We start from the raw sequence: 57,671 nt of genomic DNA on the forward strand, positions 1-57,671 counted from the left end.
GGATCGCAGCGGCCCGCGGTCTCTATCCGTGGGGTTTTCCCTTTTATCCGCGAAACTTGGACGTTTATCCGCGAAGTTTTTCCGTTTATCCGCGGATAATTTCCTTTTATCCGCGGGTTTCTTCTTTTTATCCGTATTTGTCACTTCTTTGTCACTTCTGGCGGCTCCCGAATTGGGTCAGCTCCCGGAGCGGAGCGGCCCGCGGATCGGAGTGGGGCGGCTTGCGGATCGGGCGGGACGGAGCGGCTCGCGAACTGGGTCAGCTCCCGGATCGGATCGAGGCTCGCGACCTGGATCTCATCGCAAACTCGATCGGCTCGTTTCCTTTTATCCGGATTTGTCACTGTTTTATTCACAGCTGCTTACCGATTCGTTCGCCCGTATCTTTTTATCCCTTGCAATACCGCCTATGATGCCCTTTAAAACATAAAAACAGGCTGAGATTCACTCAGCCTGTTATATAATCTTCTGGACGATCTTCTGTTTGCTTAAAGAAATAACGAATCGCTTCCGTAATCCTCCGGGAAGCCTTTCCATCACCATACGGATTCGCTGCATGCGCCATTTTTGCATATTCCTCCGGATTGGTTAGCAGCTCTGTCGCCAATTGATAGATCCGCTTCTCTTCAACCCCGGCAAGCTTCAGCGTTCCAGCAGCAATTCCTTCTGGACGCTCAGTTGTATCGCGAAGAACAAGCACCGGTACACCTAAAGATGGCGCTTCTTCTTGGACACCCCCGGAATCGGTTAAAATCAAATAAGCTCTTGAAGCAAAATTATGGAAGTCAATGACATCAAGCGGTTCAATCAAATGAATTCGCGAATCATTGCCGAGCACTTCAGCCGCAAGCTCACGTACAACTGGGTTTAAATGCACAGGGTAAACGACTTGGACGTCCTGCTGTTCGGTCACAATGCGCTTAATTGCTTTAAACATATTGCGCATGGGCTCTCCGAGATTTTCGCGCCGGTGTGCAGTTAAAAGAATTAAGCGGTCGTTTCCTATTTTATCCAAGACTTCATGATGATACTCTTCTTTAACCGTCGTTGCCAGCGCATCAATCGCTGTATTTCCAGTGACAAAAATAGCGTCACGCTGTTTATTTTCTCTCATTAAATTTTCTGCGGATTGAACTGTTGGCGCAAAATGCAAATCAGCCATTACACCAGTCAGTTGGCGGTTCATCTCTTCTGGAAATGGAGAATATTTATTCCATGTTCGCAGGCCCGCCTCAACATGGCCGACAACAATTTGATTATAATAAGCGGCTAGGCTGGCGATAAAAGTCGTAGTCGTGTCACCATGGACGAGAACAATATCCGGCTTAACCTCTTTCATCACTTTATCCAATCCTTCAAGCCCACGAGTCGTAACATCTACTAACGTTTGCCGATCTTTCATAATATTCAAATCGTAATCAGGCGTGATGTTAAAAATGTTTACTACTTGATCGAGCATTTGCCGATGCTGCGCCGTAACTGTCACAATCGACTCAAAATGTTCCGGCTGCTTTTGCAGCTCGAGCACAAGGGGAGCCATTTTAATCGCTTCCGGTCGTGTACCGAAAATGGTCATTACCTTAATCATTCGAACACCTGCTTTTTTAAAATTTGCCTGTGGCTGTTATTTCGTCCCAAACAACCGGTCGCCGGCGTCGCCGAGGCCTGGAATGATGTAGCCGTGGTCGTTTAGTTTTTCATCAAGGGCGGCGATGTAAATGTCAACATCCGGGTGGGCGTTTTTTACTGCTTCAACGCCTTCCGGAGCGGCGATGAGACACATAAATTTGATATGCTTGGCGCCGCGCTTTTTCAAGGAATTAATTGCTTCGATGGCGGAACCGCCTGTTGCCAGCATTGGATCGACAACAATGAAATCTCTTTCCTCAATATCGCTTGGGAGCTTGACATAGTACTCCACTGGCTTTAGCGTCTCAGGATCGCGGTATAATCCGATATGGCCGACTTTTGCTGCGGGAATGAGCTTTAAAATACCGTCTACCATGCCAATCCCTGCGCGCAGGATCGGAACCAGCCCCAGTTTTTTTCCGGAAAGCACTTTCGATTTTGCTGTGCTGACAGGTGTTTCAATTTCAATGTCTTCAAGCGGCATGTCTCTTGTAATTTCATAGGCCATCAATGTCGCCACTTCATCGACAAGTTCGCGAAACTCCTTTGTTCCTGTATGTTTATCACGAATATATGTCAGTTTGTGCTGGATCAGTGGGTGATCAAAAACATAAACCTTCGCCATCATCAATCGCTCCCTTTTTTCATTTTTTTGTAAAAAAAAAACTAAATTTGTCGTAAAATCACTTCGTCTAATTTTACAGAAAAAACGCCCAATGAGCAACTTCAAAAAAGGGAATGATTTGACAAATCGATTAAACATACCCTTATTTTTTCAGCATGCCCGTTTCGAATACAGCTATTGCAAAAAGATTTCCGCCTTGAAGGACTGTTTTTCCGCCTACAGAAAGGCAAATTCCGCCTTCATGGCATAGAATAACGCCTTCACGTGATAGAATTCCGGCCTCACATGACAAAATTCCGCCTTTACAAAAAAGAATTCCACCCCCACACGATAGAATTCGCCTTCAAACGACAGAGTTCCACCTACCCGAAAAAACGCAAAAAATCGGCCTCCGATACGGAGACCGATTTTTCCATAAAATTTAATATTCAGGATACAAAGGGAAGCGTGTGGTTAATGCTGCAACGCGGCTGCGCGCTTCAGCAAGGGCTGCTTCATCTTCATGGTTTTTCAATGTAAAGGCGATGATGGAAGCAATTTCATCCATTTCTTCAAGACCGAAGCCACGGCTCGTTACAGCGGCTGTTCCGATGCGAATTCCGCTTGTGACAAACGGGCTTTGCGGATCAAATGGAATCGTGTTCTTGTTCACGGTAATTCCAATTTCGTCCAAAACATTCTCAGCCACTTTTCCAGTCAAACCGATAGACTGCAAATCGACTAACAGCAAGTGATTGTCCGTTCCGCCGGAAACAAGGGTGAGGCCTTCTTTTTGCAGACCTTCTGCCAGACGCTTCGCATTAGCGATAATGTTGCCGGCATACTCTTTGAAACTGTCTTGCAAAGCTTCACCAAAAGCGACTGCTTTCGCGGCGATCACATGCATGAGCGGGCCACCCTGGATTCCAGGGAAAATCGATTTATCAATTTGCTTGGCAAACTGTTCGCGGCAGAGAATCATTCCGCCTCGAGGACCGCGCAATGTTTTGTGCGTCGTTGTTGTGACAAAATCGGCGTATGGCACTGGATTTTGGTGCAACCCAGCCGCTACCAGCCCGGCGATATGCGCCATGTCCACCATTAAATATGCGCCAACTGCATCAGCGATTTCGCGGAATTTTTTAAAATCAATTTCACGAGGGTAGGCGCTCGCACCCGCAACAATCAGTTTTGGCTTATGCTCGCGGGCTTTTGCCAAGACATCATCATAATCGATCCGCTGCGTTTCTTTGTCAACACCGTACTCAACAAAATGATATTGAACCCCGCTGAAGTTAACCGGGCTGCCGTGTGTTAAGTGACCGCCATGGGAAAGATTCATCCCCAGAACGGTGTCGCCGTGCTCAAGAATGGTAAAGTAAACGGCCATATTTGCCTGAGCTCCGGAGTGCGGCTGCACGTTCACATGTTCGGCGCCAAAAATTTGCTTCGCACGATCGCGAGCCAAATCTTCGACAATATCAACATATTCGCAACCGCCGTAGTACCGGCGTCCGGGATAGCCCTCTGCATATTTATTCGTTAAAACAGAGCCTTGCGCTTCCATTACTGCTTCACTCACAAAGTTTTCCGATGCGATTAATTCAATCTTTGCCCGCTGACGGCCAAGCTCTTTTTGAATGGCTTGAAAAACTTGCTGATCTTCATTTGCCAAATGCTTCATCACATGATCCCCCTTTGTTCTATATAAACCGACATAATTTTAAAAATACTTTTTCATTTTAGCATGTTTTTTGCCGAAAAAGAAAAAAATTTCTTTTGCTTTTTCAATTGTAAACGCCTACTCCTACTCGTGACGCGGCAAAAAAATTTCCGCAGCCCGATCAGCTGGAGTTTTTTAAAAAAATAGCTTCACCCATAAGGCGAAGCATGGCAATACAACTTTTCAACAACTCAAATTCTCGCTTTTTCGCTCGTACACCGCCCTTTGACCGCCTATTAGCTTTGGCCGCGTTTTGGCGAGCGTCACATGGGCTTTTCCAAGCGTTTTCTGCTTTACTCGAACCGGAACAGCCACATGTTTCAAATGCATGCCGATCAGTGTATTGCCGATATCGATGCCGGCATCCGCTTTAACAAATTCGACAACGACCGGATCGGTCAATTGCCCAAAAGCATACGCAGCCATCGCGCCGCCCGCACCGCGAACAGGGATCACCGATACCTCATCATAGCCTCGCGTTTCGGCTGTCCTTCTTTCCATGACAAGGGCTCTGTTTAGATGCTCACAGCACTGGAAGGCAAGCTGGACACCTTGTTTCTGCTGCCATTTGCTGAGGCTAAGATAGATCATTTCGGCCACATCAAATGTACCGGCAGTGCCGATTTTTTCACCTAGCACCTCGCTTGTGCTGCAGCCGAGAACCACGAGCTGCCCCGGTTTAAACTCAGCCTGTTCGCCAAATTCAGCCAGAATGGCCTCGAGTTCTTTTTCCCACTCTGTCATCATCTGCCCCGGCTTCCTTTCATTGCTCCTTATTCTCGTACTCGCTAATTTTGCCAATCCGGTTTGCGTGGCGTCCACCCTGAAACTCTTCTTTCAGCCATACTTGTGCGATTTCCCGCGCAAGACCGGGGCCGATCACCCGTTCACCCATTGTTAAAATATTGCTGTCATTATGCTCGCGCGTTGCTTTCGCACTAAATGTATCATGCACAAGAGCAGCGCGGATTCCTTTGACTTTGTTTGCCGCAATTGACATGCCGATTCCTGTGCCGCAAATTAAGATACCGCGATCAAATTCCCCGCTTGCGACTTTTTCAGCGACGGGAAGTGCATAATCGGGATAATCGACGGATGTGCTGCAATCGCAGCCGAAGTCCACGTATTCAATTCCAAGTTCATCGAGTAATGTAGCGATTTCCTTACGGATATTGACACCGCCATGATCTGATCCAAGCGCAATTCTCATACTTTCCCCTCCAAAAATCCTACTTTCTTTTATTTTGACACAGTCTAGAAAAATTATAAAGCTCGCCACTCTCATTACGGGGTGCGTGAACGAAAAAAGTCCGCTTCTACTAACCTTTTACAACCTAAATTTTTTGATGGTTTCTTTTAACTTTTCCGCTTGTTTTTGCAAATCGCACGCCAAGCCTTCGACGCCTTCCATGACATTTACTTGTTCTTCCGTAGCGGAGGCAACTTCCTCGGCCCCTGCAGAGGTTTCCTCGGCAATGGCGGCAACTTCTTGCGACTGGCTGGCAGTATAGCGTATCCTGTCCATCTGCTGACCGGCAAGATTTGAAATGGTTTGCACCATTTGTGCCATGTCAAGTACGGAATGGGCCATTTCCTCCATTGCCGCATTCGTTTGATTTCCTTTAGCCACTTCGCGGTTAGCCGTATCCACCTGCGATGAAATTTCTGCTACGACATTTTTGACTTCCGTTTGGATACTTTTAATCAGCTGGGAAATTCCTTGAACCGCACGGGCACTTTCATCTGCCAAATTCCGCACTTCATCGGCAACCACAGCAAATCCTTTTCCATGTTCACCGGCTCTTGCGGCTTCAATCGAAGCATTCAGAGCAAGCAAGTTTGTCTGGGCTGCTAAATCGCCGACAAGTCGAATGATTTCTTCGATCTTTTTCGTGTTTTCCTCAAGACGCTTAACCGTTTCCATTGACCCGCGGTTCCGATCGGCAATTCGTTTCATGCCGTCAATCAGCAGCTGGATTGTTTCTTTAGCTACCTGCAATTCCTGAACCATTTCCGCTGATACTTTCTCGGATGCAGAAGCTTTCGCTTGCACTGTTTCTGCAATCCGTGTGACTTTTTCCATTGATTCCACCGTTTTTTGTACCGATGCCGCTGAATTTTCTGCACCGCCCGAAATTTCATGGATCGTGCGTGAAATCGCTTCCGCATGTTGCGAAGCGTGGGCTGAATGCTGGGAAATGGCGAGCACTTTTTGGTTTGTTTCGCGGAAGTTTTCATCAATTTGCTTCACCATATCGCGCAAACTGGCAAGCATATGATTAAAGGCCAAACCAAGCGAACGAACCTCATCATCCGAGGCGGGAATCTCAACATCTTCACTGATATCTCCCTTTGCTGCTTTTAAGGCACCAAGTTCAATCCGTTTAAGCGGCCGAATAATAAATCCTGCTGCGAAGAATGCCAATATGCCTGTCCAAATCACGCCAAGAATTAGCGTCAACAAGGTGAACGAAACTTGATCAAGATACGCTTTTACAAACGGATAGAGAATGTAAATAAACAATGCGCTTGTAGTGTATGTAATTATGGCAGAAATCGTTGTTAAAAAAACAACCTTTTTTCTAAGACCAAACCGGTACTTTCTCTTCTCTTCCATTGCTCTCCCCCTAAAATCAACGTGTCGCTTGCGTGCTCAAAACGTATAACTGAACTTAAGAACTGCTTTTTAAGCGGTCAATCGCAGCTTGAATCAATTCCTCAAGCTGGCGAAACGTCGTCCGATAACGCTCCACATTGCCGCCAAACGGATCGGCCACATCGAACGGATCCTTCTCCCCGACATATTCCTTAAGGGTCAATGTCTTCTCGGCTGCTTCTGGAAACCTTTCCAGAATGGCAGCTTTATGTGCAGCTGTCATCGTTAAAATTAAGGTAGCCCAGCCGACTTCGTTTCCCGTTAAAGCGGTTGATTGATGGTGATGCTCGATATTGTTTTCAGCAAGAACTTGTTTGGCCTGTTCGGATGCTTCACCTCCATTGACTGCATAAATCCCGGCTGATTTCACTTCCACCTCGGGGATGTTTTGATTTTTCAAAATGGCGGCTGCCATTGGACTTCTGCACGTATTTCCGGTGCAAACAAACAAAACGCGCTGCATGATGGTAAGCCTCCTTTTCCTTCATTATAAGATAATTTTCAAAAATGCCAACATACTCTAGGAAAAAAAAACAAATTGCAAACTGTGTGAGATCCATTATCCGCTTGTTCGTTTTCGGGAGACGCTTCCGTTTTTTCCGCGGAACCGGAACTGGCCTGATTACCCGCGGCACGTATCCGCTCTATCCGCGGGTTTTGTTCCTTTATCCGTGTAATTTGCCTATTTATCCGTGAACGTTTCCAGTTTATCCGCGGAATTCTTCTGTTTATCCGCGAAACTTTTCCATTTATCCGGATTTCCATTAAATAGAATAGAACTATTTCCTCTTATTGGTAACCCCAATCTTTCTCCGAATTAAATTTTCCCTATTATCCGCGGATTTTATCTTTTTCCCCTAAAATTTTTCAAATTCATCCAGATTCTGGATACCGATAAATAAAACTGCTTCCGATATCCGGAAGCAGTTTTATAATGGCAACAATAATTTTATTCCAAAAACAAGCAGGATCATGCCGCCGAGTGCTTCACTGTACGCTCCGAGCAAGCCCTGCGCTTTTCTGCCGATCAAAAGGCCGCTCCACGTCAGAATGGTTGCCGCAATTCCAAAGCTGGCAATCACCAAAATCGTTTTGGCACCGTATATCCCCAACGTAAGCCCGACGGATAAACTGTCGAGACTGACACTGAACGCAAACAACAGCACGCCGATGCCGACTGGCGTAATCACACTTTCCTGATCCTTTTTCAAGCTTGACCAAGCCATTTGTATTCCTAATAGGATGAGCAATAGCCCACCCAGTAGACTCGCAAAGGTTCCAAACCGTTCGGATAAAAATCTGCCTGCCAACATGCCAACAAGCGGCATCCACACATGAAAGATGCCAATCGTGATGCCGATTTTAAAAATTTGCCGTAACCGCAGGCGGTACATACCCATTCCAAGACCGACAGAAAAGGCATCCATCCCTAGCGCAAACGCCATAATTGCCAGCGTTAGTAATTCTCCTGCATATGCTGTCATTCGATCTTTCGCCCCCTTGGACTTGCTAGTTCAAGATATGCACGTCCAAGGCAATTTAGAAGAACGAAATAAAGCAGCAAAGGCGCATGCTTTCTCCAAGCATTTCTCCACATATAATTGAAAACTTACCAATTGGCGAGCCTTTGGCGGTTCATGAGGCGTAGTTGCCCTTTTCACGCTCAAAACAACACGACACGTCCTGTGCCTGGCGCCTGACTAGGGCATCCTTGAAATAGCTGTCGCTTTTCCTTCGTACGACGAGTAAGCTGCCGAAGAATTCCTTATCCTGCCCGTCGTGCATTCGGAATTTATCGATATAATCTCCAGACAACTAAAAAATCAGCCCCGCCAATTGCAGAAGCTGATTTTCACTGCTTGCTTATTTTTCCACAATGATGTGATTTCCGGCGGCTTTTAGCAATCGATTCATAATTGCCTGGCCAACGCCGGAAGTCGGGAAAATCTCACTATAAATGACGTCAATTTTTTCATGATTAAACGTGCGCAACGTATCATACAAGGCACTTGCCACCGTTGGCAATTCCGACCGCTTCCCGCACGCCAGCACAAGATCGCTTTTATAATGCGAAGCCGTTTCTTCTGTCGCCAGAACACCGACTCGCAGTCCTTGTGCCTGCTTATCCCGGACAAGCTGCTGAATGAAATCCGTTGTGCCGTCAACCAAAAACATTGGCGCATTCGGGGCATAATGTTTGTACTTCATTCCGGGTGCCTTCGGTTTCGCACTTCCGCCAGTTAACGCCCGGTCAACTTCCACCGGACCCACAACCTTTACCAATTGTTCTTTCGTCACACCACCCGGCCGTAAAATAACCGGCACCGCTTCCGTACAGTCTACAACCGTCGATTCAACGCCAACACCGGTTGCGCCGCCATCCAATACACCGGCAATTTTGCCATTTAAGTCTTCAAGGACATGTTCTGCCGTGGTTGGGCTTGGCTTTCCTGAACGGTTGGCGCTTGGAGCAGCAATCGGCAGTTTACAGCTTTTTAACAGCGCGAGCGCGACCGGATGGTCCGGCATCCGGACTGCCACCGTCCCAAGACCGGCAGTCGCTTTTTCAGATAGCACGCCCAGCTTTTGTTTAAAAATAAGCGTCAGCGGCCCAGGCCAATACGCTTTCATTAACATTGCTGCTTTTTCGGGAATTTCCGCAACGAATTCATCCAACTGGTTCTCTTCGGCAATGTGAATGATCAGCGGGTTATCCACAGGCCTGCCTTTAGCGGCAAAAATTTTGGAAACCGCTTCGTCATTTTTCGCATTTCCGCCAAGTCCGTAAACGGTTTCCGTCGGCAAGGCTACCACTTCGTTTTGCCGTAATAGCTGTGCTGCATCCACAATTTGTGGATCATTTTCAAGATTATCCACAAATTTATCCACATTCCACACTTTTGTTCTCATTTTTATCCACCTTTATCTTAAAACCATTCCTTTAAAAGGACATGCCCATTGGCGCATACTTTTCATAAGGTACGCTTGAAAGTATAAAAGAAGGCGAAACGAAAAACAAGCTTTATCCACAAAATGTGAATAACTATATTGAAATAGTGGATAACTTTGTGGATATATCCACAATTAAAAAGAAAATTTTAAAAATATTGAGTTATCCACAGTTAAAATCGACTGAATATGTTCGGAGGTGAATAACTCTTTCGGCAAACAGTCGCGATTAACGACTTGAAATCCAAGGAGTTGAAAAAAAGGGATCACGCTTTGTTTATTGGTTGCCAAAAATAAGTTGGTTATGTGCTTGTCCTTGGCAAATTGAAAGGCTTGTTGCAAAAGGAGCAACAGATCTTGTTGCACTTGGCTCGAAGTAACAACGAGCGAGCGGAGTAAGCCGTTATCTGCCAGTTTCTCCATTCCCAATGTCCCCACTACTTCTCCCACTTCGTCTTCCATCAATAGAAAATAATCGACGGTTTCCTCTCCCAGTCCGTCAATCCCCAGTCCCGCATTTAACAAAAACTGTTTTAAAGCCGGTAAATCCTCTTTAACCGCGCCCCGAATTTGCAATGGCATCGCTTCCACCTCATTTTTCAGATTCTATTTCTATGAATATGAATCGAGAGAAAAAATAGAACCGTGATTGCGAAACTTCCACAAGCGCCATAAACCAAACAAGGCAGCCCTTCTACTGGACTGCCTTGTTTCCCTTTTTCCCATTGGACTTTCAGACTTTGATTTTGCTAGAATCGGACGAAACCCGTTCGAATTCTAGCAAAATCGATCCTGTTTCGCTCCTCTGCATGGACTTTCCTTTCACCCATTCGCTTTGGCTTAGTCATCGTCCCGGTTATTGTCACGGTTGGATTTCCCACCTTTGCGGCCAATATCCTCATAAAAATCCCGATCATGATTCTCGGCTGTGGCCTCGCCGCCTTTGCGCCCGATTTCCTGATAGAATTCCTTATCGTGATTCTCAGCTGTTGCCTCCCCGCCTTTGCGGCCAATTTCCTCATAGAAATCCCGATCATGGCTCTCAGCAGTGGCTTCACCGCCCTTGCGCCCAATTTCCTGATAGAACTCCTTATCATGGCTCTCAGCAGTGGCTTCGCCGCCTTTGCGACCGATTTCCTGGTAGAATTCCTTATCGTGGTTCTCAGCTGTTGCCTCCCCGCCTTTACGACCGATTTCTTGGAAAAATTCTTTATCTTGATTTCTAGCCGTTGTCTCGCCGCCTTTGCGTCCTCTTTCTTCTCTAGACATATTGTCATTATTGTTTGCCATCGTTATCCACTCCTTCGAAAAGTTATGTTGCGATGCTTACATCCTTCTAATAGCCGTCCCCGAGCAAAACAAAACGGATGTCATCAACTTGTAAACAACTTGTCCAAACCCTGTAACCTCAACCAAAGGTTCTTTCTTCGTGCGGTGCAAACTTTCAATTCTAAAGAGAAAAAAGAGAGACCGCTATCGCCTCTCTTTTTAATGAAACAGTTTTTCCCATAATTCAACAACAAAGAATTTTACTTTGACTGGTTCTTCATCTTGCGGTGTGTAAACAGGAGCCTTTTGCTTCTGCTCATTCCCCGTCTGGTCAAGAACCGTCTCCTGCTTGGCCAGCGGTGGTGTACTTAATCCCGTTTGCTCCTCTGACTCTATTTTCGCTTGCGGTTCAGCGTCCACCTTGGAAGCTGGCTGAACTTGATTTTCCGCTTTGGCTGGAGCCTTCTCTTGCTTCGGTTTTTGCGCTTGCTCCCCTTTTTGTGCCGGCTTTTTTTCAACCTGCTGTGGTTTTGCCTGCTGGCTTTTCTCTTGTAATGGCTGCCCTTGTGACAGCACTTTTGGCGAATCTTCTTTCTGAACTGGCGGCGCTTGTTCCGCTGATTGCTTCTCTTGTTCCTTAGCAGCAGCAGCCTCCTGATCCTTAGCAGCCCCCGATTCTTCCTTTTTCCCCTGCACTGCTTTTTCGTTCGCAGGCCCTGCACTTACAGCCGTACTGTTAGAAAAATCAAGAAAACATAACGGCGGAAACAACACACACCACCAATTGGCCCCTTTTCCTTCGCCCAACGTAATCAACAATGCTTCATATGTACCAGCCGGATACAAGAACTCACCATACAACTTCGTCGGAAACTGCACCTTGCCAAACTCCACCTTCACAGCCTGATTCGATCCTTCCCGCTTCACCGTCTCCTCAGCCGTTGCCTTCAACTCCGGAATATGAGACTGAATCGCCTTCTTCGCTTCATCCTTCGACGTCAAATCTTGAACCCATCCGGTAATTTTCGCATTCACCGCATCGCGCACCTTAATTTTCAAATCCTGATCCGACTTCAAATCACTATTCGCCAAAATCCGCAGCCGAATCGCATCCCCCGGAATCGTCACGGCTTCCTTCGCCGTCACCTCATTTTTCGGTATATATAAACTAAAAATCGTCCCCAGCGATAAAACAACCAAATAAGCCCAAACAATCGTTTTTCTCCTCATAATTGGCACCGTCCCTTCGATATCTTCAGCATGGACAAAATGCCAAAATCTTAAACTACTAAAATTTAAAAAATACTACGATAGAGCAATCTGCACAAAAAACCCCGGGTCACCATCACCCGGAGCCAATCTCCGCAAAAATCATTCGATCCTTGCCATTGATATCATAAACAACCTCAACTTTTACCATTTCAAATGCTTTTTGAAAAAGCTCGGCTACCGCCTCGCTCTGACCGGCTCCCATTTCAAATCCAACCAAAGCCCTGTTTTTCAGCACGAGCGGCAATTCAAGCATAAACTTCCGATAAAAGTCCAAACCATCTGCTCCCGCAAACAACGCCCGGTGCGGCTCATGCTCCGTGACCACTTCCGACATCCATGTGCGGTCAGCAACCGGAATATACGGCGGATTTGAAACAATGACATCAAACCTCGTTCCGCTTTTGATAAACGGCTGAAGCAAATCGCCTTGGACAAAGCGGACATCTGCGCCGAGAGTGGCAGCGTTTTGCCGGGCAACTTCCAATGAGTCTGCGGCAATATCGGTTGCTGTCACATGGAGGTTCGGATTTTCCAATTTCAACGTAACTGCGATTGCGCCACTTCCGGTACCAATATCGGCCACTTGAAGGTTCCCTTGATCCGGAAACCGTTTTTTGATTCGTTTTACCGTTTCGAGAACAAGCTCTTCCGTTTCCGGTCTCGGGATTAATACCGCTTCATTCACGAGAAATTGGCGCCCGTAAAATTCTTCTGAACCCATGATGTATTGCACGGGAACACCTTGCACATGTTGGCAAACTGCTTTTTCAAAATCAGTCCAGACCGGTGGCTCCAGCTCTTCCCGAATATTGGCAAACAGCTGCGCGCGCGACATGCCTGTATAATGGCGCAGCAGGAGTTCACCCGCATTTTCATCGCGATTGGCTTTTTTTAAAAAAGAAGAAGCCCACTGCAGAGCTTCATAGATTTTTTTACTCATTTGAGGCACTTTCAAGCTTTCTCGATTGGTCTTCCAGGATTAATGCATCGATAATCTCGTCAAGCTTGCCTGCTAAAATTTGATCCAATTTTTGAATCGTTAACCCGATTCGATGGTCGGTCACACGGTTTTGCGGGAAATTGTATGTCCGGATCCGTTCGGAACGGTCGCCTGTTCCGACAGCCGATTTCCGCTGCTGATCATACTCAGCTTGGGCCTCTTGCTGGAATTTATCATAAATTCGGGCACGGAGCACCTTCATCGCTTTATCGCGATTTTTGTGCTGCGATTTCTCATCTTGGCATGTCACGACGATTCCTGTTGGGATATGGGTCAGCCGCACTGCCGACATTGTCGTGTTAACGCTTTGTCCGCCAGCGCCGCTTGAGGCATACGTGTCAAAGCGGATGTCTTTCTCATTGATGTCCACTTCCACTTCTTCCGCTTCCGGCAGGCAGGCAACGGTCGCGGTAGATGTATGAATCCGGCCGCCTGATTCCGTTTCCGGCACACGCTGAACGCGGTGGGCGCCATTTTCAAATTTCAATTTTGAGTATGCACCCGTACCATTAATCATGAACGTAATTTCTTTATACCCGCCAAGCCCGGTTGGACTCGCATCGATCACTTCGGTTTTCCATCCTTGCGCTTCGGCGTAGCGGCTGTACATCCGGTACAGATCGCCGGCAAACAGCGCCGCCTCATCTCCGCCTGCCGCCCCGCGAATTTCGAAGATCACGTTTTTGTCATCATTCGGGTCTTTTGGAACTAGCAAAATTTTTAACTTGGCTTCCCATTCTACAATTTGCGTTTCCAGATCGCTTACTTCTTCCTTGACCATTTCACGCATTTCCGCGTCCAATTTCTCTTCAAGCATCGCTTTAGCATCTTTCAACTGTTCGCGAACTTCTTTATATTGACGGTATGTTTGTACGGTTTCTTGCAAATTGGCTTGCTCTTTCGAGTATTCCCGCAGTTTTTTGGCATCATTAATAATTTCCGGATCGCTCAAAAGCTCATTTAACTTTTCATACCGATCCTCAACCGATTGCAGTCGATCAAACAACTCTCTATCACCTCTGGTTTAGTCCATAACATTCTAATTATAGTATAGGTGAATTTCACCGTCAAAACCAACCAACGACAAAATTTTTTCGATCTTCGCTAGACCGCGTGCTTCTCTTCGAAAGTTTTTCCATTTATTTGTTACGGCCTCCCGCACCTCATCCGCGGAAAATCCTCGTTTATCCGTGAATATCAGCTCCGTATCCGCGAACATACTCTGTTTATCCGTGAAAAACTCACGTTTATCCGCGAAAATCAGCTCCGTATCCGCGAACTTTCCCCTTTTATCCGTGAAAAACCCTCGTTTATCCGCGAACATACTCTGTTTATCCGTATTTGGCACTTTTCCGTCAATTTTTTCCTTACACCAGGCCGGCACCCTTCACCGTATCCGTGGAAAATCCTCGTTTATCCGCGAAAATCAGCTCCGTATCCGCGAACCTTCCCCTTTTATCCGTGAAAAACCCACGTTTATCCGCGAACATACTCTGTTTATCCGTATTTGGCACTTTTCCGTTACATTAACGCCTCGCCCGCCTCGCCCACCATTGACTGATTTCCCTTTTTTATCGTTCAAAAAACCGCCCAAGTTTATAACCTGGGCGGTTTTTCTTAAAAGGTATTGGTTGTTTGTTTGTCTTCTTGCGAACGCTCCGTTGTTTTTGGAACTTCATGATGATGGCGGCAGCGCGGTTCATAGGCCTCTGCCGCGCCGACCAATATAACCGGATCAAAATAAGAGGCGGGTTTTCCATCGATCAGCCGTTGCGTACGGCTTGCGGGCGAACCGCAAATCGTGCATACGGCTTGAAGTTTCGTGACTTGCTCGGCAATCGCCATAATCGCTGGCATTTGGCCGAACGGTTCGCCGCGAAAATCTTGATCAAGTCCAGCAGCAATCACGCGGTAGCCACTGTCTGCCAGCTGCTGAATCACCCGAACAATTCCTTCATCAAAAAACTGGACTTCATCAATGGCCACAACATCAATTTCGGCTTCGACATGATGCAACATTTCAATGGAATGAGAAATGGGCTTGGCGATCAGGGATGTCCCATTGTGGGAGACGACCTCCCGATCACTGTAGCGATTATCCAATTTCGGTTTAAATACCGCGATTTTTTGTTTTGCAAATTCAGCCCGCCTCACACGGCGGATCAATTCCTCCGACTTGCCGGAAAACATACTGCCGCAGATAACCTCTACCCATCCGCTTTGCTTCATTACATACATCAATCAGCGTCTCCTTCCATTCAAAAAGCACAAGCACAACTTTACTTTATCTTAACCGGAGGCAGTGCTCCCGAAACACATTTTAAATGAGGGTTCCCTTAAACTACATAAAAAACAGGCAAGCCAACTTGCTACTTGCCTGTTTTTTTCATTTTCGTTATTCAGAACTTGCGGGAGGGCAGCCACCCGCATTCAAACAGACAGCAGAAACAGAATGACCGCAGTCTGATCTTTCGCTTATTGCTGCTTAAGACCGTATTTTTTGTTGAAACGGTCAACACGTCCGCCAGCTTCAGCAAATTTTTGACGGCCTGTATAGAATGGATGGCATTCTGAACAAGTTTCAACACGCACCTCGTTTTTAACAGATCCGCTTTCAAATTGGTTCCCGCATGCGCAAGTCACCATTACTTTTTTATAATTTGGATGAATTCCTGCTTTCATTCCTTTTCAGCTCCTTCCGCCCTGAATCTTTCGAAACAGAGTTATCTAAATGCTTGCCTAAGTAAACAAGCACGAACTACTAAAAACACACTGTACACATTATAGCAAGCGAGGACCATTTTTGCAAGTTGCACATTCTCCTATTTTTCGGAAAAATTTAGGATCTTCTTGCCTTCAGTTCTTCTCCCAATGCAGCAAAAAATTCTTCGTTGGACTTTGTCTGTTTCAATTTTTTCAAAAAGCGTTCGGCAAAGTCTGGGGAATCGGACATTGATTTGCGAATCGCCCATAGTTTGTCCAATTGGTCTTTTGGCAGCAATAGCTCTTCCTTCCGTGTTCCTGAACGGCGAATGTCGATCGCCGGGAAAATCCTGCGCTCGGCAAGCGAACGGTCAAGGTGAAGCTCCATGTTGCCGGTACCTTTAAATTCTTCATAAATCACGTCATCCATCCGCGATCCTGTATCCACTAAAGCCGTTGCGAGGATCGTTAAGCTGCCGCCTTCTTCAATATTGCGGGCTGCACCGAAAAACCGTTTCGGACGGTGGAATGCCGCCGGGTCAATCCCCCCTGAAAGCGTACGGCCGCTTGGCGGGATCACCAAGTTATAAGCACGGGCCAAACGGGTGATGCTATCCATGAGAATAATGACATCGCGCTTATGCTCAACAAGCCGCATTGCCCGGTCAAGGACGAGTTCCGCCACCTTAATATGGTTTTCCGGAACCTCATCGAACGTGGAGCTGACAACATCGCCAGCAACGGAACGTTCAATATCGGTTACTTCTTCCGGGCGCTCATCGATCAAGAGCACAATCAATTCGGCTTCAGGATGATTGGCCGTGATGCTGTTGGCAATTTCTTTTAGCAGCATCGTTTTCCCCGCTTTTGGCGGAGCGACAATCAAGCCCCTTTGACCAAAACCAACCGGTGCGATAACGTCCATGATTCTCGTTGATAATGACTTGGAAGTTGTTTCAAGCTTCATTTGCCGGTTCGGGTAAAGCGCGGTCAAGGCCGGGAAGTGGACGCGTTCTTTTGCGGTTTCCGGGTCGTCACCGTTTACTGCTTCGACATGCAATAAACCATAATATCGTTCATTTTCCTTTGGTGGACGTACTTTGCCGGATACCTTGTCCCCATTTCGGAGGTCAAAGCGGCGAATCTGGGATGCCGAAATGTAGATGTCTTCAGAGCTTGGAGAGTAATTAATCGGTCGTAAAAAACCAAAGCCTTCGGATTGAATAATTTCGAGAACGCCTTCCATAAAGAAATAACCCTGTTGTTCTGCACGAGCTTTTAAAATGGCGAAAATCAATTCTTTTTTGGTCAATTTGCTGTAATAGGAAACTTTGTATTCGCGTGCTAGCTCATAAAGTTCCTTTAGTTTCATATTTTCTAAACCTGAAATTGTGACTTCCATTTGCACACCACACTTTTAAAATTTTCAATCTATTTCTGAAACGTTCGCTTTTTCCTCGTGCTTCAATAGCAGGAAAATCTGATAATAAAAGAATAAAAGAGGAATCGATCACTCATTTAATAGAAGGCGTCTTGAAGTATAGAAGAAAAGAAAGAAAAAAACAGTAAAAAACAAGTTCTATTTTACCCTGTTTTTCAAAAAATAATCAAGATCATTTTTATTGGAAAAATGCATTTCAGGAAGGAAACTTACAAATACGAGAGGCCGCCCATCTGCCTCTCGCGTTGTAAGGGTTTGCATGCTGATTAAAAATTTTTTATTTTATCACTAGATTGGGTTTCTTTTTCAAACTGTGCTGTCCATCAATGAAGCGAACTGTCCCGGACTTTGCCCGCATGACGACAGAATGGGTTAGCCCGTGGGAGCCGTTAAACTGGACGCCTTTCAGCAATTCGCCGTCCGTCACACCGGTTGCAGCAAAAATAGCGTCATCCCCTCTGACCAAATCTTCCATGCGCAAAATTCGGTTGACATCGATGCCCATTTTTTCACAGCGCTCGATCTCCGCATCATTTTGCGGCAGCAAGCGCCCGATCAGTTCACCGCCAAGGCATTTTAACGCAACGGCAGCCAAAACGCCCTCCGGAGCACCGCCCGAACCGAAAAGAATATCGACTCCTGTGTGTTCAAACGCTGTATTAATGGCTCCTGCAACATCACCGTCATTGATCAGCTTAATTCTCGCTCCTGCTTCGCGAAGCTGGGCAATAATATGTTCGTGGCGCGACCGGTTTAAAACGGTTGCGACAACATCCTCAATGTCTTTGTTTTTGGCACGCGCCACCGCCTTTAGATTGTCAAGCACAGATGCGTTGATGTCTACTTGTCCAACTGCTTCCGGCCCGACAGCGATTTTATCCATATACATATCCGGTGCATGGAGAAGGTTTCCGTTGTCGGCAACTGCAATGACTGCCAGTGCATTCCAACCGCCTGAGGCAACAATGTTTGTCCCTTCAAGCGGATCGACGGCAACATCGACACGCGGACCATAGCCTGTACCAAGCTTTTCCCCAATGTACAGCATCGGTGCTTCGTCCATTTCCCCTTCGCCGATTACAACCGTTCCTTTCATCGGTACTGTATCAAAAACATCCCGCATCGCGGTTGTGGCAGCGTCATCCGCCTCCGCTTTTTTTCCGCGGCCCATCCACCTTGCTGAAGCAAGTGCTGCTGCTTCCGTGACACGAACGAGTTCCATCGACAAACTTCTTTCCATCGGTTCCAATCCCCCAGTTTCTCTTCCGATTTCGTCCAAATTCGCTTTCTCTCTATCGTAATTGTGAAAAATGCATTACGTATTCTTTAAATGTTCGAGTTCTTCTTTCGTCAACGCCTCGCGCCAGATGGTTGCGCCTAGGCCATTCAATTTTTCAACAAGATTGCTATAACCCCGGTCGATATGGTCTAGTCCGGTTACCTCGGTAATTCCTTCGGCCATTAAGCCGGCAATCACAAGCGCAGCCCCCGCTCTTAAATCGCTCGCTTTCACCTTTGCACCTTGAAGCCGAATCGGCCCATTGATGATCGCCGACCGTCCTTCAACTTTAATATTGGCGTTCATTCTTCTGAGCTCGTCAATATGCTTAAAGCGGGCGCCATAAATCGTATCGGTCACAACGCTTGAGCCGGCCGCATTGGTTAAGAGCGCGGTGATTGGCTGCTGCAAATCTGTTGGGAAGCCGGGGTAAACGAGCGTTTTCACATCAACAGCCTTCAGCTGGTTTTGGCCTCTTTCAACAAAGATCTGGTCATCACCCGTTTCAATCTGAATGCCCATTTCGCGCAATTTGGCAATCAAAGATTCCAAGTGTTGGGGAATCACATTATCGATCAGCACCCCTTCACCGACGGCAGCCCCAATGATCATATACGTTCCGGCTTCAATTCGGTCGGGGATAATCGTGTGGCGACAGCCATGCAAACGTTCTACCCCCTCAATCCGGATGACATCGGTGCCGGCTCCTTTTATTTTGGCGCCCATATTCGTCAGTAGTGTTGCAACATCGATGATTTCCGGCTCCTTCGCCGCATTCTCAATGATGGTTTTGCCTTTTGCCTTGACGGCGGCAAGCATAATGTTTATCGTCGCCCCGACACTGACAACGTCCAAGTAAATTCTCGCACCACGCAGTTCATCCGCCCTAAGGTAGATGGCTCCTTGCTCGTTTGTAATCCGGGCACCTAATGCTTCGAATCCTTTTATGTGCTGGTCAATCGGCCGTGGACCAAGATGGCAGCCGCCCGGAAGGCCAATGACAGCTTTTTTAAACCGGCCAAGCATCGCTCCCATTAAGTAATAAGAAGCCCTTAGCTTCTTCACTTTCCCATTTGGCAGCGGCATTGAAATCATTGCTGACGGATCAACCGTCATTTCTCCATCTGAAAATTGAACGCTTCCGCCGATCTCTTCCATTAAACCCTTAAGAATTTCAACATCCGATATATCCGGTAATCCTTCAATCGTAACGGGGGAGTCGGCCAAAATTGTTGCTGGAATAAGGGCAACTGCACTATTTTTCGCACCGCTGATTCTTACCGTTCCTTTAAGCGGGTAGCCCCCGGCGATTTTAAGTTTTTCCATTTTCTGCTCCCTTCTATGCCTTACGCATGACCATGATGAGAAAATCTCTATAAAACGACCAATCTAGCCAGAGGGATATTTTCCCATGCCAAAAAAGCGATTTCCGACAACTTGTCTATTTATATAGTTTACACGATTATTCCCATTTCATGTATCGATATTTAAAAAAGTTAATAGAAAATGGAATAAATACTTTTCTCGGGGCTCTGAGACGTGATTAGGCGTTGTTTCGGGCATTCCAGTCTTTTAAAAATGCTTCAATCCCTTTATCTGTTAATGGGTGGTGAAAAAGCGACATCAAGACTTTGTATGGAATCGTTGCAATATGGGCACCACGAAGCGCCGCTTCGGTCACATGCATTGGATGGCGGATCGATGCAGCGATAATTTCCGTTTCCAATCCATGCACAGCAAAAATGTCAGCGATGGTGGAAATAAGTTCAAGCCCGTTGTAACCGATATCATCCAATCTTCCAAGGAATGGGGACACATAGGTAGCACCGGCTCTAGCAGCAAGAAGTGCCTGGTTTGCACTGAAAATTAACGTAACGTTTGTCTTAATTCCTTCCTCGGAAAAAGCATGAACCGCTTTCAATCCATCCGGAGTCATTGGGACTTTAATCGTAATATTCGGGGCTATGGCTGCCAGTTCTTTTCCTTCTCTAATCATGCCTTCTGCATCAAGCGCGATGACTTCGGCACTGACAGAACCCGGAACAATCGCCGTAATTTCCTTTAAACGGTCGTGGAAAGAAATATTTTTTTCTTTTGCTACAAGAGACGGGTTCGTTGTTACTCCAGATAGCAAGCCAAGCGCATGCGCTTCTTTAATTTCATCAAGATTGGCAGTATCAATAAAAAATTTCATAAATTTCCCCTCCGAATACAATTTAATTTCGATTTGCTTTAATCTTCAATCAATTTACAACGTTTTGAAACCGTCCCTTAGCACAGGACGGTTCCAAACCATAAAAATTCAATTAAGCTTTATTGGATGAACCAAATTCGCGGATTTTGCCGATGACTGTTTCTTTGATGGTTTCGCGAGCCGGTCCTAAATATTTGCGCGGATCGTACACTTCAGAATCAGCAGCCAGCACTTCGCGAACGCGTTTTGCCGAAGCAATTTGGTTTTCTGTGTTTACATTGATTTTTGCCGTACCAAGGGAAACAGCTTTTTGAATATCTTTCGTAGGAATTCCAGTTCCACCATGAAGAACAAGTGGGAGACCGGTGATATTTCCAATTTCTTCCATTTCTTTAAAACCAAGGTTTGGTTCGCCTTTGTACGGGCCGTGAACAGAACCTAAAGCAGGTGCAAGGCAGTCAATGCCTGTCCGTTTCACAAGCTCTTCACATTCTTTTGGATCGGCATAAATAATGCTTTCGCCGACAACATCGTCTTCTTGGCCGCCGACTGTTCCAAGCTCTGCCTCAACAGAAACGCCTTTAGAGTGAGCATAGTCGACCACTTTTGCAGTAATTTCAATATTTTCTTCAAACGGATGATGGGAGGCATCAATCATAACGGAAGTGAATCCGGCATCAATGGCTTCTTTACATTTTTCAAAGCTGGAGCCATGGTCAAGATGAATGGCAACTGGAACGGTAATTTTCAAATCTTCCATTAAGCCTTCTACCATTTTTACAACCGTTTTGAAGCCGCTCATATAACGGGCTGCGCCCTCAGACACTCCAAGGATTACAGGAGATTTTTCTTCTTCAGCTGCTTGAAGAATCGCTTGGGTAAATTCAAGGTTATTTAAGTTGAACTGCCCAACAGCGTAACGTTCTGCTTTCGCTTTCTTCAGCATTTCAGTCATTGAAACTAAAGGCATTTCTCTTCCTCCTTAATTTCGGTCATCATCTTTCCTTTTCATATAAAGGGTTTCCTTCAGCCTTGCTGAATATGTATTGCTTTTAGCCCAAAGAAAAGATAATCTACCACTAAAAGTTCATATGTATCATACCAAAACGAGCGAAGAAATGCCATTCATCTGAGAGACTTTTATAAATGTTCACAATGAAAGCGTGATCAAGTATTTTTTTCACTTCCATTCTTTACACGCAAAAAATCATCTCTCAATATTGCGGTAAATTGCTTCTAACTGCCGCCCGAATGTCATCAATATCAAACGGTTTAGCGAAGTGAGTAATCGCTCCAAGGTTTTTTGCTTCCTTAATCATATCCAATTCTCCGTATGCGGTCATAATGATGACACGGATTTCCGGATCGATTGCTTTCATTCTTTTCAAAATTTCAATTCCGTCCATTCCGGGGATTTTCATGTCCAATAAGACGAGATCCGGGTCATGCTTTTGAACAATATCAAGCGCTTGAAGACCGTTTGCTGCCTGAAACGTATTGTACCCTTCTTTTTGGAAAACTTCATTCAATAATATACGGATTCCAAATTGATCATCAACGATTAAAATTTTCTCTTTCCCTTTCATAACTCCTCCACCTCTTCCTATTCTTTAAATTGCTGTGTTCTTTTCCCCCATGTATATGTTCGATTATTTTTCGTCATTTCCTTCCTTTTCTCCTATTAAAAAGGTCAATTTTGTTAATTTTTTTATCGTGCTATAATATTGGCAGCAACTATAGAAGGAGGCGGCACCCAAAGAGATGTTAAAAATGTTTACGACCCAATTGTCGGGGCTGTTTAAAAAATAGCGGAAAAAGAAGCGTTTGCGATTGAAGATGGCGCCCGCCTGCTTGCCCAGGCTCCAGCTGGCGATGGGGCGGTTTATTTTTATGGAGCAAAGGAAATGAAGGCCGTTTTGCCAGAGGCGACAGAAGGCGCAGAACCACTTCAGTTTGCAAAAACGTTAACAGAACCCCGTGCGGTGGAATTAACGGAGGCTGACCGGATCGTGATCTTTTCCCGCTACTCCACAGATTCGGAGGCAGTTGCGCTTGCAGCCCATTTAAATGAAAAAGGGATTCCCTTTGTAGCGGTGTCTTCTGTTTCTGAAACAGCTGGCAGCGCCGATTTGACTGAACTGGCCGATGTTCATATTAACCTTTGGCTGACAAAAGGATTGCTGCCAGATGAACAAGGCGGCCGCTTTGGCCAGCCATTTGCAATGGCAGCATTGTTTGTCTACTACGGCCTTTCCTTTACAATGAATGAGATTTTGGCTGAATACGAATTGTAAATTGAAAGCCTGCAAACGTGGATTCGTGATAAAAAAGGCATTGGAGGTTGGCCGTTTCGAAGGTACTATATGAATCGTGATTAGCTAAGAAAAAACACCAGACTATTTCGACCAGGCTGATAGTACAAAAAATCGCCAGCCCATTTCGTCCAGGCTGGCGTTTTTTTGTTATTTATTCCCCAAAGAGGCTTTAATAAATTCGCGGAACAGCGGCTGCGGGCGAGTTGGCCGCGATACTAGCTCAGGGTGAAACTGTGAAGCGACGAACCAAGGATGATCCTTCAGCTCAATAATTTCCACAAGGCGGCCATCCGGGCTTGTCCCAGAGAAGACAAAACCGGCCTGCTCCATCTGCTGACGGAATTGGTTGTTGAATTCATAACGATGGCGATGGCGCTCATACACAACTTCTTCGCCATATGCTTCAGCTACCTTTGTATTATCAGCAAGGCGGCATGGATACAAGCCAAGGCGGAGCGTACCGCCCAAATCTTCAATATCCTTTTGCTCCGGAAGCAAGTCGATAATGGGATAGTTTGTATTCGGGTCAATTTCCGAAGAATGGGCTCCCTTCAGGCCAAGCACATTGCGGGCATACTCAACCGTTGCCAGCTGCATGCCTAAGCAAATGCCGAGAAACGGCTTTTTGTGTTCGCGCGCATATTGGATTGCGTGAATTTTCCCGTCAATACCGCGATCGCCAAATCCTCCAGGAACAAGAATTCCGTCTGCATCCCTTAATAGTTCTTCAACATTCTCGGCTGTCACCTCATCCGAGTTGATCCAATCAATGTCAATATCCGAATCAAAGGTGTAGCCTGCATGTTTTAATGCTTCAACAACTGAAATATAGGCGTCTTGCAAGGAGACATATTTCCCGACCAAAGCAATTTTTGTTGTTTTTGAAAGGGAACGAACTTTGTCAACTAGCTGTTTCCATTCGGTCATATCGGCTTCTTTTGTAATGAGCTTAAAATGATCGCAAACGATCTGATCCATATGCTGTTCTTGCAAAGCAAGCGGCACAGCATAAAGGGTATCTGCATCCTGCATTTCAATAACCGCTTTTTTATCGATATCACAGAATAGAGCAATTTTGTCCTTCATTTCTTGAGAAACAGGCATTTCCGTCCGGACAACAATAATGTTTGGCTGAATGCCAAGGCTGCGCAGCTCTTTCACACTGTGCTGTGTTGGCTTTGTCTTCATTTCACCTGCTGCTTTAATGTACGGAATTAAGGTGCAGTGAACATACATGACATTGTCGCTTCCGATATCGCTTTTAATCTGGCGGATCGCTTCAAGGAATGGCAGTGATTCGATATCGCCGACAGTTCCGCCAATTTCCGTAATGACTACATCCGCATTCGTTTCTTTCCCTGCCCGGAAAACGCGGTCTTTGATTTCATTGGTAATATGCGGAATGACTTGAACCGTACCGCCTAAATAATCCCCGCGCCGCTCTTTTCGCAGGACAGTTGAGTAAATTTTTCCAGTCGTGACATTATTGTATTTAGTTAAGTTGATGTCGATAAAACGCTCATAATGGCCCAGATCCAAATCGGTTTCCGCGCCGTCATCTGTTACAAACACTTCGCCGTGCTGGTACGGGCTCATGGTTCCAGGGTCAACGTTGATGTATGGATCAAATTTTTGAATCGTCACATTTAAGCCCCTGTTTTTTAACAGCCGCCCAAGCGATGCAGCGGTTATTCCTTTTCCAAGCGACGAAACCACACCGCCGGTTACAAAAATATATTTTGTCATTTTTTATCCCCCTCAATTACAGTTTGTGCATTCTCTTATGTGTTTAAGGCACTTTTTTAAAAAAGTTACGGAAAGCAAAAGGATGATATTGCCAAAAATAAAAGCACTCCACTTACACAAGGTAAGGGAGCGCTTATTCGCTATGATCAATCGTCCTTTTTCAAGGAGCCCAAAAATGATTCTACAAGGGCAGAATAAAAAAGTCAAGCTGGTTATACATCTTCTTCCTCTTCCACTTCTTCATCCAGTTCATCGAGGTCATCCAACTCTTCATCTTCTAAGTCGAATTCTTCTTCCTCTTCTTCCTCGACGACATCTTCATCGCCGAAATCTTCCGCATCATCATCAAGATCGTCAAAATCTTCTTCCTCATCAAGCAGATCGGTGTCGTCTTCAAAGTCATCAAGATCATCGTAGTCGAGATCGTCTTCGAGTTCTTCGAGCTCATCAAGATCGATATCGTCTTCATCCACTGCTTTCTTCGCCTTTTTCTTCTTCGGTTTCACGGTTGTAACGACTTCTTCTTCGATCGTATCAACCGGATACCAAGTTCTTAGCCCCCAGCGATTTTCTCCTACTGCCAGGAATCGGCCATCTATGTTCAAATCGGTGTAATACTGCGCAATTTTGGCTCTGACTTCTGCTTCTGACAGCCCAAGCGCTTGAGCTACTTCATTCATTAATTCATTGAACGAAACTGGCTGCTTGCTGTCCTTTAAAAATTCAAAAGCAATTTCAATGAAAGACATTTCTTGCAATTGCTCTTTTGAATATTGTGCTATACCCACTATCGGCACATCCTTTCTCTATTCACACCTTACACTCCATCAAAGCGAGTGATGACGGACTTTTAGAAAAATTTCTCCCAGAATACATATTCTTCATTATAAACAAATTTCTCCCGTTTATGCTAGTACTATCTGCTGTCCTGCTTGATTTTTTCTTCTTTTGCTATGACATTGTCTGCCGGTTCTCGATGTTTTAATTTTTTTGCTTCCTTTATGGTGATGGAGAGAAAGAAAAGAGCGAGCAGCAAAAAGGAGATTGCCCCTAATTGGCGCGCGTAAAGGTAGTACAATGGCCAGGCAAAAATCAATAAAAGGATCATGATATGGGATAATTTCATCTGCTTCCACCTGCCAAGATTACTCATTTTCTGTCAATCCTTTGCTTAAGACGACCAGCCTGAACGAAAAACAGATCGATGTCCTAGCAAAATTAATTTAAACACATTTAGAGCAAAAAAAACAATGGCTTTACTCGCCATTGAAAAATTTCTTCATTTCTTTCTACATATTTCTACGGTATTGGCCGCCGACTTCGTAGAGGGCTTTTGTGATTTGGCCGAGGCTTGCGACTTTTACAGTTTCCATTAATTCTGCAAAAATATTGCCATTGTTTACGGCTGTTTGTTTCAATCGCTGCAGTGCTTTCGGTGCGGCATCCGCATGGCGTTTATGAAACTCGTTTAAGTTGGCAATTTGCAGCTCTTTTTCTTGCTTTGATGCCCTTGCAAGCTCCATTTGGTCAATGGACTCTTCAGGAGGCGGATTCGGATTTACATACGTATTGACGCCGATAATCGGCAGCTCGCCGGAATGTTTTTTCATTTCATAAAGCATGGACTCCTCCTGAATTTTCCCCCGCTGGTACTGGGTTTCCATCGCTCCTAACACCCCGCCACGATCATTGATTCGTTCAAATTCTCTTAGCACTGCTTCCTCGACAAGATCGGTCAGCTCTTCAATTATAAACGAACCTTGCAGTGGATTCTCATTTTTTGAAAGACCATGCTCCTTTGTAATAATCATTTGAATGGCCATCGCCCTTCTGACCGATTCCTCGGTCGGCGTTGTAATTGCCTCATCATACGCGTTTGTATGGAGCGAATTGCAATTATCCGATAATGCCATCAATGCCTGCAATGTCGTACGAATATCATTAAAGTCAATTTCCTGAGCATGCAGTGAACGGCCCGATGTCTGAATATGGTATTTCAGTTTCTGACTGCGCTCGTTTGCACCATATTTGTCGCGCATCACCGTTGCCCAAATGCGGCGGGCCACCCGGCCAATGACGGTATATTCCGGATCAAGTCCATTCGAGAAAAAGAAGGAAAGATTTGGAGCAAAGTCATCAATCTTCATCCCACGGCTTAAATAATATTCCACATACGTAAAGCCATTGGCCAGTGTAAACGCAAGCTGGGAAATCGGATTGGCCCCCGCTTCGGCAATATGATAGCCGGAGATCGACACAGAATAATAATTCCGCACTTGATGATCAATAAAATACTGCTGAATATCCCCCATCATCCGGAGGGCAAATTCTGTTGAAAAGATACACGTATTTTGCCCCTGATCTTCTTTTAAAATATCAGCCTGCACCGTGCCGCGCACAGTCTTTAACGTGTACGCCTTGACGTCATCCCGCTCAGCGGCGGTCAGCGGCCTGCCCAGCTCCGCTTCCTTTTTTGAAAGCTGCTGTTCGATTGCAGTGTTCATAAACATCGCCAAAATAATTGGCGCCGGGCCATTGATCGTCATCGACACGGAGGTAGAGGGATCGCATAAATCAAAGCCGGCATACAGCTTTTTCATATCGTCAAGCGTACAGATGCTGACGCCGCTTTCGCCGATTTTGCCGTAAATATCCGGACGGTAATCAGGATCTTCCCCGTAAAGCGTTACCGAGTCAAATGCTGTGCTTAGACGTTTCGCCGGATCATCCTTTGAAAGATAGTGAAAGCGGCGGTTTGTTCGCTCGGGCGTCCCCTCTCCGGCAAATTGCCGCTTCGGATCCTCCCCTTCCCGTTTAAACGGAAAGACCCCGGCAGTATACGGGAACGATCCTGGAACATTTTCACGGTAAATCCAGCGGAGAATTTCACCGTAATCCCGATACTTTGGCAAAACAACCTTTGGAATATCCAAGCCGGACAAGCTTTTTGTTTTTAAAGCCGTTAGGATTTCTTTATCGCGAATTCTTGTAACAAACTGCTCTGCCCTATAGATTTGTTTCATTTCTTCCCAGCCATCAAGAATTTTTTTCGACTCCGGCGTTAACATTGCCTCCGTTTGTTGCTGAATGGCGAGCAAAGCGGCCACGACTTCCGGGTTAGCGCCGGCGTGCTTGACCGCATCCAGTGCCCCTTCCAATTGAAACAGTTTTCGGGCAACTCCCGCCTGTTCCTCCGCTTTCTGATGGTAACGGCGAACCGTTTCGGTCATTTCACGCAAATAATAACGGCGGTCATTTGGGATAATGACATTTTGCTTTTGCGTATTGGCCTGTTTGCTGAAGGATGTCTGCCAATCGGTTCCGGTCTTTTCATTTATTTTTTCAATCAGGGCCGCAAACAGGGCATTCGTTCCCGGATCGTTGAACTGGCTGGCAATGGTGCCATAGACGGGCATTTCCGAAGGATCTTTTTCAAACAGCATCCGGCTCCGCTGATATTGTTTCTGCACTTGATTTCGCGCATCTTCTGAACCTTTGCGCTCAAATTTATTAATGACAATCAAATCGGCAAAATCGATCATATCAATTTTCTCCAGCTGGGAAGGGGCGCCAAATTCGCTTGTCATGACATATAACGAGACATCACAAATTTCCGTAATCTCGGCATCGCCTTGGCCGATTCCGCTCGTTTCGACAATGATCAAATCAAAGCCGGCAGCCTTTACAACGGCTAATGCATCACGGATGGCAAGTGATAGCTCGTTTTTGGACGATCTGGTTGCAAGGCTGCGCATAAAAACTTGGGGATGGAAAATGGCATTCATGCGAATTCGATCTCCAAGTAGCGCACCGCCAGTCTTTTGTTTTGTCGGATCGACCGATAAAACGGCTACTTTTTTCTCCGGGATTTCATTGAGAAAGCGGCGAATCAGTTCATCGGTAAGCGAGCTTTTGCCTGCGCCGCCTGTTCCGGTGATTCCGACAACCGGAGTTTGGGACGGCATCGCTTTGATTTTATCAAGTACATGCTCCAGTGCCGCCGCGGCATCTCCTTGCTTGTCAACATGAAGCTCGGCAAGCGTAATCAGCTTGGCAACCGTATTGACATCCCCTGTGGCGAGTTTGTCAATTAACTCTACTGTTTGCCGATCAACCGTTGAAAAATCACACTCTTCCAGCATGATGTTAATCATTCCTTGAAGCCCCAGCTGCCGGCCATCTTCGGGCGAAAAAATCCTCGCGATTCCGTATTCGTGCAGCTCCTTTATTTCCCTCGGAATGATCACCCCGCCACCTCCACCGTAAATGCGGATTTGTGGCGCCCCTTTTTCACGCAGCAAATCATACATATAGTTAAAATACTCCACATGCCCGCCTTGATAAGAAGAAATCGCGATTCCCTGTACATCCTCTTGGATCGCTGCATTTACGACTTCTTCCACCGAGCGATTGTGACCAAGGTGAATGACTTCCGCCCCGCTCGCTTGCAGGATTCGTCTCATAATATTAATCGATGCATCGTGTCCATCAAAAAGGCTCGAAGCCGTGACAAAACGAATATGATGCTTCGGCCGATAAATCTCCGTTGCGCTCATTTTTCTCCCCCTCTCCGTTTAAACCGGCCTCTTATTGAGTTGTGAACTTTTCTGCGGTACAACTTGGCTGATACTTAAGGAATCCTGCAAATAAGAGCTCCGTTTGAATTTCAATATATTCTTCCAGCTTGTATACTTTTTGCAGCTCCCAGCGGCGGAAGGCCCACATTTGTCCTTGAACAATAATATTATGAGCGATCATTTTGACTTGCTTTTCCGTTAGGTTGAGCACGCCATTTTCAACACATTTTTCCAGAAGCTCGGCAAACATGGAGGCCATTTCCACTTCTTTGCGCAAAACATATGGAAGCGCATCTTTTGAAAGCGACTTTGCCTCCTGATACATGACAAGCACTTCATCCTGCATCTCATCCACAATTCGGAAATAATCTGCAATTCCAAGCTTCAGATTGGCAAGCGTCCCTTGGCTCGGATCAATATCCATTTGCAGCCGTTCGCGGACATGGTCATAAATGCTGTCGCATACAAGGTAGAGAACGTCCTCTTTCGTCCGGATGTATTCGTACAATGTGCCGATGCTAAATCCAGCTTCCCTGGCAATTTCTCTTGTTGTTGTCCGATGAAAGCCTTTTTGTTTAAACAGCGCAACCGCACCTTTTATCATTTGATCCCGCCGCTTCTTTACAAGACGTTCATCCTTGACGGATGCTGATACGTCCAGTCTTTTCATTCACTTCCCACCGCCTTTACCGCTGTCCATACTTCTTTCGGAATGGCCCTTTTTTAAAAAAAGCGTACGCGCCAACCGCAGCAATGTATGCTGCGTTTTTTCGCCGATCGAGCCTTAGGTTTTCCGCATCGTACCGGCATTTTCCAACCATCACTTTGTAATCATCCTGGAGATGACAAGCCGCTGGATTTCCTGTGTTCCTTCATAAATTTGCGTAATTTTTGCATCGCGCATGAACCGCTCAACCAGATACTCTTTTGTGTAGCCATAGCCGCCAAAAATTTGCACGGCCTCGGTTGTCACCTTCATTGCCGTATCACCGGCAAACAGCTTAGACATTGCCGATTCTTTTCCATATGGCAGGCCATTGGACTCGAGCCACGCTGCTTGATAGGTTAACAGTCTGGCAGCTTCAATGCTTGTTGCCATGTCCGCAAGCTTAAAGCTGATTCCTTGCTGTGTCGCGATCGGTTTGCCAAATTGGCGGCGTTCACGGGCATAATCGATTGCCGCATCAAGCGCTCCTTGGGCAATTCCCACTGCCTGGGCAGCAATCCCATTGCGACCGCCGTCGAGCGTCATCATCGCAATTTTAAAGCCTTCTCCTTCTGCTCCGAGACGATTTTCTACCGGCACTTTGCAGTCTTCAAAAACAATCTCCGTTGTCGGTGATGACCGAATGCCCATCTTCTTTTCTTTTTTGCCAATCGAAAAACCCGGGAAGTCCTTTTCAACAATGAAGGCAGTTATTCCCTTTTGCCTGCTCTCGGGATCTGTCAGAGCAAATACGACGTATACATCTGCTTCACCGCCGTTAGTAATAAAGATTTTTGAGCCATTTAGTACATAATGACTGCCAGCCAATTTGGCAGTCGTCCGCATTCCGCCGGCATCCGAACCACTGCCCGGCTCGGTTAAACCATACGCACCCAGCATTTTTCCTTCGGCAAGCGGCCGCAAGTATTTTTGCTTTTGCGCTTCCGAACCAAATTTATAAATCGGCCAGCCGGCAAGCGAGGTATGGGCGGATAAGGTTACTCCCGTTGAGGCGCATACCCTTGATAGTTCTTCAATGGCAATGCAGTATGCTAAGTAATCGCTTCCAATACCTCCGTATTCTTCCGGCCATGGAATCCCCGTTAAGCCAAGCTCGGCCATTTGGGTAAAAAGCCCGCGGTCAAAGCGTTCCTGTTCATCGCGCTCCGCTGCGGTCGGCGCCACTTCATTGCGGGCAAAATCGCGGACCATTTTGCGGATCATTTCATGCTCTTCGGATAATTGAAAATTCATTTGTTCGTTCCCCCTTTAATTGAGTAGACTTTTTCCGATTACCATTCTCTGAATTTCGCTTGTTCCTTCATAGATTTCCGTAATTTTTGCATCGCGGAAGTACCGTTCAACCGGGTAATCTTCCGTATAGCCATAGCCGCCGAAAATTTGCACGACCTCGGTCGCAACTTCCACAGCTGTTCTTGAGGCAAACAATTTTGCCATTGAGGCTTGTTGTCTGCACTCCTTGCCTTGTGAGCGCAGTTGGGCAGCTTGATAGACTACTAGTCTTGCCGCTTCCACATGTGTAGCCATATCGGCTAGCTTAAAGGCAACACCTTGCTGGTTGGCAATTGGTCTGCCAAATTGGTGCCTTTCTTTCGCGTAAAGCGTTGCCGCTTCCAATGCAGCTTCGGCGATGCCAAGCGCTTGTGCAGCAATGCCGATTCTGCCAGCCTCAAGATTGGCCATCGCAATGTTAAATCCATCTCCTTCCTGCCCGAGGAGATTGGCTGCAGGAACTCTCATTTCCTCAAACGTAAGCTGTACCGTCCGCGACCCATGAAGTCCCATTTTTTTCTCATCCTTGCCAATGATCAGACCTGGCGTATTTTTTTCGACAATAAAAGCCGTAATGCCTTTTTTGCCCAATGAAGGATTGAGCGTGGCAAAAACAATATACACATCCGCTTCCCCGCCATTGGTGATAAACATTTTCGAACCATTTATGACGTATTCATCCCTGTCTTTTACAGCTCTGGACTTTAAACTGGAAGCATCTGAACCAGCATTCGCTTCAGTTAGACAAAATGCACCCAAATACGCGCCTGCTGCGAGCTTCGAAACATATTTACGCTTCTGTTCCTCCGTGCCGAAGTAAACGATCGGATTTGTACAAACAGATGTGTGAACGGATAGAATTACGCCGACCGTTGCACTGACTTTTGATAGTTCATTGATTGCGAGAATATACGAGACAAAGTCCATTCCCGCCCCGCCATATTTTTCAGGAATCGGTATTCCCATCAAGCCAAGCTCAGCCATTTTCCGGATGATTTCCCGGGGAAATTCGCCCTTTTCCATTTTCTCAACAAATGGAGCGACTTCGTTTGCCGCAAAATCGCGTACCATTTTTCGCATCATTTCTTGTTCTTCCGTAAAACGCAGTTCCATCCCCATCCCCCCATACCGTTAAAACGTCGGATTCTATTGGTTGCCATGACAGAAGGCGGCGAATCTATTCATAGCTGTAAAAGCCGCGGCCCGTTTTCCGGCCAAGCCAGCCAGCTTTCACATATTTCCTGAGAAGCGGGCACGGGCGGTATTTATCATCGCCAAAGCCTTTGTGAAGCGTTTCCATAATATACAAACACGTATCAAGGCCGATAAAATCAGCCAAGGTCAACGGCCCCATTGGATGGTTCATGCCAAGCTTCATCACGTCATCGATCGCTTCTTTACTGGCTACCCCTTCATACAGTGTATAAATGGCTTCATTGATCATTGGCATCAGCACCCGGTTGGAAACAAAGCCGGGAAAATCGTTGACTTCCACCGGCACTTTTTCCAAGGTTTCCGTCATTTCTTTGATTGCACTGTAGACTTCGTCTGCTGTTGCCAGTCCGCGGATGATTTCAACAAGCTTCATTACCGGTACCGGGTTCATAAAGTGCATACCGATTACTTTTTCCGGCCGCTTTGTTGCAGCGGCGATTTCGGTAATCGGCAGCGATGACGTGTTGCTTGCCAAAATGGCATGTTGCGGAGCCATTTCATCAAGCTGGGAAAAAATATTCGTTTTAATTTCCATGTTTTCAACAGCTGCTTCAATGACGAGATCTACTTTGGCTGCATCGTTTAAGGTTACAGACGGAGTAATCCGCTCCATCACCGTTTGTTTCTGTTCCGGTGTTAACCGCCCCTTTTCCACCTGCCGTGATAAGTTTTTGTTCATCCCGTTTCGTCCGCGCTCCACAAATTCCGGCTTCAAGTCATATAAAAACACTTGATAACCTGCCGCGGCACAAACTTGGGCAATGCCCGAGCCCATTTGTCCGGCACCGACAACCATTACTTTTTCGATCTTCACATTCTCCACTCCTATTTAGTCGCAAATTGTTGTTTTTAGGGTACGTTCATGGTGCGATTCGGCATTTTTGGGGAGCGTTCACAACATGACAGTCCTTCTCATGCGCGCTCCAGCCCTTTTTCCGTGCTTTCGCTTCATGACAATCCTTCTCATGGCGTGATCCGGCCCTTTTTCCGCGCTTTCGCGTCATGACAGCCTCGCTCATTCCTACCGATTTTTACCGCTTTGGCACTTCGATCATGACGGCATCGCCTTGGCCGCCGCCACTGCAAATTGCGGCAATCCCAGTCCCGCCGCCGCGGCGTTTCAATTCATGCATCAAGGTAATGATGATCCGTGCTCCGCTTGCACCAATCGGATGGCCGAGCGCAACAGCACCGCCATTCACATTCACTTTCCCCGAATCCAGTCCGGCAATTTTCATGCTCGCCAGCGCAACCGCGGCAAACGCTTCATTGATTTCAATTAAATCAATTTCAGCATGGCTTTTGCCGGTTTTTTTCAAAAGCTCATTGATCACAAGTCCTGGCGTCTTCGGAAAATCCTTTGCTTCTACCGCTACGGCGGCATGAGCAAGAATAGTGGCTTCCGGGATTCTTCCTTCTTTTTCCGCACGCGCTTCGCTCATCAGCACTAATGCGGCCGCACCATCATTCACACCAGGAGCGTTTCCAGCTGTAATCGTACCGACCGGATTGAAAACAGGCGCCAATTTGGACAGCCGCTCAAGCGATGTATCCCTTCTTGGGCCTTCATCGTGCTCGACAATGATGGATGCTCCCTTCTTTCCCTTCACTGTAACGGGAACAATTTCTTCCGCAAACTTCCCTGATTCGATTGCCGCAATTGACCGCTCATGGCTGCGCAATGCCCACTCATCTTGCTCTTGCCTTGAGATCTCCATTTCTTTGGCGGTTAAACTTCCATAGCTTCCCATATGAACGCCAGTAAAACTGCATGTAAGCCCGTCGGAAATCATCATATCTTTGACAGATGAATCGCCCATTCGAAAGCCCCATCTTGCTTTTGGCAGCAAATAGGGGGCATTGCTCATCGACTCCATTCCCCCGGCAACAATCACTTCTTCATCCCCGCAGCGGATAATTTGGTCCGCAAGCGTCACACTGCGCATTCCAGAGGCACATACTTTATTGATCGTTTCGGTTTTCACTTCCCACGGCAGCCCAGCATGCCTTGCCGCTTGCCGCGATGGAATTTGTCCCTGTCCTCCTTGTAAAACGGTTCCAAGAATAACCTCCTGAACCTCATTACCGCTGACTTCCGCCCGATTCAGCGCTTCTTTAACAGCAATACCCCCCAATTCAGCAGCGGACATGCTGCTAAGCGCACCCCCCAATTTTCCAAAAGGCGTCCTAACCCCACTTAAAATAACCGTTCTGTTCATCCTTTTTTCTCCCCTTTGTTTCGAGCGATCCGCCACTCCCCTTTTGACTGAACGCTCGCTCAAAATTTTGAAAGCGTTTTAAATACCAACCTCATTTTATCGCAAAAAGAGAAGAAGTTGAAATATTTTACACAAAATTCGTAAAATTTTATGAATTCAGCGTTTCAACTTCTCTTTTTTTAGCTAATACACCAGAATTTATATCCATAAATTCTGAACGCATAAGGGCAACTATACCTCTGTCTTCGCCAAAGGCACGCCAATCGGCAAGTTTTCTTTAAACATCACCCGCAGACTGCTCTTTCCAATAGCTCCGCAACGTCATATGTGCGGACTTGCTCTTCCACTTCTTTTGCCTTCGTCCCGTCCGACAGCATTGTCAAACAATACGGGCAGGCAGAGCTGATCACCGTCGGGTTCACTGCCAGTGCTTGCTCTGTTCGGGCAATATTGATCCGATGGCCGGTTTCTTCTTCCATCCACATCAACCCGCCGCCAGCCCCGCAGCACATCGCCGTCTCACGGTTACGTTCCATTTCCACCAACTTTACACCCGGGATCGCCTTCAAAATATCCCGCGGCTGGTCATATACACCGTTATAGCGACCCAGATAGCACGAATCATGGAACGTGATCGTCTCCTTGACCTCATATTTCGGCACAAGCCGTCCTTCTTTCAGAAGCTTTGCCAACAGTTCGGTATGATGATATACCTCCGTATTCAAACCGAAATCGGGATATTCATTTTTAAAAGTGTTATAAGCATGCGGGTCAATTGTAACGATCTTTTTCACTTCATTTTTTTCTAATTCTTCAATATTTTTCGTTGCCAGCTCTTGGAATAAAAATTCATTGCCAAGCCGGCGTGCAGTATCTCCCGAGTTTTTCTCCTTATTGCCAAGAATGGCAAATTTCACGCCTGCCTCATTTAGCAATTTTGCAAAGGAGAGGGCAATTTTCTGGCTGCGATTATCATAGGAACCCATTGACCCGACCCAGAAAAGGTATTCAAATTCTTCACCCGCCTTGTTCATCTCTTTGACTGTCGGCACAGCGACATCTTCGCGGACTTCCCTCCAGTCTTCACGTGCTTTGCGGTTTAAGCCCCACGGATTTCCCTGGCGCTCAATATTTTGGATGGCGCGCTGGGCATCGGCATTCATTTTTCCTTCAGTTAAAACAAGGTAGCGTCTGAGGTCGATAATTTTTTCAACATGCTCATTCATGACGGGGCATTGGTCTTCACAATTTCGGCAGGTCGTACACGCCCAAATTTCCTCTTCGGTGATCACATCGCCGATCAGGCTTGGATGATAGGCCAATGTCGCGGCGGCTTCTTTTGCTCCACTGCTGCCCGCTGCAAGAGCCAGCTGGTTGCCCTTTGTATGGGCAAAGGCAAAGGCTGGCACCCATGGCTGCTTCGAGGTTACCACTGCGCCATAATTGGTCAGATGATCGCGCAGCTTTAGCATCAAATCCATCGGCGACAGCATTTTTCCTGTCCCTGTTGCCGGGCACATATTGGTACAGCGCCCGCATTCCACGCAGGCGTACAAATCGACCAGCTGCAGCTGCGTAAAGTCTTCGATTTTTCCCACGCCAAACGATTCTTGTGTTTCGTCTTCGAAATTAATTTTTGTTAATTTGCCCGGTTTCTCCAGCCGGTTAAGGTAGACGTTTGCCGGTCCTGCGATCAGATGGGCGTGCTTTGACTGCGGCACATAGACAAGGAAGGCAAGCAGAAACAATAAATGCATCCACCAGGCGATGTAGAAGACGACGATGGCAGCGGTTGTGCCAATCGGCGAAAAAACAGTCGCGATCAGCGAAGCAACCGGTTCGCTCCAGCTGGGCTCCTCACCATGCCAGATGATCCCCATTCCATTTCCAAGAAGAACGGAAACCATCAATCCGCCAATAAAAATTAGCACAAGTCCGGATTTAAAGCTCCGATTTAAACGAACGAGTTTTTCAATATAGCGGCGGTAAAACGCCCAAACAACAGCAATTAAAATCAGTAATGTGACGATTTCCTGAAAAAAGGTAAAACCGGGGTACAGTGGTCCAAGCGGCAGATGTGACCCGGGGTTGAGCCCTTTCCAAATAAAATCGATCGTGCCAAACTGGACAAGCAAAAATCCATAGAAAAACACAACGTGAATAGCGCCGCTTTTTTTGTCCTTTAGTAGCTTTTTCTGCCCGAAAACATTTACCCAAATCTTTTCCAAGCGTGCCTTTACATCGTTGTCAAACTCTGCTTTCTTACCCAATTTGATGTACTGAATCCTCGTTTTGACCACGTAAATGAACAGACTGATCGCGTAAGCGGTTACAAGTAAAAACGCAATCAAGTTAATTGCCAAGAGCCCATTCATGCCATTCACTCCTTCCCCATTTTGTTCGTATCAGTTGAAAATTGTGAAACAGTAAAATATTCTGAATTTATTCGATCTACTATTATTATATTATGAATGAACATTCAGTCAATCTTTTTCTGTCCATTTAAAACAATTAATAGGAATAGCTTCATTCGGTAAACATAAGATAAACATGAATTGGAGTGGATTTTTGTGACCGTTGCACTCTTTATCATCCTATTCATCTTATTCCTTTTTATTTGGCTTTTTTTCGATTATCGGTTTGGCAGAAACGATCATCTAAGGTTTGCTAAAAAAATGGAATCGCCCATACTCAAAGGTGAATTTGAAATTTTTGCTCACGGCAAGGAGTTGTTTGCGGATTATTTTCACAGTCTTGAACAGGCACAGGCAAGCATTGACATTGTTTTTTATATTGTGCGCAATGATGCATTCAGCCACAAGTTTTTGTCATTGTTAAAAACCAAGGCCGGTGAGGGCGTGCAAGTTCGCCTTTTGCTTGATCAATTTGGCAGCCTGAAGTTTCCGAAAAAGCTTGCAGCAGATCTAAGGGATGCCGGTGTCGCGTTCCGGTACAGCAGCCGGGTAAAGTTTCCGTTTCTTTTTTACAGCTCACAAGTGCGCAATCATCGAAAAATCACGGTGATTGATGGGAAAATCGGCTATTTGGGCGGCTTCAATATTGGGAAAGAGTACATCGGTTTTGATCCGAAGCTGACCCCGTGGCGTGATTACCATTTAAAAATAACCGGCGAAGGCGTACGTTTTCTGCAGCAGGTATTTTTTCATGACTGGCAGGAGGATTGGCAAAAAAAGACACACAAAGAAGTGAGCGTCATACCGCCGCACGATCACAACTATGCCGTGGAGACAGCAGCTGAATGGACTTTTCATTCCGAGGGGGCAGTCCACTTTTCCGATAAGCGCAACCACATGGTTGCCCATCGGCTGCTTGCAACCGAAGCCAACTTACTTGAGGATCCGTATATCCAGCACATTCATTCGGCTAAGGAATCGATCATTATTGGGACACCTTATTTTATTCCAAGCAAAAGTGTTTTTACCAGTTTGTTGCAGGCTCTTCGCCGCGGTGTGAAGCTAACCGTCATTGTACCGGCAACCGCCGACCATATCCTTGTCCAGGAAGCGTCTTATCGTTACTTTCGGACACTGCTGCGCGAGGGTGCGGCCGTATACCAATTTAATAACGGTTTTTACCATGCAAAAACGATCGTGATTGATAATGCGGTTTATGCCATTGGCACTGCGAACTTTGATAAAAGAAGTTTCTTTTTAAACAAGGAAATCAATTGTTATTTTTATGATTCAAGGTTCCAAAAACGGGTTATGGCTATTATCCAACAGGATATTCACGATTCCCAGCGGTTATCATTGGAAGACCTGAATAAGCCAAACGTGTTGCGCTCGGTAAAAGAGGGGATTGCAGGTGCCATATCGTACTTTTTGTAATGGGATTGGGTTTGGTAAAGCTTGCTTTTCCCTGTTTTTAGGGAGCAACCTCGTTCGTTCGACAAGCCTGTACGCAACCGATTTTACTTTTAGTAAGATGAATGCGACATTCGACAGCCTCTACTATGACCCATTTATCCCTTTTTAAGGGAAAAGGCCCCTTGTTTAAAAAGGAGCCTTTTCTTTACATTTTTTCCGGAGCGGATACGCCGATTAAGGCAAGGGCGTTTTTCAAGGTGATGCGAACCGCTTTGATCAGCGCCAAGCGGGCTTTCGAACGCTCAAGATTGCTTGGGTCAAGCACCTTTTCAGCATTGTAAAAGCTGTGAAGGGCAGAGGCCAAATCAAAAATATAATGGGTAATCCGGTGCGGTGTCCGCTTTTGCGCCGCTTCCCCAATCGCTTGCGGGAATTCACCCAGCCTTTTCAACAAATCGATTTCCTTTTCGGATGAAACAAGCGAGAAATCAGCCTGTTCGTCTGCAACAATCCCTAGCTCTTCGCCTTGGCGCAAAATGCTGCAAATTCTGGCATGGGCATATTGCGCATAATATACCGGATTTTCATTCGATTCCGAAACGGCGAGATCCAAGTCAAAATCCAGATGGGTATCCGAGCTTCTCATCGCAAAGAAGTAGCGGACGGCATCGAGGCCGACCTCATCAACAAGCTCCCGCATTGTGACCGCCTTGCCTGTCCGCTTGCTCATCTTCATTTTTTCGCCGTTTTTATAAAGGTGAACAAGCTGGATGATCTCAACTTCAAGGGCCTCGCGGTCATAGCCAAGCGCTTGAATCGCGGCTTGCATTCTGGGAATGTAGCCGTGATGATCGGCGCCCCAAATATTGATCAATTTTTCAAAACCGCGGTCAAGCTTGTCTTTATGGTAGGCAATATCCGGCGTTAAATACGTATACGAACCATCCTGTTTGATCAGGACGCGATCCTTGTCATCGCCAAAATCCGTCGAACGCAGCCATGTTGCCCCGTCTTGCTCGTAAATATACCCGGCCTTACGAAGCGCTTCTAAAGCCTCCTCAATTTTTCCGTTTTGATAAAGCGACGTTTCCGAAAACCAGACATCAAATGAGACGCGAAAGTCCTCCAAATCCTTTTTCAGCTTGGCCATTTCATATTTCAAGCCGTATTCACGGAAAAATTCAAACCGCTCCTTTTCATCAGCATGGACGTATTTGTCGCCAAACTCTTCGGCAAGGCTTTTGCCAATGCCAACAATGTCTGCCCCGTAATAACCGTCTTCCGGCATGTCTTTTTCGAGCCCAAGCGCCTGGAAGTAACGCGCTTCGACTGACCATGCCAAGTTGTTGATCTGATTGCCGGCATCATTAATATAATATTCACGGGAAACGTCATAGCCTGCCTTGGCCAACAGATTGCATAGCGAGTCGCCAACCGCCGCACCGCGCGCGTGGCCAAGGTGAAGGTCGCCCGTCGGGTTTGCCGAGACAAATTCAACTTGAATTTTTTGCTGCTGGCCTACGGTCGTTTCTCCGTAGTTTTCACCGGCACGCAAAATCGTCGGTATTAAATCGGTCAAATAGCTGTTATTCATATAAAAATTAATAAAGCCGGGGCCAGCCAATTCAATTTTATCAATGGATGCTTTTGAACGGTCAAAATGGCTGATGAGTTCTTCTGCAATCATTCTTGGCGCTTTTTTCGCAACCCTGGCAAGCTGCATCGCCATATTGGTCGAGTAGTCTCCATGCGCTTTTTCCTTCGGTACTTCTAAAATAACATCCGGGATTTGCTCTTCTGATGCAAGACCCGCTCTTACAACTGCCGCTTTAATTTCCTGCTTCAGTTTAATCTGAACCTGCTCGACAATGTTCATTGCTCTTCCTCCTGAAAGTTAATTTGCACTACATATGTACCTGCATCTGATCCTTGCAGGGAAAAATCGTAAACCAATTGTATGTAGCCTGTCCCGCTTTCTGCTTGGTAGTGATGATCTATTTTTTTTGTAAAAGTAGATGTTTTAACTGTGCCAAAGGGAATTTCATAATAGCCGTTTTTCTTGCTGTTAAGGGCGAACGGCAACCTCATGGCAACGGAGCCGTTCCGCAAAATCAGCGCTTCTTCCTTGGCTGCTTTCACGACGGTCCGAATCCTGCCCTCTTCGGTCATTTCTTCATATTTCAAATAGATCGCATCTTCTTTTTGATAAAAATGGCCAACCGCTGCCACTTCAAACGTTTCCGAGCTTTCTTGCTGGGAAATCGTTGTTTTCACATTCAGTTTTACCAATCTTTCTGAGATGGACAAACGGGTAGCACTCCTTTTTTTTTCAAAAAAATCCTATTCGTTGCAAAAGGTTCTTTTCTACTACCTTCAATAACTGTCTAGCTCCTATGCTTTTCTTATTATAACCGGATCCGGATAACAATTCAAAAGGCGCCTGCAAAACAGGCACCTTTTTCTCCACTTCTATTTCACCCAATCAAGAATTTAACTCCCACACATTTCCAGTCAACGATGCCTTCTTCTTTACTCCTATTTCACCCAGCCAAGAATCATCTCGCGGATTAGTTTGCTTGCGGTGTTGGCGGTTTGCTCAGAAGGATCATAAATCGGCGCCACTTCAACAAGATCCGCGCCGACGACGTTGACATCCGACTTGGCAATTTCATGAATCGATGCAAGCAGCTCCCTTGATGTGATGCCGCCGCAATCGACAGTACCTGTTCCCGGAGCATGCGCCGGGTCAAGCACATCGATATCAATCGTCACATACACCGGCCGGCCGGCCAATGTCGGTAAAATTTCTTTCAGCGGCTGGTGCACATCGAACTTCGAAATATGCATGCCCACTTTTTTCGCCCAATCAAATTCTTCTTTCATCCCGGAGCGAATGCCAAAAGAATACACATTGCCCGGTCCAATTAATTCCGCAATTTTGCGAATCGGGGTCGAATGGGACAGCGGCTCGCCTTCGTATTGCTCGCGCAAGTCGGTGTGAGCATCCATATGGATAATCGCCAAGTCCGGGTACTTTTTGTAGACAGCCTTCATCACCGGCCAGGAAACGAGGTGCTCCCCGCCCATACCGAGCGGAAATTTGCCGGCATCAAGAAGTTGACCAACAAATTCTTCAATCATATCCAGACTTCTTTGCGGATTGCCAAACGGCAGCGGGATATCGCCCGCATCGAAAAATTTTACCTCTTCAAGCTCCCGATCCAAATACGGGCTGTATTCTTCAAGACCGATGGATACTTCACGAATTCGCGTTGGACCAAAACGCGAACCGGGGCGGAAACTGACCGTCCAGTCCATCGGCATGCCGTATAACACTGCCTTGCTTTCCTCAAAATTCGGGTGGCTTTTTATAAAAACATTTCCAGAATATGCTTCATCAAAACGCATCCGGTATCCTCGCCTTCATTCTATTTGCTGCCTTGCTCGACAAACTTCACTTCGTTACTTTACTAAATCGCCGACAAATTTCGGCAGGACAAAAGCTGCTTTATGAAGCTCTTTTGTGTAGTATTTTGTGTCGATTTCATGGAATCGATCCTCGCTTACTTCAAGCGGATCGTATTTTTTCGAACCGAGGGTAAAGGCCCACATGCCACTTGGGTATGTTGGGATATTTGCCACATACAGACGGGTAATCGGGAAAATTTCCTTTACATCTTTTTGCACATTGCGAATCAGCTCTGCTTTAAACCACGGGTTGTCCGATTGGGCAACGAAAAGACCGTCTTCTTTTAACGCCTTTGCAATTCCGGCATAGAATCCTTTCGTAAATAAGTTGACCGCAGGGCCAACCGGTTCGGTGGAATCAACCATGATCACGTCATATTGATTGTCGCTTTCAGCGATATGCATGAAGCCGTCACCGACTTTGACTTCAACACGGGGATCATCCAATTTCCCGGCAATTTCCGGCAGAAATTTCTTCGAGTACTCAATGACTTTTCCATCGATGTCGACAAGCGTTGCTTTTTTTACACTCGGGTGTTTCAAGATTTCGCGAATTACGCCGCCATCGCCGCCGCCAACGACTAATACCGTTTCAGGGTTCGGGTGGGTAAACAATGGCACATGCGCCACCATTTCATGGTAAACAAATTCGTCTTTCACCGATGTCATGACCATGTCATCGAGCAACAGCATATTGCCCCATTCTTCTGTTTCGATCATGTCCAGCTTTTGAAACTCCGTTTGCTCCGTATGTAAAGTTTGTTTCACCTTCATCGTAATTCCGAAATTTTCTGTTTGTTTTTCTGTAAACCAAATTGCCATCCTACTCATCCTTTCTGCATCTATTTTTGAAAAGCCTTGTGCTTTCACTTTTTCTATTATGCTTCCCTATCATTTATTTTACAAACGCAACCATATGGCTGGTGTTAGATTCAGAAAGCTTTTGGAAAATGATCCGCTTTATCCAACTTTATAATTTCCTTAACGTAGAAAAAGTATAGAGCAATCTAGCAAAATTTCAAGAAAAACTTTCCTAAATGTTTAAAATTTGCTCGTTATTTTCATACTAAACGTATAGCTATTTTTTGCCAAACCAACCAAACAGTGGGGTGATAAACGTGGAAATCATGACTGATCAAGGGTTTCGAAAAACGATTAAATACTTGCGCGCATTCATCATCATCAGTTTGATAGGTATGATTTGTATGCTTATCCTCTTTTTTGGCATCATGGCCGTTGCCAAAATGCTTGGTGCCCCGCCTCTTGCCGTTCCACAATCAACTCTTTATTTCGCCGATGATGGCACAAAAATCGGTGAAAGCTCTAACGGACAAAAGCGGTACTGGGTTCCATTAAAAGAGATTTCGCCCAATTTGGTCAATGCAACGATTGCGATTGAGGATAAAAATTTTTATCGCCACCATGGTTTTGATTTTAAACGGATTGGTGGCGCGGCGCTTGCGGATGTCATTGCGTTCAGCAAAGTTCAGGGAGCAAGCACGATCACCCAGCAATATGCCCGCAACCTTTTCCTTGAGCATGACAAAACATGGTCACGCAAACTGCTTGAAGCCTTTTATACAATCCGGCTTGAAATGAATTACTCGAAAAAGGATATTCTTGAAGGCTATTTAAATACGATTTATTACGGCAATGGAGCGTATGGGGTGGAAGCTGCGAGCCACTATTATTTTGGAAAAAAAGCATCGGAGCTGTCGCTTGCCGAAGCATCAATGCTTGCCGGCATTCCAAAAGGACCGGGAATTTATTCGCCATTTGTCTCGATTCAACATGCAAAAGCGCGCCAAAGCATCGTCCTTAACGCGATGATGGACAATGGCTATCTATCAAAAAGACAAGCAGCCAAGGCCGCAGCTGCTGCACTGACACTTGTCGCAAGCAAACCGCATGAACAGGCAGCCATTGCCCCCTACTTCCAGGATGCGGTGAAAAATGCGCTGAAATCCCAGCTCGGCTTAGATGACCGCACGATTGCCCTCGGCGGTTTAAAAGTGTTTACAACACTAAATTTGAAACAGCAGAAAGCGGCTGAAAACGAAGTGAACAAAACCATTGCCACAGGGTCGGACATACAGGCGAGCCTTGTCGCGATGGATCCAAAAACAGGCGCTGTCAAAGCAATGGTCGGCGGCCGCGACTATGTGAAAAGTCCATTTAACCGGGCAGTCCAAGCGATTCGCCAGCCTGGTTCGACGTTCAAACCGCTGCTGTACTATGCGGCGCTTGGCAACGGCTTTACGCCATCCACCTTAATGCGCAGCGAGTTTACAACCTTTCAGCTTGATGGCGGCGGCAGCTATACGCCGCATAATTTTAACAATAAATACGCTGATGGAGATATTACGCTTGCCCAAGCGCTTGCGCTTTCCGACAATATTTACGCTGTTAAAACGAACCTGTTCCTTGGATCCGATACACTGGTGAACACGGCAAGGAAATTTGGAATTTCAACGAAACTGGCCAGTGTTCCATCGCTTGCCCTCGGTACTTCAGGGGTGCGTGTCCTTGAAATGGCCAACGCATACAGCCTGTTTGCAAATGGCGGAAAAAAAGTGGAGCCAACGCTGATTACAAAAGTAGAAGATTACAATGGCAACGTTATTTATCAAAAAGAAGCATCAAATGAACAAGTGCTTGATCCCCAAAAAGCGTTTGTCATGACGGAAATGTTGACAGGTATTTTCGATCCAAAGCTAAACGGCTATTCAAGCGTAACCGGCAGTACGGTCGCAAAAGATCTGACACGGCCCTATGCGGGAAAATCCGGCTCAACTGAAACAGACAGCTGGATGATCGGGTTTACCCCCCAGCTTGTGACAGCAGTGTGGACGGGGTATGACAAAGGGAAACCACTTGAACTTGTAGCAGAGAAAACGTACGCCAAAAAAATCTGGGCTCATTTTATGGAAGACGCATTACGAGGGCAGCCAGTGAAGGAATTTAACCCCCCGAAGGAAGGCGTTGTTGCTGTGGATGTCGACCCGATTACTGGAAAGCTTGCAACAAAGGACTGCCCGCTGAAACGCAAAACCTATTTTATCGCCGGGACTGAACCAACGGAATATTGCACCGTGCATATTAACCATACACATCAAAATACGCAAGCGCCGACAGAAAAGAAAGTGCCATGGTACAAACGGCTTTTTCCATGGGGACGAAGCTAAAAAACAGTAAAAAGCTCCGGGTTGGAGAATCCCGGAGCTTTTCCTATGGGTAAGAAAAACCGGGCAAAAGCCGCCCGGTTCTTTTTAGTTTGGCTGATAAACGGAGTCTGTTGATTTCCACTCCAGGCACTCGCTTTCCGGGGGGCGTTCCGGTGAAGCCAGTAGTGACCGGTTTGGCCTGAAAAATTGGTGAATCGGGCATTAGGGAAGCTAGTAATGACCGGTTTGGCCTGAAAAATAGGAACATTGGGCATTAGAGAAGCTAGTAATGACCGGTTTACCCTAAAAAATTGGTGAATCGGGCATTACGGGAGCTAGTAATGACCGGTTTACCCTAAAAAATTGGTGAATCGGGCATTACGGGAGCTAGTAATGACCGGTTTGGCCTGAAAAATGGGAGAAGCGGGCATTACGGGAGCTAGTAATGACCGCTTAGGCCTGAAAAATGGGAGATGCGGGCATTACGGGAGCTAGTAATGACCGGTTTGGCCTGAAAAATGGGAGAAGCGGGCATTACGGAAGCTAGTAATGACCGGTTTGGCCTGAAAAATGGGAGATGCGGGCATTACGGAAGCTAGTAATGACCGGTTTGGCCTGAAAAATAGGAACATTGGGCATTAGGGAAGCTAGTAATGACCGGTTTACCCTAAAAAATTGGTGAATCGGGCATTAGGGAAGCTAGTAATGACCGGTTTGGCCTGAAAAATGGGAGATGCGGGCATTACGGAAGCTAGTAATGACCGGTTTGGCCTGAAAAATGGGAGATGCGGGCATTACGGAAGCTAGTAATGACCGGTTTACCCTAGAAAATTGGTGAATCGGGCATTACGGGAGCTAGTAATGACCGGTTTACACTAAAAAATTGGAGGATCGGGCATTACGGGAGCTAGTAATGACCGCTTAGGCCTGAAAAATAGGAACATTGGGCATTAGGGAAGCTAGTAATGACCGGTTTACCCTAAAAAATTGGTGAATCGGGCATTAGGGAAGCTAGTAATGACCGGTTTACCCTAAAAAATTGGAGAAGCGGGCATTACGGGAGCTAGTAATGACCAGTTTACCCTAAAAAATTGGTGAATCGGGCATTAGGGAAGCTAGTAATGACCGGTTTGGCCTGAAAAATGGGAGAAGCGGGCATTACGGGAGCTAGTAATGACCGGTTTGGCCTGAAAAATGGGAGAAGCGGGCATTACGGGAGCTAGTAATGACCGGTTTGGCCTGAAAAATGGGAGAAGCGGGCATTACGGGAGCTAGTAATGACCGCTTAGGCCTGAAAAATAGGAACATTGGGCATTAGAGAAGCTAGTAATGACCGGTTTGGCCTAAAAAATAGGAGGATCGGGCATTACGGGAGCTAGTAATGACCGGTTTACCCTGAAAAATGGGAGAAGCGGGCATTACGGGAGCTAGTAATGACCGCTTAGGCCTGAAAAATAGGAACATTGGGCATTAGAGAAGCTAGTAATGACCGGTTTACCCTAAAAAATTATAAGAAAAACCGGGCAAAAGCCGCCGCCCGTCCCTTTTTAGTTTGGCCGTTATGGAATAAATTCCTTGCATGTATACTTTTCATGTCACAGATTCATGATATTCGTCAAAAAAGATTCGTTTCAGAATAGACTCTATGTGATAATCTTCCGGAAATTGTAAAAAAGGGTTAACATATAAATTCTGGTGATATTATAAAAAAGATGCTTTGAATGAGTACTTATACGGACAAGCCTTTTTTCAACTCTTCCGACGATCGTTCCCACAATTCTTCATTATGGCTGCGGAGAAAATCCGCCAGTACTTGCTTTGATTGATCGTCCATATGCGCAACAATGATCTGGCGTTTCAGCGATTTATCCATCCGGTTCACATGTTCGGGAAGCGATTTGTAGCCGCGGCGAATTTCCCGATCAACTGTCATTTCACAAGCGGTTACCCCGGCATAATACGGCCCCCGTTCATCACGGTCAATGGTTACCCATACAAGCCAATACGGCTTTCCATTTGGCACTTCTTCTTTTGCCGGCAAAAATTTAATTCCTTTTTCAACCGCGCTGCGGGCATGCATGGCACCAATGTCAATCACCGCTTCTCCTGCCTCAACATCAATGATAACTGGAGACATATTATCAAGGCTTAGCGCGCCTTTGCCATAGCCGCGATGCCCATCTGTCGGATCATTTTTTATAATATTGAAACCCATTTTTTTCTTTTCTTCCATTTACATTGGAACCTCCTTACTGCATAAACAATTGGTAAAAGAACTGGTTTAATCCATCTGTTACAGATGGAACAATTTTATATAAAATGGGCGAGATCGTATATTGATCAAGTGGGGTGATAACCAAAATCAAGAAAATCAGCGAACCGTACGCTTCATATTGAGTCATCTTTGCGCGAAAATCATTTGGCGCCAGATCCTCAATGATCCGATAGCCGTCAAGTGGCGGAAATGGCAGTAAGTTAAAAACGAACAGAACGATATTTAACTGAATAAACAAGTCAAGAAAATCGCGTAAGTAGGTAGGAAACGCGGCTCCCGAGGCGGCTCCGGCCCGGCTGAAACCGTACCAAATGACAAAGGCAACCACGGCTAGGATGAAATTGCTGAGCGGCCCCGCTATCGAAACAAGCACACCGGCAAGCCTCGGTTTTTTAAAAAAGAAGCGGTTCACCGGCACAGGGCGGCAGCCAAATCCGGCGATAAAAATAAACAAGGTGCCGAGCGGATCAAGGTGCTGAATCGGATTGAGTGTCAGCCGCCCTTGCTTTTTGGCAGTCAAATCCCCAAATTTATAAGCAACATATGCGTGGGCAAATTCATGAAACGTAAACGCAATCATCAGCGTAATCGCAACATACGGAATATCGCGCAATGGATAGGCGAGAAACCGTTCAATTCCCTGATCCATACCAAAAGCCCCTCCCTTTTCTGATTACTTAAAAGTATACACGAATCCGTTCGCAAAAGAAAACAGATGGTTCAGTCAAGCATTTGTGGACAGAAACTTTTTAACCCCTTTTATGTAAGCGCCATCGTTTATTTAGTCGGTTCTCTGGTTAGAATTTCACTCTATTTTTTCGGTGGAAAGTGGGCGGTTGATTTCCGCTCCAGGCGCTCGCTTTCCGCGGGCGGTCGGGAGCCTCCTCGGCGCGTTCGCGCCTGTGGGGTCTCCCTTGACTCGCTTTTCCCGCAGGAGTCGGCGCCTTCCGCTCCAATCAACCGCGTTCCTTAATTAAAATTTCTCTTCTTACATCGTTGTCCTTTAAGTCCTCTTAACACTTCATAAATTGGCAGGTGTGCTTTTTCCCTTTAAGTACTTTATATTGTATCTCGTTTCTGCACCAATCGCTTATTTTATCTTTTTCACCAATTGTTTGGTCGGTTTCTTGTAAGATGGTTCAGTTGTACTCGTTTTGCAGTGCGGTTTCTTTATCATGCTGCTTGCACTTTTTTTCAATTTATGAAAAACTACAATCGAATAGACTAAAAGGAGGAACAGCCCATGCCTTATGTAACAGTGAAAATGCTTGAAGGCCGTAGCGATGATCAGAAAAAAGCGCTCGTGGAAAAGGTAACCGATGCGGTTAGCGAAACAACCGGTGCGCCTAAAGAAAGAATCACCGTATTTATCGAGGAAATGAGCAAAAATCATTATGCCGTTGCCGGAGTAAGGGAAAGCGACAAGTAAAGGGACTAAAAGGCGAAAAAGCTAAGTCCAGTTACGAACTGAGCTTAGCTTTTTCTTTTAATGCCGCAATGTATTGATAAGCTTCGTCAATCTCTTCTTCGGTATAGCGCTGGCTGCTCTTTAGCGTATGCACTTTATCGACTACTTCTTCCTTTGGAAGGTTATCAAAATATAAAACTGTTGATACAAGTTCAAGGAATCTGGCATTCTGCCCGTTCATATCCAGAAGGCAGTCTTTTAATAACGGCATGTCCACTTGATTTAAACTTAAAAACTCCTTACCGCTGTCCGTCAAGGTATAGCGGTATTGATAGTAACCGCCTTTTTTCTCTTTTACTTCATTTAAAAAGCCCATATTGCACAGCTCTTCAACCCTCAGCGTTAACTCTTCCGAATACGGCCCGTAAAAATGGAATTGAAACCGCTCCTGAAAGGGAAAGTCGATTTTTTTGGCAATATAGATCATCTTCTGCAGTTTTTTCCGGCCGATAATTTCACCCGAAACGAAAACGGCCTGCATGACTTTTGCATGGTCTTTTAACACGATCGGTCAACTCCTACTCCATCTAACCCGTCCAGTTATCCCTCTAAAAGGGAACGTATTTGTTTTTTAAGATTCTTTTTCGAGGAATCGTCATAAATAAAATCAGCCGGAAAATAGAGTTTGTGATCCGTTCTTCTTTTTCCGGAAATGGCATCGACAATTTCCGATTCCCTGGACAGTTCCTTTAAATCCCCGTTGCTCATCAGCAAGTGAATGGGCAGCCGCTCTTCTTCTTCCCCTGGCCGGTAAAAATCATATGGCAGATCGGAGGAAGAATCCACGACTAAATAATATTCAGGATCGATTCCCGCCTTTTTAAATAATGCCGTCAATTCGGCCAGCTTTTTATACTCTTTCGCAGGATCAAATTCCGCGTATTTGAACAGGCTGCGGTTCATAAACCGCCGGCACAAATCACGCAAAATTGCATCGTCTTCATCCTGCCAAATCTGAAAATAATACAAAATCACCGACTCATCGAGTTTCACATAGTCTTCCAATGTCACATTGTCGTGAAAAAAAGAATAGAAATGATGCGGTTCATGTTTGAAGGTGTACTGATGCTCGTATAAGTCTTTAGCCCGGTGCAAAATTTTTGATAGAATCACTTCGGCGCTTCGCGATACCGGATGAAAATACACTTGCCAATACATTTGGTAGCGGCTCATAATGTAGTCTTCAACCGCATGCATTCCGCTTTTCTTGATGACAACCTGGTCTTCGCGCGGCCGCATGACGCGCAGGATCCGTTCCATATCAAAGTGCCCGTAGCTAACGCCGGTATAGTAGGCATCCCGCTGCAAGTAGTCCATTCGGTCGGCATCAATTTGGCTTGAAATCAAGCTGATGACAAGTTTTTTTCCAGAAGTCTTGGCAATGACTTCTGCCACTTTTTCCGGAAAATCTGCACCGGCTTTTGCCAAAACCTTGTTCACTTCCGTGTTTCCGAGAATGATAGCGCGCGTAAAATCTTCATGGTCAAATTCAAATACTTTTTCAAAAGAATGGGAAAAAGGGCCATGTCCTAAATCATGCAGAAGGGCAGCGCACAACGCCAGCAGCCGGTCTTCGTCGTTCCACTCCGGCCTGCCTGCAAAAACATCATCAATGATGCGGCGGACGATTTCGTACACTCCAAGAGAATGGTTGAAGCGGCTATGCTCAGCACCATGGAACGTTAAAAAAGTGGTTCCGAGCTGTCTGATTCTTCGCAAGCGTTGAAACTCTTTTGTCCCGATTAAGTCCCAAATCACCCTGTCGCGAACATGAATATAGCGGTGAACCGGGTCTTTAAATACCTTTTCTTCACTGAGCTTTTCTACCGAGTAACCCATTCTCTCCCCTCTTCCTCTTATGTTAGTTACTATTATATCCTCATTTTCTGCTCAATTCACCTAAAATCCAACAAAATTCTCTGCTCGTTTTCGACAATTCTTGGTCCGATTTGAGTTGAAAAGAAAACCACCTATGATCTGTGTCAGAGGTGATTATTTTAGTTTTTTATTTATTTTTTCCATTAATTCCTCTTCGGTTAATGCGGCAACCGGGCGGTTATTTACGAATGCGAATGTTTTTTTCCGTCCCGGGCCGCAGTAGGATTGGCAGCCAATCTCGATTTTTGCATCAGGATCCAGCTCTTTTAAACGAGGGATTAATGTCTTTAAATTTACGGCCTGACAATCGTCACAAACGCGAAATTCATTTGACATTTTTTCCAGCCCTTTCTGCAGCATGTGATGAAGGATGATTTCGTTCATCTATTTTCATATGAATCATTACTTGTACTGAATTGTAACTCCTCTGGTATTTTACAGGTTCTTTGCGGGCAATGCAAGCGGGCTGTGGCTGATCGTGTTAAAGTGCATTTAAAAAATCTACTATCCTTTTAATCATTTTGGTATAAAGCTTTGGATATTTGGGAAACCTTAAACTAGAACTTTAAATGAAAACTCGCCGACTGGCGAGTCCTTTGGACGAAGACAGAGGCGTAGTTGAATTTATGCGTTCAGAATTTATCCATATAAATTCTGATTAGCTAAAAAATTCATCTGGCAATTGCTGCGATGGTTACGATTCACATTTTGATTGAAGGAGTTGAAAGAATGAAAGTTCGCCAAGATGCTTGGTCAGAAGAAGACGATTTACTTTTAGCCGAAACGGTTTTGCGGCATGTGCGGGAAGGAAGCACACAGTTGAACGCATTTGAAGAGGTGGGAGACAAGCTTAACCGGACCTCGGCAGCCTGCGGATTCAGATGGAATGCGGTTGTCCGCCATCACTATGAAAAAGCGCTTCAGCTTGCAAAGAAACAGCGGAAACAGCGGCAAAGACTGCTAGGAAAGGATCAAGGAGGAAAGAAAAAACTGCTCTACAATCCGCCGATTCCAGCGGCAACAGAGCTAGAAAGCCTTGCATTGCCAGTACGTGAATCCGGCAATGAAGCAGAGATGCCAACAGAGGATCTTTCAGTTGAATTCGGTGCTGAAGCCTATGCACTCCCGCAGCCGCAGCAGCCAGCTCCAGCCGCTAATTTAACGCTTGAGAGTGTCATTGATTTTTTAACAAACTTTCAACATTCAAATCTGCAAAATAACGCCTTAAAAAGCGAGAATGAAAGATTAAAAAGAGAAATTGGCGAATTGCGAAAGCAGAACGAAGAACTGACAGCCAAAATCAATGACCTTGAACAAAACAGCGTTATAATGCAGGAAGATTACGAGACATTGATGAAAATTATGAATCGCGCCCGTAAATTAGTATTATTTGAGGAAGAAGAGCGCCCGCAGACAAAATTTAAAATGGACCGCAACGGAAATTTAGAGAAAGTTGCGGAATAGCCGGGTATTTTTTAGAGTAGCCCTATCTAGACAATGGGAGAATGGAGAGATATGGCAGCACGCCGTTAAATCATAACAGCCGTAGACCGAATCCGGTTTACGGCTGTTTAATCGTTGATGATTTTGTCGTTTCGATCCACGACCCGTTCGTAATAACCAGGAAAAATCCCGAGTTCATACTCATTCAGCTGCCCGGCGATAAGCTGGCCGCTGCAGCTTCTAAGCTGTGTTAAAAGCCGTAACATGATGTCTTCAATCGTAAACGGTCTGTCAAGCAATTCAGCGAGGGAAGCCATTACATCCGGAACAATTTCCGGCGGCGAGAATGTTGTTTCTTCGCCCTTTTTGGCAATTTGATAAAACGTTTGAATTCGTTCTGCCCGTTTGCTGCCGCTTCCATTTACTGCAAGATAGATTTGCACGGCTACCCCTTTTTTTAGACGCCGCTGCGAGATTCCAGCAAATTTTTTCCCGCCGATGCTTAAATCATAGCTTCCGGGGCAATATGAGCCTGCCACTTCCCCTTTAGCGATGGACTGTGGAAAATCGGCAAACATCTGCTGAACAAACAGCCACATCGTTTCATAACCGCGATTGATATCAATCCCTTTTTCCGTCTCCGGCAATATAAACGAAATGCTTAAAACGCCTTCATCCAGGACAACTGCAAGGCCGCCTGAATTGCGGACAATCACCTGATAGCCTGCCTCTTGCAGGAATTGTATGCCCGCTTTTAAATGGGGCAGTTTTGTATCTTGGATGCCGAGCACGATGGTATTGTGATGCACCCATGTTCTGGCAGTTGCCGGTGCCTTGCCGCTGCCAACAGAATTGCACAAGGTATCATCCATGCCGAATGATTGCAATGCTGAAAAATGGATGCCCACTGCCGATTGGTCGATCATGCGCCATACTGGCTGATGCAATAAGCGGAGTGCTTGTTCCATACGATGTACTCCTTTGATTGGTTTAATTCAAGTCGCGCATTTCTGCAGGAACTGATTATACTCTTATAAAGGAGGCCAGTCCGAAAATGGACTGGCCTTCAAATTGGATTCAACACCTACAATACTTGAGCAGCTGTAATTAACGCAAGCTTGTACACGTCTTCTTCGTTACAGCCGCGGGAAAGGTCATTAACCGGACGGTTCAACCCTTGCAGAATTGGACCAACTGCTTCAAAATTACCTAGGCGCTGGGCAATTTTGTAGCCAATATTGCCTGCTTCAAGGCTTGGAAACACAAACACATTTGCATCGCCTTGAATAACCGATCCCGGTGCCTTGCTTTTTGCCACAGATGGAACAAAGGCAGCATCAAATTGAAATTCGCCGTCCAGCACAAGCTCAGGTGCAAGCTGTTTTGCCAGTTCGACCGCTTCGGCAACCTTCTCTGTTTCCGGGGACTTGGCAGAGCCTTTTGTCGAAAAGCTAAGCATCGCAACGCGCGGTTCAATATCGAACATCTTGGCTGTTTTCGCACTTTCAACTGCAATTTCCGCCAAGTCCTGGCTATCAGGGGCAATATTGATGGCACAGTCGGCAAACACGTATTTTTCATCGCCGCGAACCATGATGAAGACACCGGACGTTTTCTTGACGCCTTGTTTCGTTTTGATAATTTGCAATGCCGGGCGGACTGTATCGGCTGTTGAATGCGCCGCACCGCTGACAAGGCCGTCTGCTTTATTTAAATAAACAAGCATTGTCCCAAAATAGTTTTCATCCAATAGGATTTTGCGGGCGTCCTCTTCCGTTGCTTTGCCCTTGCGGCGGTCAACGAAGGAAGCAACCAATTCTTCCATTCCCGCATAATTTTGCGGATCGTAAATTTCAGCGGCCTCTAAAGAAACACCGAGTTCATTTGCCTTTGCCTGTACTTGCTCAATGTTTCCGATGATTATCGGCGTTAGCACTTTTTCCTCAGCAAGGCGGCCAGCCGCTTTTAAAATCCGCTCATCCATTCCTTCAGGGAAAACGATTTTCAAATTCCGTCCCGTGATTTTTTGCTTTAATCCTTCAAATAAATCGCTCACGTATAAATCCTCCTTTACGCTCATTGCCGTTTAAATTTTCAGCATTCACTTATTTAGCATACTTTACCGCTTGAAAAATTCAAGGACAACCGTCACATGCAGCGCTTTCAAGTGAAATGTTTTTCTTTTCAGAAAATAGTTCCTTCCCGTTTTTACTATTTGCTTCTTGTGTGTAAAATATCCTTTTTGATGAAAGGCTAAACGAATATCTTTGTTAGCAAAGCAATCGCGTAGCTTGGAGTGTTTCATTCATGAGGCGTTTGGCAAAACTATGGTATAGTATAGATGTTCAAAGGGACAATGATGATGGAGGAGTGATAATAATGAGCGAAGCGGCACAAACACTCGATGGATGGTATTGCCTGCACGATTTCCGGACAATTGACTGGATCACCTGGAAAATGCTTTCAAGCGATGAACGGCAGACGGCTATTCATGAGTTTTTACAATTAGTCGAAAAATGGCAGGCCACCGAGGAACGCAAGGAAGGAAGCCATGCAATCTATACGATTGTCGGGCAAAAAGCGGATTTCATGATGATGATTTTACGGCCAACGATGGAAGAGTTGAACGAGATTGAAACGGAATTTAACAAATCGAAATTGGCTGAGTTTACGATTCCTGCCCATTCCTATGTATCCGTTGTGGAGCTAAGCAATTATTTGCCTGCCGGTGAAGATCCCTATCAGAACCCGCAAATACTGGCACGGCTTTACCCTACCTTGCCAAAAGCTAACCATGTCTGTTTCTATCCGATGGACAAGCGACGCCAAGGCAATGACAACTGGTACATGCTTCCAATGGAGGAGCGGAAAAAGCTGATGTACAGCCATGGCATGATCGGCCGAAAATATGCCGGAAAAGTAAAGCAAATTATCACGGGATCGGTTGGCTTTGACGATTATGAATGGGGCGTTACGCTATTTGCCGACGATGTTCTTCAATTTAAAAAGCTTGTCTATGAAATGCGCTTTGATGAAGTAAGCGCGCGTTACGGCGAATTCGGCACCTTCTTCGTCGGAAACATCCTCACAAAAGAAAAAATCGCAAGCTTTTTGCAGATTTAATGATTTAAAAGACGCAAGCGAATGGCGCTTGCGTTTTTTGATGCGCAGCCTCGTTCTATTTTCCCACCAGCAAGCATATTATTGAAACAGCGATTTGTTTTGATTGCCAGCCTTCTTTTTACCAGCATAAAAGTGAGGTGAAAACCTGCCTATTTTTATGAACATGGGCGAAAAAAATGAATATAGATAATTCGTTACTATCTGAGGAGGGAAAAGTCTGAAATATAACTCACGGTTACCCAATAAGAAAATGGGCATGACAAATAAGCCATCAATCGATGACTGAATTGGAAATATTTGTATTACTAACTTATCAAGTAGTTACAGCTGTCATCACTCGAAAACCTTGACTTTTAGCTAATAAAATCGCTTGTTCAACCGTGATCTCACGGTTTACTGGAAGAACATCGGCTTTTTTATATAATTCCGGATTATACGGTTCTTTCTTTTTAAGAATGTTGTAAATAGCGGTTAAAAGCATTCGGGCAATTGCAATAATAGCTCGCTTGTGACCACGGCGTTTTTTGAGCCTTAAATAGCGGTTTCGAATTTCGGGATGCTTTTCACTTTTCACTACAGCAGTAGCACATTGTACCAATAGTGGCTTAATATAGCAGCCGGCTCTCGAAATTCTTACTGACTTTTTCTTGCCGGCACTCTCATTATTTGTGGGTGTTAGTCCTGCCCAGGAACATAAATGCTTAGCTGTTGGGAACACGTCCATATTAACACCTATTTCTGAAACCACGGCAATGGCGGAAAAGATGTTTTTAAAGGATGGAACAGTTAAGATCAAGTTGATTTCTTCTGTGTAGGGCGCGGCAAGAGAAAGAATTATTCTTTCCAGGTCTTCCTTACGGGACTCTAAATCTTCATAGTGCTGTTTAATGACCTTTAATTTTTCAGCCTGTTCCGGTGTAATAAATCCGTCAATGGCGAGTTCCAATTCAGGAAGTTTATCCTTCATGGAGCCGTGGATTAAAGGTTCTATGTCAAAAGAGGTATCTAACGGATTTTCAAGTAGCTTGTCAATGATGTTCATAGAACTTTTACCGAAGGTATCTGAAACAACATTTCCAAGCTGAATGTTAGACACGGTTAAACAGTTTTGTAGACGGTTCTTTTCACTTGACATAAAGTTAGTCAGTTTAAAACGATAACGCATAAGGTCACGGAGTTGTCTGATCGCTAGCGGTGGCATAAAGCTTCCAGCGACCAAGTCATGCTTAAATAAATCGGCGATCCATTTAGCATCTTTCTTGTCGGTCTTTTTGCCTCGGATAGCTTTGACATATTTAGGATGGGCTAGAGTGATGTTACAGGAATCTTCAAGTACATTAAACACAGGAATCCAGTATTTCCCGGTAGATTCCATACAAACATCCTTACAGTTATTTTCACAAAGCCATTGTGACAGCTCTTTCAATCCTTTGGTATAGGTTGAAAAGCGATGGCGTTTGTAAGTGGTGACCCCTTTGCCATTGGTAGAAGCAATACAGGCAACAACAAAGGTTTTGTGGACATCGATTCCACAACAAATTGGGTAAACAATTTTTAAAGCCATAGGGAGAACTCCTTTCACAAATTATAGGGATAGACAACATTGACTGATTGTCCAGCTATAAACGAGTAATGTTTATACAAAGATAAGTCTGCGTGCTCGAAGACACACTTATTTGTGCTTGGAAAGACAATCTACACATATAATAATGCGGTCACTCCACAACTGGAGCAGCCCACTCACCTCCACGTGATTTGTAGTTAATTGTTATCCCTATGGCAATAGATTAATAAAATAACGCTCAAGGCACAAAACATATTTCATTACGTTTTGTGCCTCGAGCGAAGCGAGAGGAATGGGTATAATGATGAATCAATACTACAATCCGCAGGGCTTCCAGCCATACACAGGAACAGCTGGCCAAATGCCTTTTACACAGCAGCAAGGCTTTCAACAGCCGCAGCAAATGCCGCAGATGGGGGGTGCTGTTCCAATGCCTCAAAGCGCTCCCACAACAGGCGCACAAGTACCTGGTATGCTGCCAATTGAACAATCTTACATCGAAAATATTTTACGGCTGAACAAAGGAAAATTGGTTACCCTTTATGCAACATTTGAAAACAACAAAGAGTGGAACGCAAAAGTGTTTAAAGGGATTATCGAAGCCGCCGGCCGCGACCATGTCATTTTGAGCGATCCGCAAACAGGCATGCGCTATTTAATTCCAATGGTGT

Annotated in this window: 53 protein-coding genes (2 of these 53 cut by a window edge); 8 read left to right on the top strand and 45 right to left on the bottom strand. The window is 45.7% G+C overall.

Going from position 1 to position 57,671, the window contains the following annotated elements; all coding sequences use genetic code 11:
• On the top strand, positions 1-413 hold the 3' portion of the coding sequence (locus ACQYAD_RS17325) for a hypothetical protein (protein ID WP_430240115.1). The gene continues 298 nt to the left of window position 1, outside the view; only the last 413 of its 711 coding nucleotides appear in the window; the start codon falls outside the window, past its left edge; it ends in the stop codon at positions 411-413.
• A 35-nt stretch (positions 414-448) separates the two neighbouring features.
• On the opposite strand, the gene wecB is transcribed toward ACQYAD_RS17325, so the two are convergent.
• The 22 genes from wecB to ACQYAD_RS17435 all read right to left on the bottom strand — a co-directional run bounded on the left by wecB (position 449) and on the right by ACQYAD_RS17435 (position 22,305).
• Positions 449-1,588: a non-hydrolyzing UDP-N-acetylglucosamine 2-epimerase gene (gene wecB, locus ACQYAD_RS17330; RefSeq protein ID WP_430240117.1), complete on the bottom strand. Its 1,140-nt coding sequence runs from the start codon at positions 1,586-1,588 to the stop codon at positions 449-451.
• A 36-nt stretch (positions 1,589-1,624) separates the two neighbouring features.
• Positions 1,625-2,254, bottom strand: a complete 630-nt coding sequence (gene upp, locus ACQYAD_RS17335; protein WP_430240392.1) for a uracil phosphoribosyltransferase — start codon at positions 2,252-2,254, stop codon at positions 1,625-1,627.
• Between the two features lie 421 nt (positions 2,255-2,675).
• Positions 2,676-3,917: a serine hydroxymethyltransferase gene (gene glyA, locus ACQYAD_RS17340; RefSeq protein WP_430240119.1), complete on the bottom strand. Its 1,242-nt coding sequence runs from the start codon at positions 3,915-3,917 to the stop codon at positions 2,676-2,678.
• Between the two features lie 222 nt (positions 3,918-4,139).
• Positions 4,140-4,703, bottom strand: coding sequence for a TIGR01440 family protein (locus ACQYAD_RS17345; protein WP_430240121.1), 564 nt, complete (start codon positions 4,701-4,703; stop codon positions 4,140-4,142).
• A 16-nt stretch (positions 4,704-4,719) separates the two neighbouring features.
• Complete coding sequence (gene rpiB / locus ACQYAD_RS17350; RefSeq protein ID WP_430240123.1) at positions 4,720-5,166, bottom strand: ribose 5-phosphate isomerase B; 447 nt, start codon at positions 5,164-5,166, stop codon at positions 4,720-4,722.
• 117 nt (positions 5,167-5,283) lie between these two features.
• Positions 5,284-6,573, bottom strand: a complete 1,290-nt coding sequence (locus ACQYAD_RS17355; protein ID WP_430240126.1) for a methyl-accepting chemotaxis protein — start codon at positions 6,571-6,573, stop codon at positions 5,284-5,286.
• A 55-nt stretch (positions 6,574-6,628) separates the two neighbouring features.
• Complete coding sequence (locus ACQYAD_RS17360) at positions 6,629-7,075, bottom strand: low molecular weight protein arginine phosphatase (RefSeq protein WP_430240129.1); 447 nt, start codon at positions 7,073-7,075, stop codon at positions 6,629-6,631.
• Positions 7,076-7,541: 466 nt separating this feature from the next.
• Complete coding sequence (locus ACQYAD_RS17365; protein ID WP_430240132.1) at positions 7,542-8,096, bottom strand: manganese efflux pump MntP family protein; 555 nt, start codon at positions 8,094-8,096, stop codon at positions 7,542-7,544.
• Positions 8,097-8,475: 379 nt separating this feature from the next.
• Positions 8,476-9,522: an L-threonylcarbamoyladenylate synthase gene (locus ACQYAD_RS17370; RefSeq protein ID WP_430240135.1), complete on the bottom strand. Its 1,047-nt coding sequence runs from the start codon at positions 9,520-9,522 to the stop codon at positions 8,476-8,478.
• 174 nt (positions 9,523-9,696) lie between these two features.
• Entirely contained in the window at positions 9,697-10,143 is a 447-nt protein-coding gene (locus ACQYAD_RS17375; RefSeq protein WP_430240137.1) for a GNAT family N-acetyltransferase, read from the bottom strand.
• Between the two features lie 258 nt (positions 10,144-10,401).
• A complete protein-coding gene (locus tag ACQYAD_RS17380; RefSeq protein WP_430240139.1) occupies positions 10,402-10,851 on the bottom strand; it encodes a KGG domain-containing protein in 450 nt (149 codons plus the stop codon).
• 198 nt (positions 10,852-11,049) lie between these two features.
• Positions 11,050-12,060, bottom strand: coding sequence for a stage II sporulation protein R (spoIIR, locus tag ACQYAD_RS17385; RefSeq protein WP_430240141.1), 1,011 nt, complete (start codon positions 12,058-12,060; stop codon positions 11,050-11,052).
• A gap of 115 nt (positions 12,061-12,175) precedes the next feature.
• The gene (gene prmC / locus ACQYAD_RS17390; protein ID WP_430240143.1) at positions 12,176-13,042 is read right to left on the bottom strand and encodes a peptide chain release factor N(5)-glutamine methyltransferase; all 867 of its coding nucleotides are present in this window, start codon (positions 13,040-13,042) and stop codon (positions 12,176-12,178) included.
• On the bottom strand, positions 13,035-14,108 hold the full coding sequence (gene prfA / locus ACQYAD_RS17395) for a peptide chain release factor 1 (RefSeq protein ID WP_430240145.1): 1,074 nt from the start codon (positions 14,106-14,108) through the stop codon (positions 13,035-13,037). Before prfA ends, prmC begins: the two co-directional genes overlap by 8 nt.
• A 611-nt stretch (positions 14,109-14,719) precedes the next feature.
• Entirely contained in the window at positions 14,720-15,340 is a 621-nt protein-coding gene (locus tag ACQYAD_RS17400) for a thymidine kinase (protein ID WP_430240147.1), read from the bottom strand.
• Positions 15,341-15,577: 237 nt separating this feature from the next.
• Positions 15,578-15,784 (bottom strand): 50S ribosomal protein L31, encoded by a 207-nt coding sequence (rpmE, locus tag ACQYAD_RS17405; RefSeq protein ID WP_430240149.1) that lies wholly within the window; start codon positions 15,782-15,784, stop codon positions 15,578-15,580.
• Positions 15,785-15,941: 157 nt separating this feature from the next.
• A complete protein-coding gene (gene rho / locus ACQYAD_RS17410; protein WP_430240151.1) occupies positions 15,942-17,207 on the bottom strand; it encodes a transcription termination factor Rho in 1,266 nt (421 codons plus the stop codon).
• Between the two features lie 316 nt (positions 17,208-17,523).
• On the bottom strand, positions 17,524-18,486 hold the full coding sequence (gene glpX / locus ACQYAD_RS17415; protein ID WP_430240154.1) for a class II fructose-bisphosphatase: 963 nt from the start codon (positions 18,484-18,486) through the stop codon (positions 17,524-17,526).
• Positions 18,487-18,561: 75 nt separating this feature from the next.
• Positions 18,562-19,851 (bottom strand): UDP-N-acetylglucosamine 1-carboxyvinyltransferase, encoded by a 1,290-nt coding sequence (locus ACQYAD_RS17420; protein ID WP_430240156.1) that lies wholly within the window; start codon positions 19,849-19,851, stop codon positions 18,562-18,564.
• 217 nt (positions 19,852-20,068) lie between these two features.
• Positions 20,069-20,719, bottom strand: coding sequence for a fructose-6-phosphate aldolase (gene fsa, locus ACQYAD_RS17425; RefSeq protein WP_430240158.1), 651 nt, complete (start codon positions 20,717-20,719; stop codon positions 20,069-20,071).
• Positions 20,720-20,831: 112 nt separating this feature from the next.
• A complete protein-coding gene (locus ACQYAD_RS17430) occupies positions 20,832-21,689 on the bottom strand; it encodes a class II fructose-bisphosphate aldolase (protein WP_430240160.1) in 858 nt (285 codons plus the stop codon).
• Positions 21,690-21,933: 244 nt separating this feature from the next.
• Positions 21,934-22,305 carry a response regulator gene (locus ACQYAD_RS17435; protein ID WP_430240163.1) on the bottom strand — a complete coding sequence of 124 codons (372 nt, stop codon included), beginning with the start codon at positions 22,303-22,305 and terminating at the stop codon, positions 21,934-21,936.
• 261 nt (positions 22,306-22,566) lie between these two features.
• On the opposite strand from ACQYAD_RS17435, the gene ACQYAD_RS17440 reads away from it, so the two are divergent.
• A complete protein-coding gene (locus ACQYAD_RS17440; protein ID WP_430240394.1) occupies positions 22,567-23,013 on the top strand; it encodes a DUF2529 family protein in 447 nt (148 codons plus the stop codon).
• 168 nt (positions 23,014-23,181) lie between these two features.
• On the opposite strand, the gene ACQYAD_RS17445 is transcribed toward ACQYAD_RS17440, so the two are convergent.
• The 11 genes from ACQYAD_RS17445 to ACQYAD_RS17495 form a co-directional block, all read right to left on the bottom strand.
• Positions 23,182-24,780, bottom strand: a complete 1,599-nt coding sequence (locus ACQYAD_RS17445; protein ID WP_430240165.1) for a CTP synthase — start codon at positions 24,778-24,780, stop codon at positions 23,182-23,184.
• 212 nt (positions 24,781-24,992) lie between these two features.
• On the bottom strand, positions 24,993-25,568 hold the full coding sequence (rpoE, locus tag ACQYAD_RS17450) for a DNA-directed RNA polymerase subunit delta (RefSeq protein WP_430240167.1): 576 nt from the start codon (positions 25,566-25,568) through the stop codon (positions 24,993-24,995).
• 128 nt (positions 25,569-25,696) lie between these two features.
• Positions 25,697-25,906: a hypothetical protein gene (locus tag ACQYAD_RS17455; RefSeq protein ID WP_430240169.1), complete on the bottom strand. Its 210-nt coding sequence runs from the start codon at positions 25,904-25,906 to the stop codon at positions 25,697-25,699.
• 163 nt (positions 25,907-26,069) lie between these two features.
• Entirely contained in the window at positions 26,070-29,336 is a 3,267-nt protein-coding gene (icmF, locus tag ACQYAD_RS17460) for a fused isobutyryl-CoA mutase/GTPase IcmF (RefSeq protein ID WP_430240172.1), read from the bottom strand.
• 31 nt (positions 29,337-29,367) lie between these two features.
• Complete coding sequence (locus tag ACQYAD_RS17465; RefSeq protein WP_430240174.1) at positions 29,368-30,027, bottom strand: TetR/AcrR family transcriptional regulator; 660 nt, start codon at positions 30,025-30,027, stop codon at positions 29,368-29,370.
• A gap of 16 nt (positions 30,028-30,043) precedes the next feature.
• The gene (locus ACQYAD_RS17470) at positions 30,044-30,181 is read right to left on the bottom strand and encodes a hypothetical protein (protein WP_430240176.1); all 138 of its coding nucleotides are present in this window, start codon (positions 30,179-30,181) and stop codon (positions 30,044-30,046) included.
• The gene (locus tag ACQYAD_RS17475; protein WP_430240179.1) at positions 30,178-31,317 is read right to left on the bottom strand and encodes an acyl-CoA dehydrogenase; all 1,140 of its coding nucleotides are present in this window, start codon (positions 31,315-31,317) and stop codon (positions 30,178-30,180) included. The genes ACQYAD_RS17470 and ACQYAD_RS17475 overlap by 4 nt, the downstream gene beginning before the upstream one ends.
• Before the next feature lie 15 nt (positions 31,318-31,332).
• Positions 31,333-32,469 carry an acyl-CoA dehydrogenase gene (locus tag ACQYAD_RS17480; protein ID WP_430240181.1) on the bottom strand — a complete coding sequence of 379 codons (1,137 nt, stop codon included), beginning with the start codon at positions 32,467-32,469 and terminating at the stop codon, positions 31,333-31,335.
• A 64-nt stretch (positions 32,470-32,533) separates the two neighbouring features.
• Complete coding sequence (locus tag ACQYAD_RS17485) at positions 32,534-33,385, bottom strand: 3-hydroxybutyryl-CoA dehydrogenase (RefSeq protein WP_430240184.1); 852 nt, start codon at positions 33,383-33,385, stop codon at positions 32,534-32,536.
• 217 nt (positions 33,386-33,602) lie between these two features.
• Positions 33,603-34,790: an acetyl-CoA C-acetyltransferase gene (locus ACQYAD_RS17490; protein WP_430240186.1), complete on the bottom strand. Its 1,188-nt coding sequence runs from the start codon at positions 34,788-34,790 to the stop codon at positions 33,603-33,605.
• Positions 34,791-35,074: 284 nt separating this feature from the next.
• Complete coding sequence (locus tag ACQYAD_RS17495; protein ID WP_430240189.1) at positions 35,075-37,165, bottom strand: heterodisulfide reductase-related iron-sulfur binding cluster; 2,091 nt, start codon at positions 37,163-37,165, stop codon at positions 35,075-35,077.
• 195 nt (positions 37,166-37,360) lie between these two features.
• On the opposite strand from ACQYAD_RS17495, the gene cls reads away from it, so the two are divergent.
• Positions 37,361-38,638, top strand: coding sequence for a cardiolipin synthase (cls, locus tag ACQYAD_RS17500; protein WP_430240192.1), 1,278 nt, complete (start codon positions 37,361-37,363; stop codon positions 38,636-38,638).
• Between the two features lie 184 nt (positions 38,639-38,822).
• On the opposite strand, the gene argS is transcribed toward cls, so the two are convergent.
• From argS to speE, 4 genes are all read right to left on the bottom strand, one after another.
• Positions 38,823-40,493, bottom strand: a complete 1,671-nt coding sequence (argS, locus tag ACQYAD_RS17505; protein WP_430240194.1) for an arginine--tRNA ligase — start codon at positions 40,491-40,493, stop codon at positions 38,823-38,825.
• Positions 40,490-40,924 carry a DUF1934 domain-containing protein gene (locus tag ACQYAD_RS17510; RefSeq protein WP_430240196.1) on the bottom strand — a complete coding sequence of 145 codons (435 nt, stop codon included), beginning with the start codon at positions 40,922-40,924 and terminating at the stop codon, positions 40,490-40,492. The genes argS and ACQYAD_RS17510 overlap by 4 nt, the downstream gene beginning before the upstream one ends.
• Before the next feature lie 228 nt (positions 40,925-41,152).
• Positions 41,153-42,025 (bottom strand): agmatinase, encoded by an 873-nt coding sequence (gene speB, locus ACQYAD_RS17515; protein WP_430240199.1) that lies wholly within the window; start codon positions 42,023-42,025, stop codon positions 41,153-41,155.
• A 54-nt stretch (positions 42,026-42,079) separates the two neighbouring features.
• The gene (speE, locus tag ACQYAD_RS17520) at positions 42,080-42,907 is read right to left on the bottom strand and encodes a spermidine synthase (protein ID WP_430240201.1); all 828 of its coding nucleotides are present in this window, start codon (positions 42,905-42,907) and stop codon (positions 42,080-42,082) included.
• Between the two features lie 296 nt (positions 42,908-43,203).
• Between speE and ACQYAD_RS17525 the strand changes: the two genes are divergently transcribed.
• On the top strand, positions 43,204-45,270 hold the full coding sequence (locus ACQYAD_RS17525; protein ID WP_430240204.1) for a transglycosylase domain-containing protein: 2,067 nt from the start codon (positions 43,204-43,206) through the stop codon (positions 45,268-45,270).
• A 1,708-nt stretch (positions 45,271-46,978) separates the two neighbouring features.
• Here the strand turns inward: ACQYAD_RS17525 and ACQYAD_RS17530 are convergent.
• Together ACQYAD_RS17530 and ACQYAD_RS17535 are read right to left on the bottom strand one after the other, a co-directional pair.
• A complete protein-coding gene (locus tag ACQYAD_RS17530) occupies positions 46,979-47,482 on the bottom strand; it encodes a YwhD family protein (protein WP_430240206.1) in 504 nt (167 codons plus the stop codon).
• A 16-nt stretch (positions 47,483-47,498) separates the two neighbouring features.
• Complete coding sequence (locus ACQYAD_RS17535; protein WP_430240396.1) at positions 47,499-48,161, bottom strand: site-2 protease family protein; 663 nt, start codon at positions 48,159-48,161, stop codon at positions 47,499-47,501.
• Between the two features lie 606 nt (positions 48,162-48,767).
• On the opposite strand from ACQYAD_RS17535, the gene ACQYAD_RS17540 reads away from it, so the two are divergent.
• A complete protein-coding gene (locus ACQYAD_RS17540; RefSeq protein ID WP_430240209.1) occupies positions 48,768-48,953 on the top strand; it encodes a 2-hydroxymuconate tautomerase in 186 nt (61 codons plus the stop codon).
• 31 nt (positions 48,954-48,984) lie between these two features.
• Here the strand turns inward: ACQYAD_RS17540 and ACQYAD_RS17545 are convergent, their stop codons facing one another.
• The 3 genes from ACQYAD_RS17545 to ACQYAD_RS17555 form a co-directional block, all read right to left on the bottom strand.
• Complete coding sequence (locus ACQYAD_RS17545; protein WP_430240211.1) at positions 48,985-49,497, bottom strand: YwgA family protein; 513 nt, start codon at positions 49,495-49,497, stop codon at positions 48,985-48,987.
• A gap of 35 nt (positions 49,498-49,532) precedes the next feature.
• Positions 49,533-50,831, bottom strand: coding sequence for an HD domain-containing protein (locus ACQYAD_RS17550; protein ID WP_430240213.1), 1,299 nt, complete (start codon positions 50,829-50,831; stop codon positions 49,533-49,535).
• A gap of 153 nt (positions 50,832-50,984) precedes the next feature.
• Positions 50,985-51,206 (bottom strand): DUF1450 domain-containing protein, encoded by a 222-nt coding sequence (locus ACQYAD_RS17555; RefSeq protein ID WP_430240216.1) that lies wholly within the window; start codon positions 51,204-51,206, stop codon positions 50,985-50,987.
• 393 nt (positions 51,207-51,599) lie between these two features.
• Between ACQYAD_RS17555 and ACQYAD_RS17560 the strand changes: the two genes are divergently transcribed.
• The gene (locus tag ACQYAD_RS17560; RefSeq protein ID WP_430240218.1) at positions 51,600-52,334 is read left to right on the top strand and encodes an RsfA family transcriptional regulator; all 735 of its coding nucleotides are present in this window, start codon (positions 51,600-51,602) and stop codon (positions 52,332-52,334) included.
• A 107-nt stretch (positions 52,335-52,441) separates the two neighbouring features.
• Here ACQYAD_RS17560 and ACQYAD_RS17565 read toward each other — a convergent pair whose 3' ends face one another.
• Positions 52,442-53,281, bottom strand: coding sequence for a lipoate--protein ligase family protein (locus ACQYAD_RS17565; protein ID WP_430240220.1), 840 nt, complete (start codon positions 53,279-53,281; stop codon positions 52,442-52,444).
• Positions 53,282-53,397: 116 nt separating this feature from the next.
• Entirely contained in the window at positions 53,398-54,369 is a 972-nt protein-coding gene (gene pta / locus ACQYAD_RS17570) for a phosphate acetyltransferase (RefSeq protein WP_430240222.1), read from the bottom strand.
• A 323-nt stretch (positions 54,370-54,692) separates the two neighbouring features.
• Here pta and hemQ point away from each other — a divergent pair, with 323 nt between their 5' ends.
• Complete coding sequence (hemQ, locus tag ACQYAD_RS17575) at positions 54,693-55,436, top strand: hydrogen peroxide-dependent heme synthase (RefSeq protein ID WP_430240224.1); 744 nt, start codon at positions 54,693-54,695, stop codon at positions 55,434-55,436.
• A 313-nt stretch (positions 55,437-55,749) separates the two neighbouring features.
• Here the strand turns inward: hemQ and ACQYAD_RS17580 are convergent, their stop codons facing one another.
• On the bottom strand, positions 55,750-57,000 hold the full coding sequence (locus ACQYAD_RS17580) for an IS110 family transposase (RefSeq protein ID WP_430235153.1): 1,251 nt from the start codon (positions 56,998-57,000) through the stop codon (positions 55,750-55,752).
• A gap of 304 nt (positions 57,001-57,304) precedes the next feature.
• Between ACQYAD_RS17580 and gerQ the strand changes: the two genes are divergently transcribed.
• Positions 57,305-57,671, top strand: partial view of a spore coat protein GerQ gene (gene gerQ / locus ACQYAD_RS17585; protein WP_430240398.1) — the 5' portion only. The gene runs 89 nt beyond the window's last position; 367 of the gene's 456 nt are visible here — the first part of the coding sequence; its start codon is at positions 57,305-57,307; the stop codon falls past the right edge of the window.

It is taken from the genome of Neobacillus sp. SM06 (genome assembly GCF_050496765.1).
Taxonomy (GTDB): Bacteria; Bacillota; Bacilli; order Bacillales; family Cytobacillaceae; genus JAEVLT01.

Bases quoted from the DNA above. Each gene is read 5' to 3' on its own strand.
- wecB (WP_430240117.1), bottom strand. From the start codon at position 1,588: ATGATTAAGGTAATGACCATTTTCGGTACACGACCGGAAGCGATTAAA.
- upp (WP_430240392.1), bottom strand. From the start codon at position 2,254: ATGGCGAAGGTTTATGTTTTTGATCACCCACTGATCCAGCACAAACTG.
- glyA (WP_430240119.1), bottom strand. From the start codon at position 3,917: ATGAAGCATTTGGCAAATGAAGATCAGCAAGTTTTTCAAGCCATTCAA.
- ACQYAD_RS17345 (WP_430240121.1), bottom strand. From the start codon at position 4,703: ATGATGACAGAGTGGGAAAAAGAACTCGAGGCCATTCTGGCTGAATTT.
- rpiB (WP_430240123.1), bottom strand. From the start codon at position 5,166: ATGAGAATTGCGCTTGGATCAGATCATGGCGGTGTCAATATCCGTAAG.
- ACQYAD_RS17355 (WP_430240126.1), bottom strand. From the start codon at position 6,573: ATGGAAGAGAAGAGAAAGTACCGGTTTGGTCTTAGAAAAAAGGTTGTT.
- ACQYAD_RS17360 (WP_430240129.1), bottom strand. From the start codon at position 7,075: ATGCAGCGCGTTTTGTTTGTTTGCACCGGAAATACGTGCAGAAGTCCA.
- ACQYAD_RS17365 (WP_430240132.1), bottom strand. From the start codon at position 8,096: ATGACAGCATATGCAGGAGAATTACTAACGCTGGCAATTATGGCGTTT.
- ACQYAD_RS17370 (WP_430240135.1), bottom strand. From the start codon at position 9,522: ATGAGAACAAAAGTGTGGAATGTGGATAAATTTGTGGATAATCTTGAA.
- ACQYAD_RS17375 (WP_430240137.1), bottom strand. From the start codon at position 10,143: ATGCCATTGCAAATTCGGGGCGCGGTTAAAGAGGATTTACCGGCTTTA.
- ACQYAD_RS17380 (WP_430240139.1), bottom strand. From the start codon at position 10,851: ATGGCAAACAATAATGACAATATGTCTAGAGAAGAAAGAGGACGCAAA.
- spoIIR (WP_430240141.1), bottom strand. From the start codon at position 12,060: ATGAGGAGAAAAACGATTGTTTGGGCTTATTTGGTTGTTTTATCGCTG.
- prmC (WP_430240143.1), bottom strand. From the start codon at position 13,042: ATGAGTAAAAAAATCTATGAAGCTCTGCAGTGGGCTTCTTCTTTTTTA.
- ACQYAD_RS17400 (WP_430240147.1), bottom strand. From the start codon at position 15,340: ATGTATGTAATGAAGCAAAGCGGATGGGTAGAGGTTATCTGCGGCAGT.
- rpmE (WP_430240149.1), bottom strand. From the start codon at position 15,784: ATGAAAGCAGGAATTCATCCAAATTATAAAAAAGTAATGGTGACTTGC.
- rho (WP_430240151.1), bottom strand. From the start codon at position 17,207: ATGGAAGTCACAATTTCAGGTTTAGAAAATATGAAACTAAAGGAACTT.
- glpX (WP_430240154.1), bottom strand. From the start codon at position 18,486: ATGGAAAGAAGTTTGTCGATGGAACTCGTTCGTGTCACGGAAGCAGCA.
- ACQYAD_RS17420 (WP_430240156.1), bottom strand. From the start codon at position 19,851: ATGGAAAAACTTAAAATCGCCGGGGGCTACCCGCTTAAAGGAACGGTA.
- fsa (WP_430240158.1), bottom strand. From the start codon at position 20,719: ATGAAATTTTTTATTGATACTGCCAATCTTGATGAAATTAAAGAAGCG.
- ACQYAD_RS17430 (WP_430240160.1), bottom strand. From the start codon at position 21,689: ATGCCTTTAGTTTCAATGACTGAAATGCTGAAGAAAGCGAAAGCAGAA.
- ACQYAD_RS17435 (WP_430240163.1), bottom strand. From the start codon at position 22,305: ATGAAAGGGAAAGAGAAAATTTTAATCGTTGATGATCAATTTGGAATC.
- ACQYAD_RS17445 (WP_430240165.1), bottom strand. From the start codon at position 24,780: ATGACAAAATATATTTTTGTAACCGGCGGTGTGGTTTCGTCGCTTGGA.
- ACQYAD_RS17455 (WP_430240169.1), bottom strand. From the start codon at position 25,906: ATGAAATTATCCCATATCATGATCCTTTTATTGATTTTTGCCTGGCCA.
- icmF (WP_430240172.1), bottom strand. From the start codon at position 29,336: ATGAGCGCAACGGAGATTTATCGGCCGAAGCATCATATTCGTTTTGTC.
- ACQYAD_RS17465 (WP_430240174.1), bottom strand. From the start codon at position 30,027: ATGAAAAGACTGGACGTATCAGCATCCGTCAAGGATGAACGTCTTGTA.
- ACQYAD_RS17475 (WP_430240179.1), bottom strand. From the start codon at position 31,317: ATGAATTTTCAATTATCCGAAGAGCATGAAATGATCCGCAAAATGGTC.
- ACQYAD_RS17480 (WP_430240181.1), bottom strand. From the start codon at position 32,469: ATGGAACTGCGTTTTACGGAAGAACAAGAAATGATGCGAAAAATGGTA.
- ACQYAD_RS17490 (WP_430240186.1), bottom strand. From the start codon at position 34,790: ATGAACAGAACGGTTATTTTAAGTGGGGTTAGGACGCCTTTTGGAAAA.
- ACQYAD_RS17495 (WP_430240189.1), bottom strand. From the start codon at position 37,165: ATGAATGGGCTCTTGGCAATTAACTTGATTGCGTTTTTACTTGTAACC.
- argS (WP_430240194.1), bottom strand. From the start codon at position 40,493: ATGAACATTGTCGAGCAGGTTCAGATTAAACTGAAGCAGGAAATTAAA.
- speB (WP_430240199.1), bottom strand. From the start codon at position 42,025: ATGCGTTTTGATGAAGCATATTCTGGAAATGTTTTTATAAAAAGCCAC.
- speE (WP_430240201.1), bottom strand. From the start codon at position 42,907: ATGGCAATTTGGTTTACAGAAAAACAAACAGAAAATTTCGGAATTACG.
- ACQYAD_RS17530 (WP_430240206.1), bottom strand. From the start codon at position 47,482: ATGGAAGAAAAGAAAAAAATGGGTTTCAATATTATAAAAAATGATCCG.
- ACQYAD_RS17540 (WP_430240209.1), top strand. From the start codon at position 48,768: ATGCCTTATGTAACAGTGAAAATGCTTGAAGGCCGTAGCGATGATCAG.
- ACQYAD_RS17550 (WP_430240213.1), bottom strand. From the start codon at position 50,831: ATGGGTTACTCGGTAGAAAAGCTCAGTGAAGAAAAGGTATTTAAAGAC.
- ACQYAD_RS17555 (WP_430240216.1), bottom strand. From the start codon at position 51,206: ATGTCAAATGAATTTCGCGTTTGTGACGATTGTCAGGCCGTAAATTTA.
- ACQYAD_RS17560 (WP_430240218.1), top strand. From the start codon at position 51,600: ATGAAAGTTCGCCAAGATGCTTGGTCAGAAGAAGACGATTTACTTTTA.
- ACQYAD_RS17565 (WP_430240220.1), bottom strand. From the start codon at position 53,281: ATGGAACAAGCACTCCGCTTATTGCATCAGCCAGTATGGCGCATGATC.
- hemQ (WP_430240224.1), top strand. From the start codon at position 54,693: ATGAGCGAAGCGGCACAAACACTCGATGGATGGTATTGCCTGCACGAT.
- ACQYAD_RS17580 (WP_430235153.1), bottom strand. From the start codon at position 57,000: ATGGCTTTAAAAATTGTTTACCCAATTTGTTGTGGAATCGATGTCCAC.